Genomic DNA, 56350 nt, shown 5'->3' on the forward strand with positions numbered 1-56350 from the left:
GCGGGGGTACGCTGCGCGGACACGGCGGTGCGCGTGGCGCGCGTCGCCCGCAACGCGCTGCCGACCGGATCGCGCCCCTGGCGCTCCGGCAGCCGCGCGCACATCGCGCTGAAGGTCGCCGAGACGGACCGCGTACGACGCGGGGGCGGGCTGCGGCGGGCGGCCGGTCGGGTCGCCGCCGAGCTGGCTCGCCATCCCGAGGTGGCCGTCGCCTACTGGGACGGCGGCCTCGGCCGGCTGGTGGTGACCGCCGTCGACAGCGAGGTCGTCGACCGGGTCCTGGACCGGGTGGCCGAGTCGGCCGCCCGCCACGGCCTCGCGCCCACGGACGAGGGCGCGGCGGAGATCCCGCACCCGGCCAACCCGGCCGGCGTGCGCGCGGCGGCAGCGGCACTCGCGGCCGACGGTCTGGGGGTCGCGGCGGGACTCACCGCGTCCGCCCTGCGGCTGCCGCCCTCGCCGCGCGCCGTGACGGCGCTGGTGACGCTGGTGCGGGAGAACCCGCGCGTGCGGGCCTGGCTGCGCTCGCGTCTGGGCCCCGACCGCATGGACGTCGTCCTGGCCGCCACGAACGCCGTCGCGCACGGCGCGGGCCAGACACCCACCGGGCTCGTGCTGGACGGGGTGCTGCGCGCCTGCCAGTTGGCGGACACCATGTTCCGTGCCGCCGCGTTCGACGCCGTCCACGACCGGGTGTGCCTGCCGGAGCGCGTCAGCATCGCCCCGGGCAACTGCCCGCGCCCGCCGCTGCGGTCCTCCCCGGCGCAGGAGTACGCCTCCCACGCCGCCACCGGAAGCCTGGCCGGCGCCCTGGCCACGCTGCTCGTGAAGCACAGCGGCGCGGAGGCAGCCGAGGCGGTGCTCGCGGGCTCGCCCAAGGCCGCGCGCTACGGCCCCGCCGCCTTCCACGCCGTGCTCGGCGCCTCCCTGTCCCGCACGGGCGTGCTCGTGCGGGACGCCGAACGGCTGCGGCAACTGGAGACGGCCGACACGGTCGTCCTGCACCCCAGCGCCTTGCGCACCCCCGGCTCGGGCGCCGACCCGTGGGCCGAGGCCGTGCTGGACGCGGCACGTCAGGCCGGGCTGCGCGTGGTGATGGTCGACGATCCCGCGCTGGCCGACTTCACCGCCCTCGCCGACCACGTCGTCAGCGGCGACCGCCCGCTCCCGGACGTGGTGGCCGGGCTGCGCGGCGACGGCGGCGTCCTCACGGTCGCCCGGCCCGGCTCGGCCGAGGACACCGACGTCCTGACCGGCCTGCTCGCCGGTGACGTGGCCGTCGCGCTCACCGACGGGGACTGCGTGGTGTGGGGCGCGGACATCCTCGCCCTGCACGGCCTGCCCGACGTGTGGCGGCTGCTGAGCGCCGTGCCGGCCGCCCGCGCGATCGGCCGCAGGTCGCAGACGCTGGCCCGGTCCGGCGCCGCCCTGTCCGGGCTGCTCGTCGCCGTCGGCGAGTCCGGCGGGCGCAGGCACAGCCCGCTGCCCGGGCTGCGGCACGCGCCGGTCGACATCAGCGCGGCGGTGGCCCTGCTGAGCGGCGCCCGGGCCGCCCTCGGTGTCGCCGTGGCCAGGCCACCGCACCCCCGGGCCCGGGTGGCCTGGCACGCGCTCGATCCGGATGCCGTACGGGCCCGGCTGGAGCGCGATCACGCGCCGGATCCGACGCCGGTCGAGCAGGCCACGTCCCGCGTCCGTGAGGCCGCCCGCACCGCCGGCCGGCATCCCCTGCTCGCCCCGGCCCGCTGGACGGTGCAACTCGCCCGGGCCGTGCGGGGCGAACTGGACGACCCGCTCACGCCGGTCCTGGCGGTCGGCTCGGCCGCGTCGGCGATTCTCGGGTCCGCCGTGGACGCCCTCCTCGTCGTCGGCGCGCTCGACCTGAACGCGCTGGTCGGCGGCGTGCAGCGGCTGCGCGCCGAGCGGGCCCTGTCCGGGCTGCTGGCCGATCAGAAGCAGAAGGCCCGCGTGGCCGGCGAGGACTCGCGCAAGGAACCCCGGATCGTGGACGCCACGAAGCTCGTGCCGGGCGACGTGATCGAACTGAAGGGTGACGACGTCGTACCCGCCGACGCCCGGCTGCTGTGGGAGGACGGCCTCGAAGTGGACGAGTCCGCGCTGACCGGTGAGTCCCTGCCGGTCGACAAGCGGACCGACCCGACACCGCGCGCCGCCGTTCCGGACCGGCGCTGCATGGTCTTCGAGGGCACGACCGTGGTGGCCGGCCGCGCCCGTGCCGTCGTCGTGGACACCGGCGACGACACCGAGGCCGCGCGCGCCGTCCACCTCGCCGCCCGCACCCCGCCCTCCGCCGGAGTCCAGGCCCGCCTTCAGGAACTCACCCGCAAGGCACTGCCGTTGACGCTGGCCGGCGGCGCTGCGGTGACCGGCCTGTCCCTGATGCGCGGCACGCCGATCCGCGAAGCGGTCAGCGGCGGCGTGGCGGTGGCCGTGGCGGCCGTGCCCGAGGGTCTGCCGCTGGTGGCCACCGTCGCCCAGCTCGCCGCCGCCCGCAGGCTGAGCCGGCGCGGCGTCCTGGTGCGCACCCCGCGCACCCTGGAGGCCCTGGGCCGGATGGACACGATCTGCTTCGACAAGACCGGGACCCTCACCGAGAACCGGCTGCGGCTGGTCCGCGTGACCGGCGCCGACGGCACGGTCCACAAGGTGAAGGACCCGGAGGCCGCCGACACCGTGCGGGCCGCGGCGCGGGCCTGCCCCCGTCTGAACGGCGGTACGGAACGGCCGGTGCACGCGACCGACGAGGCCGTGCTCGACGCGGCCGGGGACGACCCCGGGTGGCGGCAGATCGAGGGACAGCCCTTCGAGGCGGGCCGCGGTTACGCCGCGGCCGTCGGCCGGGACGCGGACGGCGAGCCCGTCCTCGTCGTCAAGGGCGCGCCGGAGACGGTGCTGCCCGCCTGCTCCGACCTCCCGGACGGCGCCTCCGAGGCGGCGCACGACCTCGCCCGGGACGGGCTGCGCGTCCTCGCGGTCGCCCAACGGCCGCTGCGCAGCGGCGAGAACGCCTCCGCGGCCCTGGAACAGTCCCTGGAGAAGCTGGAGTTCACGGGCCTGCTGGCACTGGCCGACGTCTCCCGGGAGACGTCCCCGGCCCTCGTCCGGGGTCTGAGGAACGCGGGCGTACGGCCGGTCATGCTGACCGGCGACCACCCGCAGACCGCCCGGGCCATCGCCTCCGACCTGGGCTGGCCGGACGACACCAGCGTGGTGACCGGCGACGAACTCGCCGCCGCCGACCGGTCCGAACGCGCCCGCATGCTGCGCGACGTCGGCGTGGTGGCGCGGGTCGCGCCCGAGCAGAAGCTCCAGGTCGTCGAGGCCTTGCGGGACGCCGGGCGGGTGGTCGGAATGGTCGGTGACGGCGCCAACGACGCGGCGGCCATCCGCGCCGCCGACATCGGCGTCGGCATCAGCGCGCGCGGCTCGGCCGCCGCCCGCAACGCCGCCGACCTCGTCCTCACCGAGGACGACCTGTCGGTGCTGATCGAGGCGGTCACCGAGGGCCGGGCGCTGTGGCACAGCGTCGCCGACGCCATCGCCATCCTGATCGGCGGCAACGCCGGTGAGGTCGGCTTCGGCATCGTCGGCACGCTGATGGCCGGCCGGGCGCCGCTGTCGACCCGGCAGATGCTGCTGGTCAACCTGTTCACGGACCTGTTCCCGGCGATGGCGGTCGCGGTGACCCCGAAGGAGGACGGCGGGGAGAGTCCGGCGGGCCCCGAGGAGCGCAGCGAACCGCTGGGCACGGAACTGCTGGGCGAGCCCCTCATCCGGCAGATCCGTCACCGTGCGCTGACGACCTGCGCGGGCGCGACGGCGGCCTGGCTGATCGGCCGTTTCACGCCGGGCACGGCACGCCGCTCCACGACGATGGCGCTGTGCGCGGTGGTCGGCACCCAGCTCGCCCAGACCCTCGCCGACCGGCGCGGCAGCCCGCTCGTCCAGGTCACGTCCCTCGGCTCGGCCGCCGCACTCGTCGCCCTGGTCGAGACGCCCGGCGCCAGCCAGATGTTCGGCTGCACGCCGCTGGGTCCGGTCGCCTGGGCCGGTGTCGCCGCGGCGATCGTGCTCGCCCTGGCGGGACAGCGGGTGCTGCCCCGCCTGGAACGAGCGGTCGGTGCACGGCTGCCAGAGGCCGTGTCGTGAACGTGCGCGAGTGCCGCGCGGGGAGGGTCTAGACGACCTCCTCCGGCGACTTCCCGGCTCCCCGCTCGCCTCCGCCGGCGGGCAGGGAGCCGACGTCGGCGACAGCCGGGTCAGCCGAAGTCGCCTTGGCGGGCAGGTGGTTGAACAGCAGGTTCAGCACGATCGCCGTGAGGCAGCCCGCGCTGATGCCGCTGTGCATCACCGTCTGGAACCAGTCCGGGAACTTGTCGTAGATCGTCGGCACGCCGACCGGCAGCACGCCCATCGCGACCGCGACGGCCACCACGGTGAGGTTGTTGTTGCCCTTGAAGTCGACCCGCGCCAGCGTCCGCAGCCCGCTCGCGGCGACCGTCCCGAACATCACCAGGCCGGCACCGCCCAGCACCGGCGCCGGAATCGCCGCGACCACCGCGCCCAGCTTCGGCAGCAGTCCCAGCAGCACGAGGATGCCGCCCGCCGCGGCCACCACCCAGCGGCTGCGCACCCGCGTCATGCCGACCAGGCCGACGTTCTGCGCGTACGCCGTGTACGGGAAGGTGTTGAAGACGCCGCCGAGGACGGTCGACAGGCCGTCCGCGCGCAGCCCGTCCGCCAGGGACCGCGGCTCGACCTTGCGTCCCGTCATCTCGCCGACCGCGATGAAGTCGCCGGTCGTCTCGGTCATGCAGACCAGGGCCACCACGAGCATCGAGACGACGGCCGACGCCTCGAACGTGGGCGCCCCGAAGTGGAACGGCGTGCTGATCCCGAGCCAGTCGGCGTCCGAGACGCCGCCGAAGTCCGTGAACCCGAACGGGACGGCGACCAGCAGCCCGACCGCGATGCCGATGAGCACGGCGACCCGGGACAGGAACGCGGGCGCGAACCGCTGCACGCCCAGCACGACCACCAGCACGAACGCGGCGAGCGCCAGGTTCTTCGGCTCCCCGAAGTCCTCGGCCCCGGCGCCGCCCGCGGCCCAGTTGCCCGCGACCGGCAGCAGCGAGACACCGATGATCAGGATGACCGTGCCGGTGACCAGCGGCGGGAAGAACCGCAGCAGCCTGCCGAACACCGGCGCCAGCAGCATGATCGCGAGACCCGCGACGATCACCGAACCGTAGATCGCGGGCAGTCCGCCGCCCGTCGTGCCGATCAGCACCATGGGGGACACGGCGGCGAAGGTGCAGCCCTGCATGATCGGCAGCCGCACGCCGAACCGCCAGAAGCCGATGCACTGGATGAGCGTCGCCACGCCGCACACCAGCAGGTCGGCGGTGATGAGATACGCCAGGTCCGCCGGCGGCAGCCGCATCGCGCCGCCGACGATCAGCGGCACCGCCACGGCGCCCGCGTACATCGCGAGCACGTGCTGCAGGCCGAAGGCGGCCAACTGCCGTACGGGTGGCACCTCGTCGACGGGATGCACGGGTGAGGTCGTTGCCATGGGCACTCCTGAGCGGCGGTGGGCGGAAACAAGGGGACAGGGGATCAGCGGGGCACAGCGGGGACAGAGAGACCAGGAGACAGGCCGAGTGGGGGACAGGGGAACGGTCCGGCACCGAAAAGTTCCGGACAGCACGAGACCGTAGGCGCCTTGAACAGTTTGTTGATTTCCGCCGTGTTGCCGCCGTGTGACCTGCCCAAGGGCGATATCCGGCTCCGCTACGACCCCGCGGCCCGTGCCGCCGCCAGCAGCGATTCCCAGTCGGGCAGCTTGACCACGCCACGGCCCAGCGACGCCCCGAGCTCGGCCTCGGCCCGCTCGATCGCCCGCCACCCGGCCCACCCGACCGGTTCGGCCCCCGCCGCCCGCAGCGCGCCGACCGGGTCCTCGGGAACGTCCTTGCGTACGAGCACGGCGGCGTCCTCCAGCAGCGACGTCACGGTCTCCTTGGCGCACGGACGGTTGCTGCCGATCACGCCGGTCGGGCCCCGCTTGATCCACCCGGCCACGTACTCGCCCGGCGCGACCACACCCCCGCGCAGGACCCGCCCCGCCAGATGCGGCACCGTGCCGGTCGCCGCGTCGAACGGCAGCCCTTCCAGCGGCACCCCGCGATAGCCCACCGACCGCAGCACGAGCTGCGCCTCGATGTCCTCGTACCGGCCGGTCCCCGTGACGCCGCCGCGCCCGTCCGGCACCGTCCGCTCGAAGCGCACCCCGGCCACCCGCCCGTCAGCCCCGAGCACCTCGACGGGACGCAGGAAGAACCGCAGCCGGATCCGTCGTCCGGCGTCCGTCGGCGGTGCCCCGGCCCAGCCGCGCAGCACCTCGACGTTGCGGCGCTGCGCGGCGGGCAGGGCCAACGGGTCGGCGTACCCCGGGTCCTGTGCCAGCTCCGCCGGGTCCACGACCACCCCGGCCCCCGGCAGGGTGCCCAGCTCGCGCAGTTCCTTGGTGGTGAACCGGGCCTGGGACGGGCCGCGCCGGCCGACCATGTGGATGTCCCGGACCCGGCTCGCGGCGAGCGCGGTCAGCGCGCCGTGCGGCATGTCGGTGGGGGACAGCTCGGCCGCCGACCTGGCCAGGATGCGGGCCACGTCCACGGCGACGTTGCCCACGCCGATCACGACCGCGGACCGCGCGTCGCCCACGAAACCGCCGTCGGCCGGGGAATCGGGATGGGCGCTGTACCAGGACACGAACTCGGTCGCCGACCAGCTGCCCGGCAGTTCCTCGCCCGGAATGCCGAGGTGCCGGTCGGTGGCGGCGCCCACGCAGTACACGACCGCGTGGTACATCTCCCGCAGCCGCGCGGCCGGCACGCCACCGGGCCCGCCGATCCGCACACCGCCGAGGAACCGCACCCGGTCGTGCTCCAGCACCGCCCGCAGAGTGTTCTGCAGCGACTTGATCTTCTCGTGGTCGGGCGCCACGCCGTACCGCACCAGCCCGTACGGGCACGGCAGCCGGTCCAGGACGTCCACGAGCACGTCGGGATCCAGCTGGACGAGGCTCTGAGCGGTGTAGCACCCGCTCGGCCCGGAACCGACGACGGCGACACGCAGCACGGCGGAACTCCTCACCCCGGGGGATCGTCAAGGAGTCGCTGACACGTCCAGCATGGCACCACCGCCGCTCCGCCGGCAGGGTGCAGTGCCCGGCGGCGGCGCGTGTCCGTTCGTATGGAGTGTGATGATGCGGTTACGTTCCGCGTGTGCTAGACGCATCCTTTCTTAATCTGTCCGGTCGCCGCCCGGCGGACGGTGCCGTCTCCGTGCGGCCCGCGTGGGAGGTGCGGGAGGGCGACGGGGCCACGTCGTGGTTCGACGTCCGGCTGGAGTTCGCCGACGGCGCCCGCGTCGACGCGCTGGCCGTACGGTGCGGTCGGGGCGTGTCCCTGGAGGACGTGCGGGCCCGGCCGGCGCTCTCCCTGGACGACCTGGCCGCGCTCGCCGACTGGCTGGAGGGGCCGCTCGCCGAGGCCTGCGGTGTGGCGCGCCGGCCGGAGGGCGCCGGCACCGGGGACGACACGGGACTCGTGGCGCGGGAGTACCGCGCGGCGCAGGAGAAGGGCACCGACCCCGTCCTCGCGGTGATGAAAGCGACCGGCCGTGACCGCCGCGGCGCGCTCCGGCTCATCGGACGGGCGCGCGACGCCGGTCTGCTGACTCCCCGTCACCACCGGCGCTGACCGCGCCCGTTCTTCACATCAGCTCCCGCATGCGTGTGATCTCGCTCGTCTGCTGAGCGATCACGTCGTCGGCCATCTCCTCGATCTGCACGTTGTTGCCCTGTGCCTTCACGTCCGTGGCCATCGTGACCGCGCCCTCGTGATGCGTGATCATCAGGGTCAGGAAGAGCTGGTCGAACGCCTTCCCCTCGGCCGCGCGCAGGTTCTTCAGCTGCGTCGCGCTCGCCATGCCGGGCATCGTGGCGTGGTCGTGTCCGCCGTGGCCCTGCGGCTGTTCCTTCTCGCCGTGGGTCTTCAGCCAGCCTCGCATGGCGTCGATCTCCGGGCCCTGCGCGGCGAAGATCCGCTCGGCGAGCTTCTTCGTCTTCGTCGATTCGGCGCGCTTCGGGACGAGTTCGGTCATTTCCAGCGCCTGCGTGTGGTGCTGGATCATCATGCGCGCGTACTCGACGTCCGCCGAGTTGGGCGAGTCGTCGCCCTTCTGTGCGGCGGCCTCCTCGGGGGACAGCGTCCGGTTGTCCTCGCCGGGCTTGCCTGGGGCGATCACCGAAGGCCCGCTCGCGGAGGCGGCTTTGGTGTCCGGTTCCGGGTCGCAGCCCGCGAGGCCGAGCACGGCAAGGGCGGCCAGCGCGGCCGGGGCGAGGGCCAGGCGGGACTGGCGGCGGAAGAACACATCGACCTCCTGGAGCAAGGCGTGGTGGGAGCACGCACCTTGTGGGTGCGATGAACGTCCTAGCACGCTTCTGGGGGTTACTGATCAAAAAACTTCATTGCGGGTTTGTTTCCCCCTGTTGGTATGCGCATGGCGAGGACGATACTGCGTGGTGCGTGAACCGTTCTTGCATGAACGGCGCTAGGGAGGAAACAGTGATCCTGTTGAACGATCCTCGAACCCGTCGCAGACGGCTGGGAGTTGCCACCGCCGCCGCCGGTCTCCTGGCCTCGCTGCTCGCGGCGGGCCCGGCCTCGGCCATCCCCGATCCCGGGGACGGCCCGACGAAGCAGCAGGGCGTGTCCGAGAGCACCCGGGCGGAAGTGCGGGAAGCCATCGGCGACGGTGAGATACCCGCCCAGGACCAGGTGGTCCACTCCGCCAACATCGAACACCTCGTCAACATCCCCAAGGAAACGCTGCCCGGCACCAACTCGGACCTCGCCTTCCAGGGCAAGTACGCGTTCGCCGGCAACTACGACGGCTTCCGGATCTTCGACATCAGCAACCCGAAGGCCCCCAAGACGGTCGCCCAGGTGCTGTGCCCGGGCTCGCAGAACGACATCTCGGTCTCCGGGAACCTGCTGTTCCTGTCCACCGACTCCTCGCGCAGCGACAACAGTTGCAGCAGCACCACCCAGCCCGCGACGGAGAAGTCCTCCTGGGAGGGCATGAAGGTCTTCGACATCAGCGACAAGTCGAACCCGAAGTACGTGGCCGCCGTCGAGACCGCCTGCGGCTCGCACACCCACACCCTGGTGCCCGAGCGCAGAAACGTTTACGTGTACGTCTCGTCGTACTCGCCCAGCGCGAGCTTCCCGGACTGCCAGCCTCCGCACGACGGCATCTCCGTCATCAAGGTGCCGCGCAACGCCCCCGAGAAGGCGGCGGTCGTCGGCTTCCCCGTGCTGTTCCCGGGTGAGGGCCCGGACGGCGGCGGCAACCCGGGCGCGCCCACCAACCCGGGCGTCTCCAAGACCACCGGCTGCCACGACATCACCGTGCTGCCGTCCGAGGACCTCGCGGCCGGCGCCTGCATGGGCGACGGCATCCTCTTCTCCATCACGGACCCGGAGAACCCGAAGGTCATCGACCGGGTGCAGGACAACGTGAACTTCGCGTTCTGGCACTCGGCGACCTTCAACCAGAAGGTCGACAAGGTCGTGTTCACCGACGAGCTGGGCGGCGGCGGCGCGGCCACCTGCAACGCGGAGATCGGCCCGAACCGCGGCGCCAACGGCATCTACGACATCGTCGGCGAGGGTGACGACCGCAAGCTGGTCTTCCGCAGCTACTTCAAGATCCCCCGCCACCAGGCGGCCACCGAGAACTGCGTCGCCCACAACGGCTCACTGATCCCGGTCAAGGGCAAGGACCTCATGGTCCAGGCCTGGTACCAGGGCGGCGTCTCCGTCTGGGACTTCACCGACTCCACCGCCCCGAAGGAGATCGCCTACTTCGAGCGCGGCCCGCTGACCACCGACCGGATCACCACCGGCGGCTCCTGGTCCGCGTACTACTACAACGGCTACATCTACTCGAACGACATCGCCAAGGGCTTCGACGTGCTGAAGCTCAGCGACCGGCGCACCGACCCGGCCAAGCGGGTCCACCTGCACGAGCTCAACGTGCAGACGCAGCCGGACTACTTCGACTGACCCTCCACGGGGCGCTCGGCCGCCCCGGTCGCGAAGTACCGCGACAGGTCCGTCTCGCACGTACCGCCGGGCGCCTCGGTGTCCGGCGGTACGCCCATCTCCCAGTCGAGCCCGTACCGCGTGAACAACTCGGCGCGCAGCACCGGTACCGGCATCGGAGCGCCCGGCATCAGCGCGGCGTAGACCGCCCCCATCAACTGGGCGCGCAGCAACGGGTAGTCGTGGTCCACGTCCCGCGAGCCGCGCCGGGCGACGGTGTCCCGCAGCAGCTCGGCCAGCCGCCGCTGCTCCGGACACGGCAGGAAGCCCTCGGCCTGCAGCAGTCCGGACATGTGCTGGCGCATCAGCACCGGCCGGTCCCGGGCGAGACCCAGAATCGCGTCGATCGCCCGCGCCAGCCGCTCCCGGCCGTCGTCGGTGCGCGGCTCGCGCTCCAGCGCCTCCTCCAGCGTGCGGTGCATCAGCCGGTGCACGGCGGACTGCACGAGCTGGCGCTTGCCGGGGAAGTAGTACGACACCAGGCCGCGCGCCGAACCGGCCCGGTCGGCGATGTCACCGAGAGTGGTCGCGTCGTAGCCGTGCTCACCGACGAGCTCGACCGCCGCCTGCAGAAGCCGCTCCTTGGAGCGCCGCCGCAATTCTTCAGTGACCGAGGCGCTGCGCGGGGACATGCTGTAACTCCTGCGTTGACTGGCTGCCAGCCAACTATACTCAACGCATCCGGACCGGCCCTTCAACGGGGTCGGGTCGGTGCTGCCGTCCGTCTCGGGCGACGCGGGGGATCGTCCGAGACGGACGCGCACGCATGCCCGCGTGCGCATGTCTGGAACAAGGGCCCAGGTCACCGGCCGGGGGGGCCGGCGGGCGGGAGCCGCGGGCGCGGTCACGCCACGAGGTCCAGCACCGGCCGCAGCGCGCCGGGCCGTTCGGCCGCCGGGAGGTGGTCGACGAAGTGCACCCGGCAGCCGAGGGCCGCCGCGCCGCCGTCCGCCCGCCGGTCGTCGCCGACCATCACCGTCCTGCGCGGATCGGCGCCCAGCGCCTCGCAGGCCACCGAGAACAGCCGCGGATCGGGCTTCTGCACCCCGTGCTCGTACGACAGCACGTACGCGTCGACCCAGCGGTCCAGGCCGTGGGCGCGGAACACCGGCCGCGGGTCCCAGCCGATGTTGCTGACCACGCCGACGGGGACACCCCGCTCCCGCAGCGCCCGGAGCACCTCGGCGGCGTCCGGGTACGGCTGCCAGGCGGCCGGGGCCATGTGGCGGTCGTACAGCACATCGTGCAGCGCGGGGTCGGGCAGCGGCACCCGGCGGGAGAGGCCGGTGTAGGCGGCGCGGTGCAGTGCGGCGCTGCGGTCCCGGATCTGCCAGAGCTCGGCGAGCTCGTCCGGCACGCGCCGGGGCGGGGCACCGCCGGGCAGCGCCCCGGCCTCCTCCAGTGCCCTGGCCGCCGAGACCACCTCGGACTCCGGGAGGCGAAGACCCGCTGCGCCGAGCGCCCCGCGCAGCCAGGACTCGGTGGACTCGACGCGGAAGAGGGTGCCGGAGAAGTCGAACAGCACGGCGGTCATGGGGTGATCCTATGAGGGCGGGGCCCCGGGAGGGGACGGTTTCGGCCGTGGCAGGCCCGCGGAGCCCCGCCGTTGTCAGGCGCGCAGTCGCCGGTGCGCCAGGACCGCCAGCACCACCGTCAGGGCGCCCAGCAGCCAGCCGCCCACCACGTCCGACGGCCAGTGGACGCCGAGCCAGATCCGGGTCAGGCCGACGCCCGCCACGGAGATCACGGCGACCGCGAGCGCCGTACGGTACAGGGCGCGGCCGGCGCCGTAGTGGTGCAGCAGCCACAGCAGTACGCCGCTCACGACCGTAGCGGTCATGGCGTGGCCGGACGGGAAGGCCGCGTAGTGGGCGGAGTCGACCGGGTCGGGCCACACCGGCCGGGGCCGGTCGACGGCGGCCTTGATGCCCTGCTGCAGCAGCGCGCTGAGCGTGCAGACGGCCGCCAGCCACACCGCGGTCCGCAGGGCGGCGTGCCGCACCAGCAGCCACACGGCGACGGCCGCGCAGACGATGCGCATCGTCCACGGGTCCCACACCCAGTCGGTCAGGATGCGGCAGGCCTGCGTCAGCCCGGGTTCGTCGACCGCCCAGCGGTGCGTGGTGCGGGCAACGTCCCCGTCCAGTGCGGTCAGTGGCCGCCACTCGGCGGCGACCAGGGCGATCAGCAGCACGGAGCAGGCGGCCAGTCCACCGGACCATCGGACGGCGCGGCGGTCCTCGGGCGGGCGGGGCGGGGAGTCGACGGTCGGGATACCCATACAGCGATCCTCGCTCAGCGGCGGGGTGCGGGGCCAGTTCCGCCGTCGGACTTCGGCCCGGTGTCGGCCCCGCGGGGCGGGTCTAGCCCAGCGCCCGCAGACCGGGCACGAACGCCACCAGGACCGGGATCACCGGCACGAGCGAGGCCGCCGCCGTCAGTTGCAGGCGACGGGTCGCCGGGAGCCGGTCCGGGGGAGTGAGCAGGCGGGCGACCCGGCGCGGCACATGGGCCTGCGGCGTGGGGCAGGGGCCGAACACGCCGCGGTCCTCGTTGAGTTCCACCAGGGCGAGAGCGGTCGTGAGGCGGCCGAAGCGGCGGGAGGCCATGTCGTCGGCGGCGAGTTCCACCAGCCGGTGCATCTCGTCGCGGAACGCCGCGAACACCCGCACCTGCGGGAAGCCGCCCGCCAGCGCGGCCGAGCAGTGCAGCAGCCAGTGGTGCCGGGCCTGCGCGTGCCCCTGCTCGTGGGCCAGCACCGCGTCCAGCTGCCGTCCCTTCAGCCGGCGCAACGCGGCCGTGGTGACGACCAGTTGGCCCTCGGGGCCGGCCAGCCACCACGCCTCCGGCCGGTCGCCCTCCAGGACGACGAGCCGGCCGCCGCGCTCCTCGCCCGGCAACAGCGGCGCGCGCACCAGGAGTTCGGCGCGGCGCCGGCGACGGCGGGTATGGGCGCGGGCGATCTCGCGGACCAGCATCGCCGCGCTCCACAGCCCGCCGCAGGCGAGGGTCACCGCGGTCGTCGCCGCCCAGGGTCCGGCCGTGCCGAGCGCGTAGGCCTCCACGACCGCGTGGGGCGCCGACGCGAACACGTGCCCGCCCACCGCATGCCACGCCGCCGCCGCGCTCAGCGTCATCGACAGGGCGCAGCACAGCAGGACGGCCGCGATCACGCACTGCCACGTCCACAGCGCGACCACCGGTTCACGGTCCGGCCATTCGGCGCCGGCGAGCAGCCGTGGGGCGACCACTGCGGTCAGGGCGCCGAGCAGCAGCAGGGCCGCGGGGAGGATCATGTGGGCAGCCTATGAGTGCCGCGTCGTCCGTGGTGTGGCATGGGGCGCAAAGTGACGCAGGCAACGGTCGCGTCCGGCGCGGGCTGCCCGTCCGGCGCGTCAGAGCGTGAGCAGCATGGTGAGCGTCGCGATGCCCATCGACAGCCGGCACACCCGCGCCAGCTCCGGACGGTCGCCCCAGCCGGCCCTTCCGGCGACGGCCCTTCCGGCAGTCCCCGTCGCCCCGAGGGCGCCCCCGGCGATCGTCCCCCGGGCGACGGTTCCCCCGGCGACGGCCTCTCCGGGTGCCGCGCGGCCCGTCCCGGTGGTGACCGGCACCAGCCGGAACCCGGACAGCAGCACGTATCCGACGAAGTAGAGCAGCAGCGCCCCGGTCAGCGGTGGGACGCCCGCGCCCGGGTGGGTGTGCGCCCCGCCCGGGGAGCCCGCCATGACGGCGGCCATGTAGACCATGGCCGCGGCGCCCACCAGGTGGTGCAGATGGTGCGGGTCCGTGCGCGCGGCCCACAGGGCGCGCAGTCCGGCCACGCCGAACACCACGGCGTAGCCGGGCCAGGCCCACCACGGCGGGCTGAACACCGCCGCGGGCACGGCCATCACCGCCATGCCGAACCCCATGAGCGCCTCGTCGCCGGCCGCGCGGCGCTGCTCCTCGACGCCGCTGCGCATCCGCAGCAGGCAGTACGCGCCGGTCGCCGCGCACAGCGCGACCAGCAACCAGCCGGACGACGCCGGTCCGTGCACACCGACCTCCCCGTTCGAGCCGCACGGTCGGTCAAGGGCTGCCCGGACCCGGCGGTGCGCAAGCGAGCGCAAGGAAGTGCACGGGGAGCGTTCGAGGGAGCACAGCAAGTGAGCAGCACATCAGGAGCCAATCATTTACAGGTAAAACACCTGCTAAGGTCTGGTCATGAGCAGGACGACCCCCACCCCCCGGACCCCGGCCGTCCGGCGCCTCCCGCTGGCCGGCGCGCTGCGCGTCGGACGGCCCTCGGACATCTGGTTCAAGCCCGCCCTGAGCGTGGTCGCCGCGGTCGCCCCGCCCAACCTGACGCTGCTCGCCCTCGGCCGCCTCGACCTCGCGATGTACACGATGGCCGGCTCCCTGTGCGCCCTCTACGCGCACCACCGCCCGTACGCCGCCCGGGCCCGCGCCCTCGCCTGGGTCGTGCTCGGCATGCTCGCCGGTCTCGCCGTCGCCCTGGTCACGGCCTCGCTCACCACGAACGCCGTGCTGCTCGTCACCGTCGGCGCCCTGCTGGCCGCCGCGCAGAAGGTGCTGTGCGACGCCACCCGGATCGGCCCGCCCGGCAACGTGATCCCCGCCTTCGTCACCTCCGCCGCCCTGTTCGCGCCGCAGACCCTCGGCCAGGTCCCCGGCCACCTCGCGCTCGCCGCCGCGGCCGGGGCCTGGGCCTGGCTCGTCGGCATGGCACCCGGACTCCTCCGGCCGCACGGCCCGGAGCGCCGCGCCACCGCCCACGCCCTGAACGCCGCCGCCGCGTACGCCGAGACCCGCGGCACCGGCGACGGCCACGCGAGGGCCCGGGCCGCCGGGTACGCCGCCGTGCAGGCCGCCCGGCAGTCGCTGATGTCGACGGGCGCCCGCTCCACCACGACCCGGCGTGCCCTGGAACGCCTCGTCGTGCGCGCCGAGGTCGCGCTCGCCGCACCCGTGGACAGCGACCCCGAGCGGCTGCGCGCCTGGGCACGCCAACTGCGCGGCACCCGCCCGGTCCCCGGCCCCGACGACCTGCCGGACGCCACCGGCGAACTGCTCGGGGTGGACGCCGAACGCGGCACCCCGGCCCGGCCGTGGTGGACCCGCCTCGGCCCGCTGACCCCGCTCGCCGTCCGCACCGCACTGGGCTGCGCCCTCGCCGGACACGCCTCCCTGGCCCTCGGCATCGGCCGCCCCTACTGGGCGATCGTCACGGCCGCCTCGCTGTACCAGGCCAACCTCACCCTCACCTGGAGCCGGGGCGTCCAGCGCGTCGTCGGCAACCTCGCCGGCGTCCTGCTGTTCGCGGCGGTGGTGCCGCTGGCGCACGCCCATCACGCGGCCCTCGTGCTGTGCTGCCTCGCCCTCAACTTCGGCGCCGAGGCGCTCATCGGACGCAACTACTGGCTCGGCAGCGTGTGCGTGACCCCGATGGCCCTGCTCATCACCGAGTTCGCCGGATACCAGCAACCGGGCGCGCTGATCGCCGAGCGGATCACGGACACCGTCGTCGGCGCCCTCGTCGGCCTCGTCGCCGCCGTCGTCGTCACCAACCGCAGGGCCGGCGACCGGGTCAAGCAGGCCGTCGTCGCCGTCGACCGGGCCGGGGAACGGGCCGCGCGGCTGCTCGCCGAGCCCGGTCCGGCCCCCGGCGACCTGGAGTCCGCCCGCCGCAGCCTGGCCGCCGCGCTGGTCGAGCTGCGGGCCACCGCCGAGGCGGCGTCCGGCGAATGGTGGCAGCGCGCCCTGCCCCAGGAGAGGGTCGTGCACGCCGAACAGTCCGGACACCGTACGCTCGCCGCGACGGTACGACGCCAGGGACCGCACCCGGACCGGGGGACGCTGGACGGGAGCACCGTGGACCGGGGAAGCGACACGAAACGGGAGGACGCACGGCCATGACGGCAGCGAACGGACGGCCGGCGACCGGGGACGCCACGCGAGCGGAGGAGACGCCCGCAGGGGCGCGGGACGACACGGTCGCCGCGGTCGTCCGGCAGTGGCGGGCCGTCCACCCCGACCTCGACACCGGACCCATGGAGATCATCGGCCGCATCAACCGCTGCGCCGCCCTCCTCCAGCAGGCCGAGGACGCGCCGCTGCGCCGGGCCGGTCTGAGCCGCTCCGAGTTCGACCTGCTCGGGGCGCTGCGCCGCACCGGGCACGAGCTGACGCCGGGCGAGGTGGCCCGCGAGACCTTCGCCTCGGGCGCCGCCGTCACCAAGCGCCTCAAGCACCTGACCGAGCGGGGCCTGGTGGAGCGCCGCGGCGACGACCGCGACCGCCGCGTGGCCCACGTCCGCCTCACCGACGCCGGCCGCGACCTCGTCGACGGCATCCTGCCCGAGCAACTGGCCTACGAGAAGTCCGTACTGTCCGGTCTCGCCCCGGCGGGCCAGGGCGAACTGGCGGCCCTCCTCGGCGAACTGCTCGGCCGCCTGGAGGGCAGGCTGGGAGCGCTGCGGGCCTGACACGGACCGGGACGACAAGGCGACCGGCGCCGTCAGGGCTCGTCGCCCGCCCGGTACACGCCGAACATCGCGCCCTGGGGATCGCGCAGCACCGCGATGCGCGGACCGGCGGGCAGGGAGGTCGGCTCCATCAGGACCGTGCCGCCCGAGTCGGTCGCGGCGGCGGCCGTGTCGTCGGTGTCCGCCGTCGCGAAGTACGGCAGCCAGTGCGCCGGCACCTCGTGCGGGAACTTGTCGTCCATCGTGACCATGCCGCCGAATCGCGCGCCGCCGACCGTCCACCGCGTGTAGCGCCCGGAGGTCCCGGCGCGCCAGCCGAACACCGCCGCGTAGAACGCCTCGGCCCGTTCGGGCGCTCGCGTCAGCAGCTCCACCCAGCCCAGCGTGCCGGGGACGTTGAGCAGCCCCGCGCCCGGGAAGCCGCCCGGCTGCCACAGCTGCAGGACCGCGCCGGCCGGATCGACGGCCACCACCGAGCGGCCGAGGCCCCGGACGTCCGCCGGGCCGGTCAGGACGGTCCCGCCGGCGGCCGTGACCTCCCGCGCCGCGGCGTCCGCGTCGGTCACCGAGAAGGACACGTTCCAGGCGATGGGCTGCCCGTCCTGCTCCAGCGCCGTGATCCCGGCGACCGCCGCGTCGTCGAGGTACGCGACCGCGGGGCCGCCCGCCTCGGTGCCCGGAGGCGACCCGGGCCGCCAGCCGAACAGCGCCGTGTAGAACCGCCGGGCCGCCGCCACGTCGGGCGTGCTCAGCTCCACCCAGCAGGGACCGCCGGTCACCGGCTCGTCGAGCTCCATGGTGTTCCTTCCGAGAGGGACACCCCCTCCAGCACGCTAAGCCGGGTCCCGGCCACGGGCCATCCGGGACCCCGAGCGTGGTGCGCCGGCCTCAGATCCCGGGCCGGTACCGCATCGGATGGTCCGACGGCACCTCCACCAGCACGATCGGGACCCCGTCCGGGTCGGCGACCCACATCTCGATGAGCCCCCACGGCTCCCGCACCGGCGGACGGACGATGTCGACGCCCTTCGCCCGCAGCTCCTCCTGCGCCGCGCCGGCGTCCGGGACCTGGAGCCACAGCCGCACGGACGGCGACGGCGGCACCTCCGCCCGGCCCGACAGCTCCAGGAAGCCGCCGCCGAGGAAGTAGACGGTGCCGCGCTCCGGGCCCGTGCCGAACTCCCGGTAGACGGCGAGACCGAGCCGCTCCCCGTAGAAGTCACGGGATCGCTCGGGGTCGGTGGGACGGATCAGCGTCCGTCCGGCGAGTACGTGCACCATGAAGCGGAGCCTAGGCCGTGTCCGCCAAGCGGCGCCTGCCGCGCGGCTCCCGGCACGCCCTGCGGGCGACGCCGCCACCGTGCGGACGCGGCCGACGGCAGCGCTAGGCTCGACCCCGCCCGTGCCGCGTCCAGAAACGGAGAGGTCCCTCATGGATCCCGTGACCGCCACCACCGCCTCCACCGGACTGACCTTCCGCGACGCCCGGGACGCCGACGTGGCCGACCTGGTGGCGCTGATCGAGTCGGCGTACCGCGGGGACGCCAGCCGGGCCGGGTGGACCACCGAGGCGGACATCCTGGAGGGGCAGCGGACCGACCCGGAGGGCGTGATCGAGGTCATCAAGGGCCCCGACAGCAGGCTGCTGACCGTCGAGCGGGACGGCCGGATCATCGCCTGCTGCCAGCTCGAACACCGCGGTGAGCACGCCTACTTCGGCATGTTCGCGGTCAGCCCCGCGGTCCAGGGCGGCGGCGTCGGCAAGACCGTCCTCGCGCAGGCCGAGCGGCAGGCCCGGGAGACCTGGGGCGTCACGGAGATGCACATGACCGTGATTTCCGTGCGCGAGGACCTCATCGCCTGGTACGAGCGCCGCGGCTACCGCCGTACGGGACGGATGACCCCGTTCCCCTACGGCGACGAGCGCTTCGGCATCCCGCAGCGCGACGACCTGGAGTTCGAGCTGCTGGTCAAGGAGCTTCGCTGAGCGTCAGGCCGTGAAGCGGCCGGTGCGCTTGATCTCCGGGTAGTCGGTGGTCGCGCCGTCCAGCTCCAGGGCGTGCGCGAGCCGCAGATGCTCCTGGGTGTTGACCACCCAGCCGATGATCCGCAGGTCCGCCTTGCGGGCGTGCTCCACGACCTCCAGCGTCAGCCGGCGGATGTTGAGGCAGACGGTCGCCGCGCCCGCCTCGACGGCGCGGTCCACCACGTCGAGGCCGTACCGGCTGGCGATGAGCGCCGTGCGCACACCCGGCACCAGCCGGGCGATCTCGGTGATGGCCTCGTCGTGGAACGAGGACACCTCCACGCGCGGCACCAGGTCCCGCTCCAGCATCACCTCGGCCAGCGCCCGGGCCGCCGCCACGTCCTTGATCTCGGCCTGCAGCGGGGCCCGCACGGCGTCCAGGACCTCCTCGAACACCGGGACCCGTTCTCCCCGGCCCGCGTCCAGGGCGCGCAGCTCGTCGAGGGTCTGCTCGGCGATCGGGCCGCTGCCGTCGGTCGTGCGGTCCACGTCCAGGTCGTGCATGACGACCAGGGCGCCGTCCTTGCTCAGGTGCAGGTCGAGCTCGATGGCGTCCAGACCGGCGCGCTCGGCGGCGACGAACGACCGCAGCGTGTTCTCGGGCTCGACGCCCATGACCCCGCGGTGACCGATGGTGAGGAGGCTCAAGGTTCCACTCGCTTCCGTCGACGGCGGCTCGGCGGACGGAACGGAAGGGAACCGTCCGCACGGCAGGGCCGCAGCCTAACGGCCCGCGTCGAAACGTACCCCCCGGACCCTGGGCCGGCGCGACCCCCGGAGCGTGTCCGGCAGGAAAAAGTGCGGCGAAGGGTGGGGGTGGGCAGGATAATTTCCGGATGATCCTCTTGCTGGGAGAAACCTCGTATGCCTACGGTGTCCTCACACAGCTTCTCCCGTGGAGGATGGGACATGACGGAAATTCTTGTGCAGGTGGGTGCGGAGGAGAAGGTTCCTCCGGCGGCCAGGGTGGTGGAGCACCCGGCGTGGCCCGTGCTCAAGGATGCCGTGGAGCAGATCCGGCCATGGCAGTCCAAGGACGGATCGATCGACTTCGCCGCCGAGAAAGCCCCGGCCCGCGCCGACGCCGAGCGCGCCGTGCAGCGCGTCTGCGACGCCGTGCGCGAGCTGTCCCCGCTGCTGCCGCACGACCGCGCCTACCACGAGGCCCTCGTGCGGGACCTGGGCCGCTGGGCCGAGGGCGGCTTCCAGGTGCCGGACTTCCTGGACTCGCTGCTGGCCTTCCAGCCCGCCGCCAACCGCGTGGACGGCCTCCAGCACCTCGTGGTCTTTCCGATGTACACGCAGAACGGCAACCCCGACCGCAATCTCGAAGCGGTCGTGCTGCGCATGGTCTGGCCCGAGTGGCTGGCCGAGCTGGAGCGCACCCGCTACGACAACCCGCTGTTCTGCGGCATCACCTTCGAGGACTTCACGGCCGGCTACGACACCAACTCGGCCGTCCTCTTCCCCGAGACGATCGCCGTGCGCGAGGCCCCCGAGCGCTTCACCTGGGGCGGCATCTTCTGCGACCGCGAGGCCGCCCGCTTCCGCCGGGTCACCGCCGCCGCCGTGGACATCCTGGGCCTGGAACTGCCCGAGGACGTCGCCGCGATGGTGCACGACCAGAAGCGCTGCGAGGAGGCCTTCGTGCTGTGGGACATGGTCCACGACCGCACCCACAGCCACGGCGACCTGCCCTTCGACCCCTTCATGATCAAGCAGCGCCAGCCGTTCTGGATGTACGGCCTGGAGGAGCTGCGCTGCGACCTCACCGCCTTCAAGGAGGCCGTGCAGCTCGCCGAGGAGGGCGTCCCCCAGGCCCGCGACGTGCAGTACGCGGTCCTCTTCGACCGCATGTTCCGCTTCCCGGTCACCGGCGAGCGCGTCCGCAACTACGACGGCCTCGGCGGCCAGCTCCTCTTCGCCTACCTGCACAAGCACGACGTGGTCCGCTGGACCGACAACAAGCTGTCCATCGACTGGCAGCGCGCCCCGCAGGTCACCAACCAGCTGTGCGCCGAGATCGAGACGCTCTACCGGGACGGCATCGACCGCCCCAAGCTCGTCCACTGGTTCGCCGGCTACGAACTGGTCTCCACCTACCTCGCCCCGCACCCCGGCTCCACGTGGGCCAAGGGCCCCGACGCCCTGGACCTGACCCAGCCGCCGCGCAAGCTCGTCGACGAGGTGCTCGCCGACGAGTTTCCGCTCAGCATGTTCTACGAGGCCCTGTCCAAGAAGCTGAAGAAGGTGATCGCCTCAACCAAGGGGATCACGGCGGACGGCGCCGAGCAGGTCGCCGCGTGAGCGACCGCACCGACGAAGCATCGCTGGAGGCGAGGAACATGGGGAACGGGGCTCTCGACGGCGCGGTCGTCGCGGTGGCCGGAGCGGGCGGACCCGCCGGCCGGGCGGCGCTGCTCAGGCTCGCCGAGGCGGGCGCGACCGTCATCGGTTCGGACAACGACCCGGAGCGGCTCGCCGAGGCCGTGGACGCGGCCCGCTACGCGCACGGCGGCGCCACGGTCACCGGCGAGAAGGTCGACCTGCTCGACCTGGACTCCGCCCGGGACTGGGCCGCCCGCATCGAGAAGGACTTCGGCCGCGTCGACGGCCTGGTCCACCTCGTCGGCGGCTGGCGCGGCAGCCAGACCTTCACCAAGACCGACCTGGACGACTGGGACCTGCTGGAGAAGCTGCTCATCCGCACCGTGCAGCACACCTCCCTCGCCTTCCACGAGGCACTGCAGCGCAGCGACCGCGGCCGCTACGTCCTGATCAGTGCCGCGGGCGCGAGCAGCCCGACCGCCGGCAACGCCGCGTACTCCGCCGCCAAGGCCGCGGCCGAGGCGTGGACGCTGGCCATGGCCGACTACTTCCGCAAGGCGGGGGGCGAGCAGGGTCCGACGTCCGCTGCTGCGATCCTGGTGGTCAAGGCGTTGGTCCACGACGCGATGCGCGCCGAGCGGCCCAACGCGAAGTTCGCGGGCTTCACGGACGTCAAGGACCTGGCCGAGGCCATCGCCGGAGTCTGGGAGAAGCCCGCCGCGGAAGTGAACGGAAACCGTCTGTGGCTGACCGAGAAGCCGTGAACCCCCCGAAGACCGACGCGCGTCGCCATCACGACCCGGAGGTCCGCGGTTTCGCCAGTGACAACTACGCCGGGGCCCACCCGGAGGTGCTCGCCGCCCTGGCCCTCGCCAACGGCGGGCACCAGGTCGCGTACGGCGAGGACGCCTACACCGAGAACCTCCAGCGGATCGTGCGCAGCCACTTCGGCGCGAGCGCCGAGGCCTTCCCGGTGTTCAACGGCACCGGCGCGAACGTCGTCGCGCTCCAGGCGGTCACCGACCGCTGGGGCGCGGTGATCTGCGCCGAGAGCGCGCACATCAACGTCGACGAGGGCGGCGCACCCGAGCGCATGGGCGGCCTCAAGCTGCTCACCGTGCCCACGCCCGACGGCAAGCTCACCCCCGAGCTGATCGACCGGCAGGCGTACGGCTGGGAGGACGAGCACCGCGCGATGCCGCAGGTCGTCTCGATCACCCAGAGCACCGAGCTCGGCACGCTCTACACGCCGGAGGAGATCCGGGCCATCTGCGAGCACGCCCACGCGCACGGCATGAAGGTGCACCTGGACGGCTCCCGGATAGCCAACGCCGCCGCCTCCCTGAACGTCCCCATGCGGACCTTCACCAACGCGGTCGGCGTCGACATCCTGTCCCTGGGCGGTACCAAGAACGGCGCCCTGTTCGGCGAGGCCGTCGTGGTCATCGACCCGGACGCCGTGCGCCGCATGAAGCACCTGCGCAAGATGTCCATGCAGCTCGCCTCCAAGATGCGCTTCGTGTCGGTGCAGCTGGAGGCGCTGCTCGCCAAGGACCTGTGGCTGCGCAACGCCCGGCACTCCAACGAGATGGCCCAGCGCCTCGCCGAGGGCGTGCGCGCCGTGCACGGTGTGGAGATCCTCTACCCGGTGCAGGCCAACGCGGTCTTCGCGCGGCTCCCGCACGACGTGAGCGAGCGGCTGCAGAAGCGGTTCCGGTTCTACTTCTGGGACGAGAGCGCGGGCGACGTCCGCTGGATGTGCGCCTTCGACACGACCGAGGAGGACGTGGACGCGTTCGTGGCCGCCCTCAAGGAGGAGATGGCCCGCTAGCCGTACAAGACCATCGCGTGCATAGGTATGCGGTCGATCGGAAATGCATTGACTCCGGATCGGCCGCATACCTATGCTCTGCGGCCATGCAGCTGATCCAGGAAACACCCGACCTCTCCGCCTACTTGGCCGCCGACGAGGCGATCGACCACGATCACCCGCTCGTCCGGGAGGCCGCCGCGAGGCTCGCTGGTGGAGTGGCGGACTCGTATGAGTATGCGCGCGTAGCGTTCGAGTTCGTGCGCGATGCCATCCCGCACTCCCAGGACTCCGGCGATCTCCGTGTCACCTGGCGCGCCTCCGACGTCCTCGCGCAGGGGACCGGCATCTGTCACGCCAAGGCTCACGCGCTCGCCGCGCTGCTGCGGGCCGAGGACATCCCCACCGCGCTGTGCTACCAGCAGTTCGAGGTCGTCCACGGCCTGGTCGCCGTCCGCTTCAACGGCGCCTGGCACCGCCAGGACCCCCGAGGCAACAAGCCGGGTGTCGACGCCCGGTTCTCCCTCGACGGTGAACGGCTGGCCTTCACCCCCGACTCCGAGTCCAATGAACTGGACTACCCAGTCCTGTATGCTAAACCTCACCCGGTCGTGCTGGACGCCCTCAAAGCCGCCCCCGACCGGCCCACCCTGTGGACGACGCTCCCCACCGCACTCTGAGACAAGGCGGACCATGACGCTCACCCTGACCGTGTCCGACGAGGTGCGCGCCCTCGCGCCCGGCTTCACCCACGTCGCCGTCGAGGCGCACGGTCTGTTCAACGGCCCCAGCACCGACGCCGGTTCCGCCCTCCTCGACGACGCGACCCGCCGGCTCGCCGCCCGCCTCGCCGGGCGCGCCCCGCACGAGGACCCGCACATGGCGGCATGGCGGGAGGCGTACACGTCGTTCGGCGCGAAGCCGTCCCGCACCCGCAACTCCGCGGAGGCGCTGGCCAAGCGGGCCCTGTCGGAGTCGGGGCTGCCCCGGATCAACCTGCTCGTGGACCTCTACAACGCCATCAGCGTCGCCCACCTGATCCCCGTCGGCGGCGAGGACACCGACCGCATCGAGGGCGGCATGCGTCTCGTCCGTGCGACCGGCGAGGAGGACTTCGTGACCGTCGCCGGGGGAGCGGAGACGGTCGAGCACCCCGAGGCGGGCGAGGTGGTGTGGCGCGACGACGCCGGGGTGACCTGCCGCCGCTGGAACTGGCGCCAGGGGCCGCGCACCCGGCTCACCGAGGAGACCACCTCGGGCATCTTCCTGCTGGAGAGCCTCGCACCGATGCCGGTCGCCGACGTCGAGAAGGCCGCCGCCGAACTCGCCGAACTGCTGGAGAAGTTCAGCCCGGGAGCCCGCGTCACCGTCCGCCCCGCCGACCCGGCCCGCACCCCGCCGCGCGACTGACCCGGTCCGGTCGCCGGCCTCCCCGCCGGCATGAGGGGCGGATTCGTCGAGGAGAAGACCGCGGGCGCCGTCACGAACACCGTGATCCGGCGCCGCGTCGTTCGCCCCCGTAGCGCGGCCCTCGTACCGGAGCCGACCGGACAGCGTCCGGCTCCGCCGTCACGGGCCGGGCCTCATGGGCGGCGGCGGGACGGCCGGAGCGCGGCGGTCAGCGTGCCTCCGCCTCGCGGACCTGCTCCGGGGTCGGCGCCGTACCGCCGAGGTGCGCCGGGAGCCACCACGTGTCGTCGGCGTCCTTCGGGCGCACGGGGTAGGCGCGCTGCGCGGCGTCGAGGAGCTCCTGCACCCGCTCGCGCAACTGCCGCGTGATCGCGCCCGCGTACTTGTCGCGGGACGCCTCGATCGCCTCGCCGACACGGATGGTGATCGGCGTGTGGCTGCGCTTGAAGTTGCGCGGGTGGCCCTTGGTCCACAGCCGCTGCGTGCCCCACACGGCCATCGGGACCAGCGGGACGCCCGCCTCCTGGGCCAGGCGCGCGGCACCGGACTTGAAACTCTTGAGCGTGAACGACTGCGAGATGGTCGCCTCGGGGAAGACTCCGACGATCTCACCGGACCGCAGCGAGTCGAGGGCGTGCTCGTACGCCGCCTCGCCCTGCTTGCGGTCCACGGGGATGTGCTTCATGCCGCGCATCAGCGGGCCGGAGATCTTGTGCCGGAACACGGCCTCCTTCGCCATGAACCGGACGAGACGCTTCTGCGGCAGCGCCGCCAGGCCGTTGAAGATGAAGTCCAGGTAGCTGATGTGGTTGCTCACCAGCACGGCGCCGCCCGAGCGCGGGATGTTCTCCGACCCCTGGCAATCGATCTTGAGGTCCCACACCTTGAACATCGTGCGGGCGAGACCGACAACGGGACGGTAAACGAGTTCTGCCATGGGCAGGATGGACCCTTCCTTCTCTGCCTGGGAAGGGGACTCCCGGCGGAAAGTTACGCAGCCGTAGGTTTACGGCTTGTCGAGATGGTGCCCGAAGAACGTCCGGGTAGCCAGTCCTCCCGCCCGCCAACCGCGAGATTCTCGTCACGTTGGCCCACCTGCCCCACCTCGGGCTTTTACGCGCTCATTGCTCGGCCCGAACCGCCACACGCCGTACGAACAGGTACGACTCGCAGCCCAGGCAGTACCCGAAAGCGGCATTGAGGAAGGCCGCCGCGAGCGCCGCGCCCGTCGTGGCCAGTCCCAGCCACTGCGGGCCCAGCGCGAAACCGACCAGGCCGACGCCCGCGAACAGCAGCCCCACCGCCTGCGCGAAGCGCGGGGGTTGCGGCGCCTCGAACTCCGTCGGAGGTCCGAGCCGCGGCCGAATCGCCCTGCGGAACAGCCACCCGTACGGCGAGCGGCCCACGCCGCCCGCGGCGCCCAGCGCGAACGCCAGTGTCTGCCAGGCCAGCAGCCACGGGCTCCCGGTGATCAGCGCGACCGCCAGGACGACGGTCGTCACGGCCGCCCCGAAGCGGGGCCCTCTCGCATCGATGTCCATGCGGACCAAGCATTCCGCACGACGGCCCGCGCCGGGAGCCGGGAATCTTTGCGGTCTCGTGAACGCTTGTGCAGACAATGACCGGACTGGTGGTGTGCCTGGCGGTGCTCGCGGCGGCGAGCGCCTACGGAGTGCTGCGACGGCGGCGGAGCGGGAGGATGCGGGTGCGCGGGCGCGACGACGGCAAACGGCTCGGAGCGGCCGAACTGGGCGCCGAACTCGGCGAACGGGCCACGCTCGTGCAGTTCTCCAGCGCGTTCTGCGCCCCTTGCCGGGCCACCCGACGCGTCCTCGGCGAGGTCGCCGGCCTGGTCCCGGGCGTGACCCACGTCGAGGTCGACGCCGAGGCCCACCTGGACCTCGTACGCGCCCTGGACATCCTCAAGACGCCGACCGTGCTGGTCCTCGACGCCGGCGGTCGGGTGGTGCGCCGCGCCACCGGACAGCCCCGCAAGGCCGACGTGATCGCCGCGCTCGGCGACGCGGTCCGACCCGTGGCCGGACCGTGAGCCGGCTCCCACATCGCGGGACGTACTTGACTGTGCGCACCACGTATCGTCAGCCTGAGGCGCATGCCTTCGGAACTCCTTCTCTTCGGGCGGGTGCACATCGACCTCGCCCGCACCGCGAGCGCGCGCTGTCCGGGCTGCTGAGCAGCCAAGGACCCGCTCGTCACCTCCCCCGAAGGACAACTCCATGACGGCCACGCCCGACCTCGTCACCCACCGGCTCGCCTCGCCCGACCTGCTGCGCTCCCTCTTCCGCCGGCACGCGGCCGGAGTCGCGGTGATCACCGCGCAGTCCGGCACCGGCCCGGTCGGCTTCACCGCCACCTCGCTGACCTCCGTGTCCGCCGAACCCCCGATGATCTCCTTCGGCGTCGGCACCGGCGCCTCCAGCTGGCCCGCCATCGCCACGACCGACCACGTCGGCGTGCACATACTCGGCGAGCACCAGCAGGAACTGGCCGCCACCTTCGCCCGCAGCGGCGCCGACCGGTTCGGCGCGCCCACCGTCTGGCGGGAGGGCCCGGAGGGGGTGCCCGTGCTCGACGGCGTCCTCGCCTGGATGGTCGGCCGCGTCGTGGCGCGGGTGCCCGCGGGCGACCACCGCGTGGTCCTGGCCGAGGTCGTCCTCGGGGATCCCTCGGGCACCGGTCGACCCCTCGTCTACCACCAGGGGCGCTTCAGCGGTCTGCGCGACTGAGGCCCTGCCGGGCGGCTGTCCCGCTGCTGCGTGACGGTCCGGTTCCGGTTACGCTGCGTTGCACAGGTCACAGTTCAAAGCGCTTGCTTAGCGGGCATGAACTGGGTGTACTGACGAGTAATATTTCGTTCGGAGCGCGGGTCGCCCCGACCGGGATCAGCCGCTTGAGGCGCCTATGCTGCCTGCAAGCAGGCAGCCGAGAAATGACGATGCAGTAGGAGAGCCGGCGTGAGCTTGAGGATCGTTGTCACTGTGAAGTACGTGCCCGACGCCACTGGCGACCGGCACTTCGCCGATGACCTGACCGTCGACCGGGACGACGTGGACGGTCTGCTCTCCGAGCTGGACGAGTACGCGGTCGAGCAGGCGCTGCAGATCTCCGAGAACTCCGACGACGACGTCGAGGTCACCGTCCTGACCGTCGGCCCCGAGGACGCCAAGGACGCGCTGCGCAAGGCGCTGTCGATGGGCGCCGACAAAGGCATCCACGTCGAGGACGACGACCTGCACGGCACCGACGCCATCGGCACGTCCCTGGTGCTGGCGAAGGCGATCGAGAAGGCCGGTTTCGACCTGGTCATCTCCGGTATGGCGTCGACCGACGGCACCATGGGCGTCGTCCCGGCCCTGCTCGCGGAGCGCCTGGGCGTCCCGCAGGTCACCCTGCTCTCTGAGGTCTCCGTCGAGGACGGCACCGTCAAGGGCCGCCGGGACGGCGACGCCGCTTCCGAGCAGCTGGAGGCGTCCCTGCCGGCCGTGGTCTCGGTGACCGACCAGTCGGGCGAGGCGCGCTACCCGTCCTTCAAGGGCATCATGGCGGCCAAGAAGAAGCCGGTGGAGTCCTGGGACCTGTCCGACCTGGACCTGGAGGCCGAGGAAGTGGGCCTGGAGGGTGCCTACACGGTGGTCGACTCCGCGGCCGAGCGTCCGGCCCGTACCGCCGGCACGATCGTCAAGGACGAGGGCGAGGGCGGCAAGCAGCTCGCTGAGTTCCTCGCGGGCCAGAAGTTCATCTGAGCCCCGGTTCGCTGACCGCCCCGCTACTTTTCCGAGCAGGAGAGCAATCCCATGGCTGAAGTTCTCGTCTACGTCGATCACGTGGACGGTGCCGTCCGCAAGCCCACCCTGGAGCTGCTGACCCTGGCCCGCCGCATCGGTGAGCCGGTCGCCGTCGCGCTGGGCAACGGCGCCGCCGACACCGCCGCCGCGCTGGCCGAGCACGGTGCGGTGAAGGTCCTCACGCACGAGGCGTCCGAGTACGCCGAGTACCTGGTCGTGCCGAAGGTGGACGCCCTGCAGGCCGCCTACGAGGCCGTGTCCCCGGCCGCCGTGCTGGTGCCGTCCTCCGCCGAGGGCAAGGAGATCGCCGCGCGTCTGGCACTGCGCATCGGCTCCGGCATCATCACCGACGCCGTCGACCTGGAGGCCGGCGACGAGGGTCCGGTGGCCACCCAGTCGGTGTTCGCCGCCGCGTTCACCACCAAGTCCCGTGTCTCCAAGGGCACTCCGGTCATCACGGTCAAGCCCAACAGCGCGGCCGTCGAGGCCGCTCCGGCCGCCGGCGCGGTCGAGGCGCTGTCGGTGACCTTCTCCGAGAAGGCGACCGGTACGAAGGTCACCGGCCGCACGCCGCGTGAGTCGACGGGCCGCCCGGAGCTGACCGAGGCCGCGATCGTGGTCTCCGGTGGCCGCGGTGTGAACGGCGCGGAGAACTTCGCGATCATCGAGGCGCTCGCCGACTCCCTCGGCGCGGCCGTCGGTGCCTCGCGTGCCGCCGTCGACGCCGGCTGGTACCCGCACACCAACCAGGTCGGCCAGACCGGCAAGTCCGTATCGCCGCAGTTGTACATCGCCTCCGGCATCTCGGGTGCGATCCAGCACCGCGCGGGCATGCAGACCTCGAAGACGATCGTGGCGATCAACAAGGACGCCGAGGCCCCGATCTTCGACCTGGTCGACTACGGCGTCGTCGGCGACCTGTTCGACGTCGTCCCGCAGCTCACCGAGGAGATCAAGACCCGCAAGGGCTGATCCATCCCTGCCAGGGCGTCGAAGGCCCCCGTGACCGCGCGGCCCGCGCGGTCACGGGGGCCTCTCGCTCTCCCCGGCCGCGCCGCGCCGCCCCGCCGTCCACGGGCCGAAGGTGCGAAGCCGACCGGGACGTAAGACGGTGTTGACCAGGCGGAAGCTCGCCCGATAACTTCGCTCTACGGATTGTTGATTCCGTACAGCGGAAAACAGGAGGGTGTGGGAATGGGTCAGGGCCAGCAGGAGACCGTGGCGACGAGCCTCGCGGGCGCCGTGCGCGAGGAGATCAGCGCCTCCCTCGCGCCGGTCGACGCCGAGCTGGAGCGCCGCTACCCGGGAGACCCCGGCACCCGCCAGCCCGTCCACACGGTGTACGTCCCCGGCGACGTCTTCACCGCCGAAACGATCCGCTCCTGGGGCGACCAGGCCCTCGGCCTCCTCGACGAACACGCCCCGGACGCCGCCTCGTTCGCCGCCGTCCTCGGCCTGTCCGACGAACTCGCCGAGCCGGTGTACGCGCGCGTGCGCGCCAAGCTGGAACGCGAGCCCGTCGAGGACCTGCGCGTCGACTTCGAGGACGGCTACGGCAACCGCCCGGACGCCGAGGAGGACGAGGCCGCCGCCCGTGCCGCCCGGCTGATCGCCGAGGCCTGCGCGACCGGCACGGCGGCCCCGTACATGGGCATCCGCATGAAGTGCATGGAGGCCCCGGTGCGCGACCGTGGCATCCGCACCCTCGACATCTTCCTCACCGGCCTGACGGAGGCCGGCGGCCTGCCCGACGGGCTGGTCCTGACCCTGCCGAAGGTGACCTACCCCGAGCAGGTCACGGCGATGGTGCGGCTGCTGGAGGCCTTCGAGAAGGCGCGCGGTCTGGCGCCCGGCCGGCTCGGCTTCGAGATCCAGATCGAGACCAGCCAGTCCATCCTCGCCGCCGACGGCACCGCCGCCGTCGCCCGCATGATCCGGGCCGCCGAGGGCCGCGCCACCGGACTGCACTACGGCACCTTCGACTACAGCGCCTGCCTCGGCGTCTCCGCCGCCCACCAGGCCAGCGACCACCCGGCCGCCGACCACGCCAAGGCCGTCATGCAGGTCGCCGCCGCCGGCACCGGCGTACGCGTCTCGGACGGCTCCACCAACGTCCTGCCCGTCGGCCCCACTTCGAAGGTCCACGACGCCTGGCGGCTGCACTACGGCCTCACCCGCCGCGCCCTGGCCCGCGCCTACTACCAGGGCTGGGACATGCACCCCGGCCACATCCCCACCCGGTACGCCGCCGTCTACGCCTTCTACCGCGAGGGCTTCGAGCAGGCCGCCGCCCGCCTCGCCCGCTACGCCGGCCGCACCTCCGGCGACGTCATGGACGAGCCCGCCACCGCCAAGGCCCTCAGCGGCTACCTGCTGCGCGGCCTGGACTGCGGCGCCCTCGACGTCGCCGAGGTCGCCCGGCTGACCGGCCTGACCCGCGCCGACCTGGAGGGCTTCGCCTCGCCCCGGCGCGGTGACCTGACGGCCTCCGCCACATAGCGGACTGTCACGGCCCGCGGCACCGAACGGTCACGTCACCGCCGCCCCCCGGGCCGGGTCCGCGAAGTGGCGCCTGCCGGGCGTCGCGCGGCCGTCCTGCGGGCGACGACGCCACTTCGCGGCCTAGGCTGTACCCCGCGCGCAGTGCGTCGCGTATGTCACAGGTGTCACAGGAACGGGGCTGCGGTGTCTTCGGGGGAGTACGGACAGGCGGACGGACCCGGCCGGCTGCTGGCCGGGCGCTATCGCGTCACGGCGCAGCTCGGCCGCGGGGGCATGGGAGTGGTCTGGCGGGCCGAGGACGAGGTGCTCGGCCGCGAGGTCGCGGTCAAGGAACTGCGCACCTACACCGACGCCGACGCGCCCGAACTGGCCGACCTGCGGCTGCGGATGCAGCGCGAGGCGCGCGCCGCGGCCCGGGTGCGCCACCCCGGTGTCGTCGCCGTCCACGACGTGACCGAGGTCGACGGCCGCCCGCTCATCGTCATGGAGCTGGTCGACGGGCCGTCCCTCGACGACGTGCTGCGCGACCGCGGCACCCTCGACCCGCGCGAGGCCGCCGGCATCGGCGCCAAGGTCATGGACGCGCTGGCCGCCGCGCACCGGGCCGGCGTGCTGCACCGCGACGTCAAGCCCGGCAACATCCTGCTGGACCGCTCCGGCCGCGTCGTCCTCACGGACTTCGGCATCGCGACGATGGAGGACCCCGGCGACGGCGCCGCCACCCACCTCACCCGCAGCGGCGAACTCGTCGGCTCCCTCGACTACCTGGCACCCGAGCGCGCCCAGGGCGCCCAGCCGGGCGCCGCCTCCGACGTGTGGGCGCTCGGCGCCACGCTGTACGCGGCCGTCGAGGGCGCCTCGCCGTTCCGCCGTACGTCGACCTTCTCCACGCTCACCGCGATCGTCACCGACCCGCTGCCGGAGCCCCGGCGCGCCGGTCCGCTCGGCCCCGTCCTGCGGCAGCTGATGGACAAGCGCCCCGAGTCGCGTCCGGACGCCGACCGGGCCCGCGCCCTGCTCCAGGCCGTCGCGGACGGCGGCCCCGCGGACGTGCCGACCTCCCCGCTGCGCGGACCGGCGCCGACCCCCTTCCGGACGGAGACCGAACTCGGCGTCCCGTCGGTCCCCCCGGGATTCGGGCCGCCGCAGGGCACGCCCCCCGGGGCGGGACAGGGCTACGGAGCGGCGGCCCTTCCGGGCGGACAGGCATGGGGACAGGGCCAGGCCGGCGAAGGACAGCAGGCGCCCGGAGCGTACGGGCCGGGGCACGCCGCCCCGTACGGGCCGCAGGACGCGGGCTCCGCCGGGCACTGGGCCGGCGGCCACGCCGGGCAGGGGCCGCAAGGCCATGCCGGGGCGATGGGGCATCCCGGGCAGGGAGCGCCGGGTCACGCCGGACATGCGGCGCCGGGCCGTCCCGGGCACGAGGCGCCGGGTCACGCCGGGCCCGCGACGTCCGGCCCTCCCGGGTACGCGGCGCCGGGCCACGCCGCGCAGGGACACGGTCCGGCCGGGCCCGGTGCCGGCTCCGGGGCCGGTGCCGTGCCGTCCGGCGGGACCTCCGCGCCCACCGGCCCCGTGTCCCGCTCCGCCCCGCGTCGCCGCAAGGGCCCGGCGCTGCTCGCCGCCGCCGCCGTCACCGTCGTCCTCGTCGCCACCGGTGTCGCGGTCACCGTCCTGAACGACCCCGGCGACGCCGAAGCGGGCGCGCGGACGGGCGGGCCCGGCAGCTCGGCCACGGCCACCCCCGACCCGGACCGCACCCGCGGCGAACTCTCCGAGGACCCCGAGCCGAGCGGCCGGGGCGAGCAGGAGAAGACCCGGGAACCGTCCCGGACACCGGACGGCATGGGCGCGAGCAGCCCCGAGGACAAGCCCGCCGCCAAGAGACCCGACAACTCCTCGGCGGGCGGCGCCACGGGCGGCGGCGCGGGGAGCGACGGCGGGACAACGGGCGGCGGCGGTACGACCACGGCCCCGCCGGCCTGCACCCCGATCGGCGGCGGCAAGTACAACTGCCAGGTCTGGCGCACCGCCAAGTCCTACACCGCGGCCGGCGCCGAGGCCGGTGTCCTCAACGCGGGCACCAACTACTTCTACTGCCAGCAGAACCTGGGCCGCCGCGAGACGTACGGCGAGTGGACCAACGTGTGGTGGGCGAAGACGGACGACGACAGCGGCAACGCGGGCGTCTTCGTCAGCGACGTCTACATCCAGGGCGGCGACAACGACGCGCCGCTGCCGGGACTGCCCGTCTGCTGAGCCCTCACGTACCGCTCCAGACCCGACCCGGTCACCAGCCGCTCCTCGGCGAACACCCGCGTGCCCCGCTCGCACCGCCACCGGTCGGCGCGGGCCCGCGCGCAGAACTCCTCCGGCGTCGAGCCGAACAGCTCGCGCAACGGCGGCCGGGTGGCCAGCAGTTCGGCGAGCAGCGGGCGCTGGCCGGGGTGGGTGCGCGGGGTCCGGGCGCCGTTGTGCAGGACACCGTGCCGGTTCACGTACACGTACGCGCCGGGCAGCAGTGTGCCGTCGGCGAGTTCGATCCGTACGTCGGGAGCGGGCAGCCAGGCGCGGTCGTAGTTGCCGCCCGGCAGCGGTACGCCCTCGCTCGCGTCGATCACCTCCAGCTGGCGGGTGTCGAGCCAGATCAGGAACAACTCCCGTACGGCGGTGGGCGCGGTGAACGGGGAGGCCGACACGTAGCCCATGCGGCTCACGTGTGCCGAGACGCCCACGTCGAGGCCGGTGACCCGGGCCCGGACCATCGGAATCGGCGAGTCGATGCCGAACTCGGTGGTCTTGTGCCGCAGTTGGGCCGGGCAGGCGTTGGAGCCGACGGCGAGGATGGGGACCCGGTCCTCGTGCACCAGACGGTCCAGCGGCAGCAGCCGGTCGCCGTCCAGCAGACCGGAGTCCGCCGGCCACGCCCCGGGATAGAGCAGCGGATGGTCGCGCGGCGCCTCGGCCAGACCGAGGGCCTCCAGGGTGCGGTCGTCCATGCGCCGCTCAGTCCGCCGGGGGCAGCTCACCCGAGCCGCGAGTGATGAGCCGGGTCGGCAGTTCGATGCGGTCGGGCGCGACCAGGGTGCCGTCCAGCTGCTGGAAGAGGCGCTCGGCGGCGGTGCGGCCGAGGGTCGCCGAGTCCTGCGCGACGACCGTCACGCCCGGTTGGAGCAGGTCGGCGAGCTCGATGTCGTCGAAACCGACGAGGGCGACCGGGCGGGACTGCTCGGCGAGGACCCGGATCACGGTGACCGTCACCCGGTTGTTGCCCGTGAAGACCGCGGTCACCGGGTTCGGGTCGGACAGCATCTCCTCGGCCGCCCGCCGCACCCGCACGGGGTCGGTGACGCCGAGGGACATCCAGGAGTCCTTGACCGGTATCCCGGCGTTCTCCATGGCCGCCCGGTAGCCGCGCAGCCGCTCCGCGGCGGTGTGGATGCGCGGCATGTCGCCGATGAAGCCGATGCGGCGGTGCCCGTGCGCGATGAGGTGGGCGACGCCGTCCCGGGCGCCGCCGAAGTTGTCCGACAGGACGACGTCCGCGTCGATCTGCCCGGCCGGGCGGTCCACGAACACCGTCGCGACACCGGCCTTCAGCTCCGGCTCCAGATACCGGTGGTCGTCGCCGGCCGGGATCACCACCAGGCCGTCCACCCGCCGTGCGCACAGCGCCAGCACGAGCTCCTGCTCCCGGTCCGGGTCCTCCGCGCTGGAGCCGTTGATGAGCAGCGCGCCGTGGGCCCGCGCCACCTCCTCGACCGCTCGGCTGAGCGGACCGTAGAAGGGGTCCGCGAGGTCCTCCAGCACCAGGCCGATGCTCGCCGTGCGGCCCTTGCGCAGCACGCGCGCGCTGTCGTTGCGGCGGAAGCCGAGCGCGTCGATGGCCTCCTGGACGCGGCGCTCCGTCTCCGGCGTGACGCCCGGTTCGCCGTTGACCACGCGGGAGACCGTCTTCAGTCCCACGCCGGCCCGGGCGGCCACGTCCTTCATGGTCGGACGATTGCCGTAGCGGCTTCCGGGGAGGCGGTCTGCTCGGCGGGGCGTCTCGGGCACGATGCGGTGTCCTGTCCTGTCGTACGACGGGGTGCGGCGGTCCATGGTTTGTATGAGGATGTGGCGTCGAGCATAGAGCCTGGACAACGTTGTCAGATGCGGGAGACACTGTCCACCGCACTCTTGGGCCCGCGCCTCGGCGCGCGACCGGCCTGCTGCTTTCTCAATTTTCGCGACGCTTTCGCTTGGTGGACGGGGAGATCCGACTCTGATGCACACGAATCTCGTGGCCGCGCTCGACATCGGCGGCACCAAGATCGCCGGGGCGCTGGTGGACGGCCACGGCGAGATCCTGGTGCGGGCCCAGCGCGCCACGCCCGCACGGGAGGACGGCGACACCGTGATGCGGGCCGTGCAGGACGTGCTCGGCGAACTGGCCGCGTCGCCCCTGTGGACGCGGGTCTCGGCCGTCGGCATCGGCAGCGCGGGCCCGGTCGACGCCTCCGCGGGCACCGTCAGCCCGGTCAACGTGCCCGGCTGGCGCGACTACCCGCTGGTCCGGCGCGTGCGCGACGCCGCCGGTGACCTGCCCGTCGAGCTGATCGGCGACGGCGTCGCGATCACGGCGGCCGAGCACTGGCAGGGCGCCGCCCGCGGCCACGACAACGCGCTGTGCATGGTGGTGTCGACGGGAGTCGGCGGCGGCCTCGTCCTGAACGGGCGGCTGCATCCGGGACCCACGGGCAACGCCGGCCACATCGGCCACATCAGCGTCGACCTGGACGGTGATCTCTGCCCCTGCGGTTCGCGCGGCTGCGTGGAGCGTCTCGCGAGCGGCCCGAACATCGCCCGCCGCGCCCTGGAGGGCGGCTGGCGTCCCGGTCCCGACGGCGACACCTCCGCCGCGGCGGTGGCCGCCGCCGCGCGGGGCGGCGACCCGGTCGCGGTGGCCTCCTTCGAGCGGGCGGCGCAGGCGCTGGCCGCCGGTATCGCGGCCACCGCGACCCTGGTCGAGATCGACATCGTGGTGATCGGCGGGGGAGTGGGCAAGGCGGGCGACATCCTGTTCACCCCGCTCCGCAAGGCCCTGAGCACCTACGCGACGCTGTCGTTCGTCCAGCGCCTCACGGTGGCCCCGGCCCGGATGGGCACGGACGCCGGTCTGGTGGGGGCGGCGGCAGCGGCGCTTTCGGGGCGGGCCGTGGCGGGGGTGTAGCCGCCCGGCCCGGGAGCGGGCGCCGGCGCGCGTGTGCGGTCCGCGCGGTCGTCCCGGCGCCGCCCCGGGGTGTCTCCGGCTCAGCAGGTCAGGCGGGCGTCGGCCCAGTCCGCGTGGTCGGAGTCGATGCCGTCGCCGGCGTCCGTGACGACGAGCCTGACCAGTTCGGCGCCGGTCACGTCGGCCGTGAGCGGCCTGGGCGGCATCGCGTTGGTGAGGGTGCCGGTCGAGGCGACCAGGGTGTCGTCGGCCCAGATCTCGAAGGCGACGGTGCCCGCGGTGCCCTTCTCGTCGTCCACGCCGACGTCCGCGGTGACGGTCTCGCAGGCGGCCCCGGCGTAGTACTCGACGGCGCTCTCCGCGTGGACGCCGAGTCCCTTGTCGTAGCGGACCCCGCCGATGGTGATCGGGTTGCCGTCGCCCGCGGCGCTCTCCCCGTTGCTGGTGTCGCGCTCGGCGGGGCCCCAGCCGTTGGCGGCCGACAGCCACGGCAGGTCGCCGAGCCAGGACGTGCCGGAGGGCGGCGCCGTCACCACGGTCGCGGTCAGCGGCAGCGTCCGGTCGACCCGGGCGCCGTTCGGGGCGCGGCAACTCGCCCTCAGGGTCAGGTCGTGGGCGCCCGTGGGTGTGCCGACGGGGGCCGTCACCGTCCACGTGGTGCGCAGGGAGCCGCCCGGCGGGAGCACGGCGGCGCCGGTCGGGGACTGGGCGTGGACCGTCCAGCCCGCGGGTCCGCCGAGCGCCACGGAGACGTTCCTCGCCGGTGTTCGGCCGAGGTCGGTGACCGACGTGGTGACCGTGGCGGGCTCGCCGGCCTCCATGAAGGAGCCGCCGGTCACGCCGAGTTCGACGGCGGGCGGGTGCTCGGCCCAGCGCGTGTCGGCGGCCACGCGGACGAGGACCGTGCCGTGGGCCGGTACGGTCGCCGAGATCGTTCCGGCGGTGTGATCCGTGCGGTGTTCCCACAGGTCGCGCAGTGTGTAGGCGTCCGCGTCGGGCAGGCCGACGGCCTCGGCGGTCGTGGTGATGCGCTGCGGGCCGCCGGACTCGTTGAACAGCGCCACGGCGCGGCTGCCGTCCTTCATCTCCTTGGCGACGACCCAGCGTCCGCCCTCGGAGGACACGACGGTGCCCTGCTTGCCCAGCGGGTCCTGGTCGACCGCGACGACCTCGCGATTGCCGAGGATGTCGAAGGTCTCGTCGGAGGCCTTGCGCAGGTCGGTGCCGATGAGCAGCGGCGCGGCCATGACCGCCCACATCGAGAAGTGCGAGCGGTACTCGGTGTCCGTCATGCCTCCGTTGCCGACCTCCAGCATGTCCGGGTCGTTCCAGTGGCCCGGTCCCGCGTACTCGGCGAGCGGCAGGTTCTTCTTCAGGATCGACAGCATCGACCCCCAGTTATCGCTGATGTCGCCGGTGGTGCGCCACAGGTGCCCGACGTCGGCGGCCCATTCCCAGGGCTCGTTCTGGCCCCATTCGCAGATGCTGTACACGATGGGCCGTCCGGTCGCCGCGAGCGCGTCGCGCATGGTCGTGTAGCGCAGCTTCGCGTCCACGCCCTGGTTGTGGCAGTTGTCGTACTTGAGGTAGTCGACGCCCCACTGCGCGAACTGCCGCGCGTCGCTGTACTCGTGGCCCAGCGCGCCGGGGAAGCCGATGTCGCTGCACGTCTTGGTGCCGGCGCTGGTGTAGATGCCGAACTTCAGCCCTTTGGAGTGGACGTGGTCGGCGACGGCCTTGATCCCGTTCGGGAAGCGGACCGGGCCCGGCACGAGCCTGCCGTTCTCGTCCCGCTCCGGCAGCGCCCAGCAGTCGTCGAGGTTGACGTACTCGTACCCGGCGTCCTTGAGGCCCCGCTCGACGAAGAGGTCCGCGATGGCCTTGACCATGGTCTCGTCGAAGTCGGCGCGGCAGTGCGTGGAGTTCCAGTTGTTGAAGCCCATGGGCGGCGTGCGCGCCGGCTCCGCGTGCGGCGGCGCCGGGCAACGACGGCCCCGGGGCCGGATCGGCGCCGGTCGGGTGAGCGCCTGCGTGACCCCTGCGGCGCCCGCGCAGTTGAACACGGCATGAAGAAGCGCAGCATGCTCGCCATCGCCTCCCTCGCCGCCGGTTTCGTCGTCGCGGCCGTCACCCCGTCCCACGCGAAGGCCCACTCCGCGCTCGGCGACCTCGACGTGGACCGCACCCTCGGCACCGCCCAGGACCTCGTCGCCAGTGACAGCCTGGACGGCGTCGAGGACACCCTCGGCGGCAACGGCTGACGGGCCCTCTCCCGGCCGGGCGGCGCCGGTGCCCAGTGACCACGGGCACCGGCGCCGTCGGCATGTGCGCCCTCAACTGGGGCTGGTTTCCGTGGCAGGGTGGAGCGGGCAAGCCTCAGGGGGCCAACTCAAGAGGGGGAAACGTGATCGTTTGGATCAACGGGACGTTCGGTGCGGGAAAGACCACCACCGCACGGGAACTGATCGAACTGATCCCGAACAGCACGCTCTTCGACCCCGAGGTCGTCGGCGGAGCACTCACGCACCTGCTGCCGCCCAAGCGCCTCGCCGAGGTCGGCGACTTCCAGGACCTCCCGATCTGGCGGCGTCTGGTGATCGACACGGCGGCCGCGATGCTCGCCGAACTCGGCGGCACCCTCGTGGTGCCCATGACCCTGCTGCGCCAGGAGTACCGCGACGAGATCTTCGGCGGCCTCGCCGCCCGCCGCATTCCCGTCCGGCATGTGCTCCTGGCCCCGGCCGAAACGATCCTGCGCCAACGAATAGCGGGCCGCGAGGTCCCTCCTGACCGCCCCGACGGCGAGCTGCGCGTCCGGCAGTGGTCCTACGACCACATCGAGCCGTACAAGGCCGCGCTCGCCTCCTGGCTCACCGCCGACGCCCACCCCATCGACACCAGCGCCCTCACCCCGTACGAGACGGCCGCGCGCATCGCCGAGGCCGTCGCCGGCGGTGCCGTGCCCGCCTGCGACATCGTGCAGACACCGGAGCCGACCGCGGAGACGCTGGCCGCGGGCGTACTCCTCTTTGACGAGCGGGACCGGGTGCTGCTCGTCGACCCCACCTACAAGGCCGGCTGGGAGTTCCCCGGCGGCGTCGTCGAACCCGGCGAGGCACCCGCCCGCGCCGGCATGCGCGAGGTCACCGAGGAGACCGGCATCCGCCTCGACGAGGTGCCCACCCTCCTCGTCGTCGACTGGGAGCCGCCCGCGCCGCCCGGTTACGGCGGGCTGCGCCTGCTCTTCGACGGCGGCCGGCTCGCCTCCACGGACGCCGAACGCCTCCTGCTGCCCGGACCCGAACTCCGCGGCTGGCGCTTCGTCACCGAACAGGAGGCCGCCCGACTGCTCCCGCCCGTCCGCTACGAACGGCTGCGCTGGGCCCTGCGCGCCCGGGAACGCGGGGCCGCGCTCTATCTGGAGGCGGGCGTCCCCACCCCGTACGCCGACGGCGCCGGTGTGCCGAAGCGGGCGTGACCGTCAGCCCGACGCCTCCGCCGCCCCGGCCGCCCGCCCGATCGCCGAGGCCGCCCCGCCGACCACCGGGTCCCCGTGGCCGAAGCACGCCACATCGGCGTCCAGCGCCGCCAGCCGGCGGCACGCCGCGAGGACCCGGCCCCGGTCCAGGTTGAACACGCCCGGCATGACCGTGCCGTCCACCGGGGACGCGGCCACCGTGTCGCCCGTGAACAGCACGCCGTGGCGCGGCAGATGGAGCGCGATGCTGCCGTCGGTGTGCCCGGGGACGTGTACGACGCGCGCCCCGCCGCCGGTGTCGAGAACGTCGCCGTCGACCAGTTCGGTGACCCGCGACGGACGGGCGAAGCCGCCCTGCGGCAGATGCTTGAGGGCCTCCGCGTGGATCGGCAGCTCCCAGTCCTCGAACACCGGCGGCGGGCCCGGCAGTTCACCCCGCACGAACGGCGCGTCCAGACCGTGCGCCAGCACCTCGGCGCCGGTCAGCGCCGCGAACTCGGCGGCCCCGCCCACGTGGTCCTCGTGGAAGTGCGTCAGCACGACTCGGCGCACCGAGCGCGGGTCCCGGCCCAGCCCTCCGACCGCCTCGGCGATGGGCCCGCCCGCTCCGGGGGGACCCGCGTCGATCAGCGTCGACTCGTCGCCGTCCCGCCACAGATACGCCTGGCCGACCGGGAAACGCAGCAGATGGAGTTCGGGAAGGAGCTCGATGACGTCCATGGGACGAACGTAGCCGGGCCCCCGCCCGCGGACAGGGGCCCTCTGCCGTGGGCAGAGCGCGGCGCGGTCAGCCCGCCGCGTAGTTCCGCAGGAACAGCGCCTCGGTCACCGACAGACGCTCCAGTTCCTCGGGCGACACGCTCTCGTTCACCGCGTGGATCTGCGCCTCCGGCTCGCTCAGGCCGATGAGCAGGATCTCCGCGTCCGGGTAGAGCGAGGCGAGCGTGTTGCACAGCGGGATCGAACCGCCCTGACCCGCGTACTGCATCTCCTCACCCGGGTACGCCACCGCCATCGCGTCCGCCATCGCCTGGTACGCCGGGCTGGTCGTGTCCGCGCGGAACGCCTGGCCCTGGCCGACCTGCTCCACCCGCACCCGCGCCCCCCACGGCGTGTGCGACTCGACGTGTGCCTGAAGCAGCTTCGTCGCCTCCGCCGCGTCCACGCCCGGCGGCACCCGCAGGCTGATCAGCGCGCGGGCACTCGCCTGCACCGACGGCGTGGCGCCCAGCACCGGCGGACAGTCGATGCCGATGACCGTGACCGCCGGGCGCGCCCAGATGCGGTCGGCGACCGTGCCGGAACCGATCAGCCCGACGCCGTCCAGCACCTTGGCGTCCTTGCGGAACTGCGCCTCCTCGTACTGCAGCCCCTCCCACGCGGACTCCCCGGACAGCCCGTCGACAGTCGTCGAACCGTCCTCGCCGCGCAGCGAGTCCAGGACGCGGATCAGCGCCGCCAGCGCGTCGGGCGCCGCGCCGCCGAACTGCCCCGAGTGCAGATTGCCTTCGAGGGTGTCGACCTGGACGCGGACCATCGTCATGCCGCGCAGGGCCGTGGTGACCGTCGGCAGACCGACGCGGAAGTTCCCGGAGTCGCCGATGACGATCGCGTCGGCCCGCAGCAGCTCGGGGTGCTGCTCCGCGTAGCGCTCCAGACCGCCCGTGCCCTGCTCCTCGGAGCCCTCGGCTATCACCTTGACGTGCACCGGCACACCGCCGGCCGCCTTCAGCGCGCGCAGCGCCAGCAGGTGCATGATGACACCGCCCTTGCAGTCGGCCGCCCCCCGCCCGTACCAGCGGCCGTCGCGCTCGGTCAGCTCGAACGGCGGCGTCGCCCAGGCCGCCTCGTCCAGCGGCGGCTGCACGTCGTAGTGGGCGTACAGCAGCACCGTGCGGGCGCCCTCCGGGCCGGGCAGGTGGCCGTACACCGACTGCGTCCCGTCCGGGGTGTCCAGCAGCGCCACGTCCTCGAAGCCCTCCGCGCGCAGCGCGTCGGCCACCCACCGTGCGGCGCCCTCGCTCTCGCTGCGGGGGAACTGCTCGAAGTCCGCCACCGACTTGAAGGCCACCAGCTCGGCGAGCTCCGCCTTCGCCCTCGGCATCAGGGAGGCGACGGTCTCGGCGACCGGATTCGACGACATGGGCACGCTCCTCGTAGGTGCGACGTTGTACTGGTGCGGACGTGTGCGCGCGTGATCGCGCGGGCGCACGCGCTCCCGTGGTACGGGGCGCGCACGCTGTCGATCCTCCCACAGCGACCTGCGGCGACGACCGCCGTAGGATGCGGGAGACATGGGGTTCCCCCGGCCCGGGCGACGCCGGGCCCGGGGGAGCGGCAGGCGGCTGATCGGGAGCAGTAGACCATCGTGAGCAGCGAGCACTCTTCGGCGGACGACGAGCAGCGGGTGTGGGACGTCGTCGTGGTGGGCGCGGGACCCGCCGGGGCATCGGCCGCCTACGCGGCGGCGGTGGCGGGGCGGCGTGTGCTGTTGCTGGAGAAAGCCGAGCTGCCCCGTTACAAGACGTGCGGCGGCGGCATCATCGGTCCCTCGCGCGACGCGCTGCCGCCCGGTTTCGAGCTGCCCTTCCGGGACCGGGTGCACGCGGTGACGTTCTCCCACAACGGCCGCTTCACCCGCACCCGCCGCTCCCGGCAGATGCTGTTCGGGCTCATCAACCGGCCCGAGTTCGACCAGCAGCTCGTCGAGCACGCGCAGAAGGCGGGCGCCGAACTGCGTACCGGCGTCACCGTCCAGCGTGTCGAGCAGCACGGCTCGGCGGTCCCGGACCGGCGCACGGTCGCCGTCGTCCTGCAGGGCGGCGAGACGGTGCTGGCGCGGGCGGTCGTCGGCGCGGACGGCAGCGCCAGTCGCATAGGGGCGCACGTCGGCGTGAAGCTCGACCAGGTCGACCTCGGTCTGGAGGCCGAGATCCCGGTCCCCGACACCGTCGCCGAGGACTGGAAGGGACGCGTCCTCATCGACTGGGGCCCCATGCCCGGCAGTTACGGCTGGGTCTTCCCCAAGGGCGACACCCTGACGGTCGGCGTGATCTCGGCGCGCGGCGAGGGCGCCGCGACCAAGCGCTACCTGGAGGACTTCATCGGCCGGCTCGGCCTGGCCGGCTTCGAGCCGAGCATCTCCTCCGGGCACCTGACCCGCTGCCGTGCCGACGACTCCCCGCTGTCGCGCGGCCGGGTCCTGGTGTGCGGGGACGCGGCGGGGCTGCTGGAGCCGTGGACCCGCGAGGGCATCTCCTTCGCGCTGCGCTCGGGACGCCTGGCCGGCGAGTGGGCGGTGCGGATCGCCGAGGCGCACGACGCCGTGGACGCCCGCCGCCAGGCCCTGAACTACGCGTTCGCCGTCAAGGCCGGCCTGGGCGTGGAGATGAGCGTCGGCAAGCGGATGCTGGCGGTGTTCGCGCGGCGTCCCGGGATACTCCACGCGGTGCTGACCGGGTTCCGGCCCGCCTGGCGGGCGTTCAAGGACATCACCCAGGGGTCGACGTCGCTGGGCGAGCTGGTCCGCAGCCATCCGCTGGCCCAGCGCGCCCTGACCGCGGTGGACCGGCGGCCGGTGAGCGGCGAGACGGGCGCCGGGGCGGGCGCGGAATCCTGACGGTTCCGGCGGCCGTCGCCCGGTACCACGGCCGCCCGCGGCGGGGGCCGCGCAGTACGACGACCGCTCGGTGGAGCCGCTCGGTGCGGGAGCCGGTCGGCGTGCCGCGCGTCGGCCCGTGGCCGTCGTGCGACGACGTGGCTCGCGGGGTCCGGGAACCGGTGCGCACGGGCCGGACGTACTTCCCGGGGAGTACGCGTGATCACCACGCGCGGGTGACGCCGTGCGGCGCCGGCGGCGTCTAGCGTGGCCGGCATGGACGAACAGCGCGCAGGCGGGGGAGGAGCGCCGCGGTGGTGGCGGCAGGGGCCTCCGTGGTGGAACCGCTGGGACGACGCGGAGCACGGCCCGCGGTGGCCGTGGCGGACCACCGCGCTGATCACGGTGTTCGTGCTGGTCGGCTCGAACTTCGCCGCCGAGTCCCAGGCGGGCGAGCGGGCGGCGCTCGATCCCTTCGCGCGCGTACTGCTGCTCGTCGCGGGCCTCTCGCTGCTGTGGCGCAAGCGGTACCCGGTGGCCGTGGCGTTCGGTACGGCGGGCGCCGCGACGGTCTACCTGGGGGCCGGATATCCGTACGGGCCCGTCTTCCTGGCCGTCGCGGTGAGCTGCTTCGGCGCCGTGGTCGCCGGGCACCGGGCGGCCGCCTGGTCGGCGATCGGGATGCTGTGGGCGGGACACCTGCTGGTGGCGCACTGGCTCTACCGCTGGCTCCCGCCGTCCGGGGACGGGGCGGCCTCCTGGGGCTCGGAGATCGTCGTGGCCACCTGGATGGTCGCGATCGCCGCCCTCTCGGAACTGGCCCGTACACGGCGGGAGCAGTGGGCGCGGGAGCGGGCCGAGCGGGCCCAGGCGGCGCGGCGGCGGGCCGACGAGGAACGGCTGCGGATCGCCCGTGAACTGCACGACGTCCTCGCGCACAGCATCTCCGTGATCAACGTGCAGGCGGGCGTCGGCCTGGCGCTGCTCGACTCCGACCCCGAGCAGGCGCGCTCCGCGCTCACCACCATCAAGGCCGCCAGCAAGGAGGCGCTGGGGGAGGTGCGGCAGGTGCTCGACACACTGCGCACGCCCGGTGACGCGCCGCGCGCGCCCGCCCCCGGGCTCGGCCGGATGCCCGAGCTGGTGGCGCAGGCGGCGGGCGCGGGTCTGACCGTCGACGTCACGGGCGAACCGCCCGACCTGCCGCCGGGCGCCGACCTCGCCGCCTTCCGCATCGTCCAGGAGGCGCTCACCAACGTCGTACGGCACTCGGGGTCGCGGCACGCGCGTGTGCGGCTCGGCCACGACGCGGACGCGCTGCGGCTGTGCGTCGACGACGACGGGCCCGCGACCGGCGCCGAGGCCGGGGGCAGCGGCAACGGGCTGGCCGGAATGCGGGAGCGGGCCGCCGCGCTCGGTGGCACGATCGAGGCGGGCCCGCGCGCCGACGGAGGTTTCCGGGTGCTCGCCGTACTGCCCCTGAAGGTCAAGGAGGACCGGTGATCCGAGTACTGCTCGCCGACGACCAGTCCCTGGTGCGGGCCGGTTTCCGGGCGCTGCTGGACGCCCAGCCGGACATCGAGGTGGCCGGGGAGGCGGCCGACGGCGAGGAGGCGCTGCGCACGGCGCGCGAACTGCGGCCCGACGTCGTGCTGATGGACATCCGGATGCCGGTGCTGGACGGTCTGGCGGCCACGCGCGCCATCACCGGCGACGACGCGCTCGGCGACGTCAAGGTGGTGATGCTGACCACCTTCGAGCTGGACGAGTACGTCTTCGAGGCGATCCGCTGCGGTGCCTCCGGCTTCCTCGTGAAGGACACCGAACCCGACGAACTCCTGCGCGCGGTACGGGCCGTGGTGCACGGCGACGCGCTGCTCTCGCCCGGGGTGACCCGCCGGCTGATCGCCGAGTTCGCGGCCCGCTCCAAGGAACCCGCCGCCGCCGACGCGCTCGCCGGACTCACCGAGCGGGAACGGGAGGTGATGGCCCTGGTCGGCATCGGCCTGTCCAACGAGGAGATCGCCCGCCGCCTGGTCGTCAGCCCTCTCACCGCCAAGACCCACGTCAGCCGCACGATGGTGAAACTCGGCGCCCGCGACCGCGCCCAACTGGTCGTGCTGGCCTACGAGTCGGGGCTGGTGCGGCCGGGCTGGCTGGGCTGACCTGCGGCGTCGCAGCGCCGGAAGCGGACGAGGACCGCGACGACCCGGGTGACGAAGACGCCTCCGGCGAGGACGACGCCCGCGCCCCGCAGCACGCTCTCCGCGCCGCCGGGCAGCGCGAACAGCAGCGCCGGCCCGGCGACGGCACCGAACACCACCGCCGACGCGAACGCCGCACTGAACAGCGCGTACCCGATCTCGACGGTCACCGCGTCCCGCGCGGCCTGCGTGCGCCGTCCCCCGTGGCGTGCCATGGGCGGAAGTTACACAACCGTGCGCCCGGCGGGCAACAGGGCCCGCCGGGCGCGGAGGGGAGGCGCCCCCCTAGTCGCGGGCCGGGACCGGCTCCGCCTGCGCCTCCGGGAGGGTGGACCTGGCGACCGTGACGGACCGGCTCGGGCGGCGGGTGCGCAGGCCGGTCAGGGTGATGAGCAGGCCGGCGACGGCGACGAGGGTCACCACCACCAGACCGGGACGGTAGCTGTCGAGGACACCCTGGGGCGTGGGGTTCTCCGGGGTGTTCGCCGTGACCACTGCCGTCACGACGGCGAGGAAGATCGCGCCGCCCACCTGGACCGACGTGTTGAGCAGACCGGAGACCATGCCCTGCTCCTGCTCGTCGACGCCGTTGGTCGCCTGGACGTTGAGCGACGGGAAGGTCAGCGCGAAGCCCGCACCGACCAGCAGCATCGTCGGCAGGATCACCGCCGCGTAGACCGGGTCGAGATCGACACGCAGGAACAGGACGTAGCCGGTCACCATGAAGACGAAGCCCAGCACGATCAGGCGGGCCGTGCCGAACCGGTCGATGACGCTGCCCACCTTGGTCGCCGACAGCGCCACCAGCGCGCCCGCCGGCAGGAACGCCAGCGCCGTGTGCAGCGCCGACCAGCCGAGCAGCGACTGCATGTACAGCGTGACCAGGAACTGGAACCCGATGTAACTGCCCACGAACGTCAACGCCCCGAGCTGGGCACGCACTTGCGGACCGGACCGCAGCACGCCGAGCCTGATCAGCGGGCTCGGACTGCGCCGTTCGACGGCGACGAACGCCACCAGCAGCGTGGCGACGGCCCCGAAGGACAGGACCGTACGCGCCGACGCCCAGCCGGCCTCGGGTGCCTGGACCACGGTGAACACCAGCAGCAGCATCGACGTGGTGCCGAGCACGGCGCCCGGGACGTCGTAGCCGCCGGTGCTCTTCTCGCGCCGGGTGCGCGGCAGCAGCTTGATGCCCGCGAACAGCGCGATCAGGGCGATGGGAGCCGGCAGCAGCATCGTGAGCCGCCAACTGGCCTCGGTCAGCAGGCCGGAGAACACGAGCCCCATCGAGTAGCCCGTGGCGCCGCAGGTGGTGTAGATGGACAGGGCCCGGTTGCGCAGCGGGCCCTCGGGGAACGTCGTGGTGATGATCGACAGGCCGGCGGGCGCCGTGAAGGCGGCGCTCAGGCCCTTGACGAAGCGGCTGGCGATCAGCAGCGGGCCGGAGTCCACGAGCCCGCCCAGCAGCGAGGCCAGCGCGAACACCGCGAGCGCCACGAGGAAGACCTGGCGCCTTCCCAACAGGTCGGCGGTGCGTCCGCCGAGCAGCAGCAGGCCGCCGTAGCCCAGGATGTAGCCGCTGACGATCCATTGCAGCGACGAGGTGGACAGGCCGAGGTCGGCGCCGATCGACGGCAGCGCGACGCCGACCATGGAGACGTCCAGGGCGTCCAGGAACATCGCGGCGCAGAGCACGAGCAGGCTGCCCCACAGCCGGGGCGTCCAACGGCCCTCGGCCGTGGGATGGGTGAGCGGAGAGGTCATGCCCGAGAGGCTACATGCGCGTGCATTGAATGCAAGCGCATTTAATTCAGATGCAACAAAACAAGCGCTCTGCTACGGTGCGCCCATGGCGGCGAAGAAGGCCGAGCAGGCCCTCGTGGCACAGTGGCGGGACATCCTGGCGCTGCACGCGCGCACTCAGTGCGAGCTCGACCGTGCCCTGCACGAACACGGCTTGTGCGCAAGCGACTTCGAGGTGCTCGACGTGCTGGCGGAGGGCCGCTCCTCGGACTGCGCCAACTCCTACCGCGTCCAGGAGATCTCCGAACGCGTCCACCTCAGCCAGAGCGCGCTGTCCCGGCTGGTCGCCCGGCTGGAGAGGGACGGCCTCGTGGAGCGCGGCGCCTGCCCCGAGGACCGCAGGGGCGTACGCGTGGCGCTCACCCCGCGGGGACGCGCCCTGCACGACAGGGTGCTGCCCCTCCAGCGCGCGGTACTGACCCGCATGCTGGCCGACGACCGGTCGGGCTGACCGGCCCGCTCAGACGATCGCCGACCTCTCCTGCCAGAGCGCGGCGAGAGAACGGTCGCCGGAAACGTTCGGCACCGGTCGGCGGTTCCACAGAGCCAGGTACAACTGGTCGGCGGGACCGGCCAGTTCGCAGTCCGCGTCGGCGGAGTCGTCCGGGGTGGCCACAGGCGGTTGCGGCGACAGCCGCACCGTCCACACCGCGTCGGTGTCCGTGGCGCGCACCCGCAGGACGCGGGGCTCGTCGGTACGGACCCGGCTCCTGGGACGGGCGTGGAAGCCGCGCAGCAACTCGTCGATGCCGTCCACCGCGAACTCCGTGCCGATCGGGGCGGTGTCGATCCGGGCGGTGCCGACCGGGGCGGCGTTTGTGGCGGCCGCGCCTTCCGCGCGGGCCGCGCTCTCCGCCGTGCCTTCCGGGTCGGCCGTGTCCTCCGTGCCTTCCGCGCCGGCCGCGCCTTCCGCGTCGAAGCGGTGCACGGTCGTCTCGTGGGCCTGCCGCCGGGTCCAGAAGGCGAGCGGACCGGGCGACGGCGCGGGATGGAAGGTCCACGCCCGCACGTCGGGCGGCGCGGCGGCCAGCGTCTCGACCAGGCCGCGGTGGCTGTCCCGGTACCAGGCGATCAGCTCGGCGCCGTCCAGCTCCGGGCCGTCCCCGATCGGACGGGGCGACATGTGTTCCTCGGCGACGAAGGCCGCCGCCCAGCGGTGCACCGCGCCGGTGTGCCGCAGCAGGTCACGCATCCGCCAGCCGGGGCAGGCCGGGACCCCGGCGTCGGTTCCGGCACGCTCGGCGGCCGCGGCCAGCAAGATGCCTTCCGCGTCGAGGACTTCGAGAAACCGGGCAGTCTCCATGGCGCCGAGTCTGCCCCATGGAGTGCGCTCCGGGGGAGGGGCGTCCCAGCGGGTGGGCGGCACGACGGCGGGGTCCGTGCCGCCGTGTCCGGCACGACGACGGGAGGCGTGGCCCGCGGTGCCCGGCGCGACGACGGGTGCGCGGGTCGCGGTGTCCGGGGCCGGGGGCCGGGTTCGGACATGCCGATGGCCGGCGCCTTGCGGCGCCGGCCATCGGGTGCGTCATGAGGTGTGGCGGGCGGGCGCCCGGCCGTCTCAGAGGGCGCGGACGCGCGAGGCCTGCGGGCCCTTCGGGCCCTGGACGACCTCGAACTCCACGGCCTGGTTCTCCTCGAGGCTACGGAAGCCGTTGCCGTCGATCTCGGAGTAGTGGACGAAGACGTCCGGTCCGTCGGCGCGGGCGATGAAGCCGAAGCCCTTCTCCGCGTTGAACCACTTGACGGTGCCCTGAGTCATATCTTGCTCCTTCAAAGGGGGCTGGATACGGGTCCGCACTGTGCGGTACCCCGGGTCGGCCTGGACGCGACTTCTCCAGTTCCCTGAAGCAAGGCGGCGCCCGCGACGGCGATCTTCGCGAGCGTGCGGTGAAACACAGACACAAAAACTTCGACCGCTCAGTAGAACCAGGCCCCGGACGGATTCATTCCCGGGCTGCCGACGCATTTCCTCAGGGCGCTCCGCCCGGCTCCCACCAGGCCTTCAGGCAGTGGCGTGCAGGGCGTGCAGCGTCCGGACGAGCGCCTCGTCGGTCACGGGGGCGAGGTCCTCGTACCAGTCGGCGACCGCATGCAGGGCCGGCGGCTGGGCGAGGCAGACGACGTCGTCGGCCTCCCGCCGTACGGCCGCCACGGCACGCGGATCGCCGACGGGGACGGCCGCCACCAGGCGGGCCGGCTCCTGGCGGCGCAGGTGACGCAGGGCCGCGGTGGCGGTGAGGCCGGTGGTCAGGCCGTCGTCGACCAGGACGACGGTACGGCCCCGCACGGGCGGCGCGGAGCGCGTGCCGCGGCACAGGTGTTCCAGGCGGTGCAGCTCGTTGCGCTCCCGGGCGACGTCCGCGCCGAGCCGGTCCTCGGACAGGTTCAGCAGCTCAAGGCCCCGGCGGTCGAAGAGCGGCGGTTCCTCCGCGACGATCGCGCCGATCACCACGCCCGGCCGGGCCGGCGTACCGACCGGGCGCGCGACCAGCACGTCCAGCGGCACCTTCAGCGCCCGGGCGACCTCCGCCGCGACGGGCACACCGCCGCGCGGCAGGGCGAGCAGCGTCAGATCGGCGAGGTCGCCGGAACCGGCCCACTCGACCAGCCGCAGGGCGAGTTCCTGTCCGGCGTGCGTGCGGTCGCGGAATGGCACGGTTCCTCCCTTGCCCGCCGTTCTCCGGCCCGCCGCGGACGCGTCCACGGCCCGTCCGGCGCCGGGTTCCCGCCGGGATGCACGGCGAAACGGTGGCGGGGGCCGGGTGGGTGGGCCGCGTTCCTGTCCGCGCAGAACATCAGCGACATCACCGGTGCCTGCCCCAGCCACCGGGTGGCGCGTGGGACTCGGGCGGTGGTGGGCGGGTCTGCGCGGTGGTGGTGCGGCGCCGGGGGCGATCGGCACGGCGGGCCGGAGCGGGGTGGGCGTCCGGCCGCCGGGGTGGGTGGCCCGGACCTGGGGCGCTGGTGGCCGACGGGGTGGGTGGGCCTCTGGGGCCGTTGGCCGACGCGGTCGGTGGACCTCGCGCGCCGTCGGCCGACGCGGTGGGCCGACGGCATCCGGACGGCGCCGGTGGGCGGCAGACGGGCGGCGTCGGCTCACGCGGCCGGTGACATCCGGACGGCGGCGACCAGCAACGCGCGCACCTCGTCGACGACGGCCGTGTGCACCGGCAGCATCAGATGGCCGACGCCGTGCACGAGGACGTTGCGGACCAGCAGGTCGGGATGGTCCAGGCGGCCCCGGCTCGCCGGGAGGACCGCCTCGTCGAGGTCGCTGTAGAAGGCGACGAACCGGCTGCGGCACCCGGGGCACGGCTCCGCCAGTTCGGCCAGCAGGTCGCTGCCGGGACGCAGCTGGCGCAGTACCGGGTGCGGCGGGGCCAGCAGCGCCAGCGCCGTGCCGCTGTGCGGCGTCGCCAGCGTGATCACCAGGGACACGTGCGCGTCGCCCCCGAGCCGCTGCACGTAGTACCGCGCGATCAGTCCGCCCAGGCTGTGTCCGACGAGGCACACGGGGCGCCCGCCGGCCTGCTCCCGGGCGCGTTCGACCTGCTCGGCGAGTGCGCGGGCGGCGGTGCGGATGTCCGGGTTGAACGGGCTGTACGTCGCGGTGAGGAAGGGACCCGCGCCGCAGCCGCGCAGCCGGTTCTGCAGCCGGGTGAAGATCGACGCCCGGTCCGACAGGCCGTGCACGAAGATCACGGGCAGTTCCGGGACGTCCGGCCCGCACGGGTCGCCGTCCGGCTCCTGCGCGCGCACGGCCGCACCGAGCAGCCCGGCGCACTGCCGCACCCCCCACAGGGCGAGGTCCAGTGGCAGTCCGGCCAGCCGCATCCCCACCCATCCGGTCTCCAGGGCCGCCCCCAGCAGGGTGGCGATCCCCGGAACGGGAAGGTGCGGTCCCCTCAACGGCTGCTCCCGGCGCTTCTCGGGCGGACGACCCCGCCGGCGGGCCGGCACGGTCGTTTCCAGGGGACCCGGGTACCCCGCCTGATCATCCCGAACCGGACGGAACCGGACACGCCGCGCGACGCCGCGACCGCGGACCGCTCAACTCGGGGGACTGGGACGGCGGACGCCGGGAACCCGCCAGCCACCACACAGTCCAAGTGAGGGGCCATGGAGATCTCAGGGATCATCAGCGCGATTGTTATCGGCATTGTCATAGGCCTGCTCGGCAGGCTCGTCGTCCCGGGGCGTCAGCGCATCGGGATTCTGGCCACGATCCTGGTCGGCATCGTGGCGGCGTTCGTGGGCTCCGCCATCGCGGCGGCCTTCGGTGTGGCAGACACCGACGGCGTCGACTGGGTCGAGTGGATCTTCCAGATCGCCCTGGCCGCGCTCGGTGTGGCCGCTCGACCGGGTGAAGGTCCGCCGCTGACGCCCACGCGGGCGTCCGCGGTCGGCGTCCCCGGCCGTCAATGACAGGAATGCACGAGGTGGGACCGAGGTTCCCGGCTCGCGGCGAGTGGTATGCCGCGAGCCGGGAACCCGGCGTTCCGACCCCGTTCGACCCGTGGTGAGGAGACCGACGTGACCGAGTCGCAGCACAACCAGCAGAACCCGGTGACGCAGCATCCGCAGCCCGACTTCCCCGCGCAGGACCAGCCTCATCCGGGCTGGACGGGCCCGATGGACCCGCCGCCGGACCACGGTGAGGAGTCCTACCGCGGCTCCGGCCGGCTGGAGGGCCGCAAAACCGTCATCACGGGCGGCGACTCCGGCATCGGCCGGGCGGTCGCCCTGGCCTTCGCCCGTGAGGGCGCCGACGTGCTGTTCACCCACCTCGACGAGGAGGCCGACGAGGCGCGCGAGACGTCCCGGCTGGTCGAGGACGCGGGGCGCAAGGCCGTCGCGGTCTCCTGCGACATCCGCGAGGAGGCCAACTGCCGCGCGCTGATCGAACGGGCGGTCGCGGAGTTCGGCCGCGTCGACGTCCTGGTGAACAACGCGGCGTACCAGATGTCGCAGCCGGACGGCATCGAGGCGATCACGACCGAGCAGTTCGACCGGGTCATGCGCACCAACCTGTACGGGATGTTCTGGCTGACGAAGTTCGCGCTGCCGCACATGCCCGAGGGCGGCAGCATCATCAACTCCACGTCGGTGCAGGCGTACAAGCCCAGTCCGCACCTGCTGGACTACGCGACGACGAAGGGCGCGATCGTCACGTTCACGCAGGGGCTCGCCCAGATGCTCGTGGACCGCGGCATCCGCGTGAACGCGGTCGCGCCCGGACCGGTGTGGACCCCGCTGATTCCCGCGACGCTCCCGGACACGGCGGAGTTCGGCAAGCAGGCACCGCTGGGCCGCCCGGCGCAGCCAGCGGAACTCGCCCCGGCGTACGTCTACCTCGCCTCCCAGGAGGCGAGCTTCATCACGGCGGAGATCCTCAACGCCACCGGCGGCACACCGCTGCCGTAGGCCGTGCCGGCGAAGCGGCCGGCCTCCGGGCGACGCGCCACTTCGCGGCGGACGCGGCCCAGCGCACCAAGGAGAGACCGATGACCGAGCACACACCGTCCCAGGCCGAAGGCGAACGGGACGACGGTCCCGGAACCGAGAGCTCCTACGACCCGCCCTGGACGACACCCTCACAGGCGGAGGGCGAGCGCGAGGAGGAAACGACCGCCCCGGAGGAACGCCCGCTGCCGGGCCCGTCGGACCGGTGATCCAGTAACCCGGACTCCGCCTTTCGGCCCGGTCCGGCGCTGACGCGGCGTGCCGGGCCGGAGTCCCGCTGCGCGGGCGCCCGTCGCGCAGGTGTCGGTGGCGCCCGCCGTTGGGACCGTCAGGCCCGCCGCGTCATCACCCCGATGGCCGCTGCCAGCGCCGCCAGTGCGGCGACGCTGGTCAGGGCGGCCGACAGGGAGAACCAGTCGGCCATGAAGCCGATCGTCGGCGGGCCCAGCAGCATGCCGCCGTAGCCGAGGGTGGACGCCGTCGCCACACCGCTGGGGCCGGCCAGGGCGCCGGCGCGTTCGACGGCCACCGGGAAGATGTTGGCGAGGCCGAGCCCGGTGACGGCGTATCCCAGCAGCGCGGCCCAGAGGGAGGGCGCGAGCGAGCCGAGCAGCATGCCGGCCGCCGCGAGCGCGCCGCCGGCGACGACGGTGCGGGTCCGTCCGAGGCGCTCCAGCAGGACCGTGCCGCTGAGGCGGCCGAGGGTCATGGTGAGCGCGAAGCAGGAGTAGCCGGCCGCCGCGAGGCCGGGGTGGGCGCCCAGGTCCTGTTCCAGGTGCAGGGCGCCCCAGTCGGCCATCGCACCCTCGCCGTAGGCCGTGCACAGGGCGATCAGGCCGAAGACGGTGACGAGGCCGCGGGTGCGGGCGTCCATGCGGCGCGGTGCCCGTTCCTCGGCCCGGGGCCGGTCGGCCGGCACCGGCGGTCGGAGCCGCAGCAGGGCACGCCCCGCGACGGCGGTGACGAGCAGGCCGACCACGGTGAGGCCGAGCAGATGACGGGTGGGGGAGAGGGAGGCCGCGACCAGACCGCCGAGGCCCGCTCCGACCATGCCGCCCAGGCTGAACGCGGCGTGGAAACTCGGCATGATCGGTCGCCGCAGTGCGGCCACGAGGTCGACGGCGGCGCTGTTGAAGGCGACGTTGATGCCGCCGTACGCGGCCCCGAACAGCAGCAGCACCGCGCCGAGGGCGAGCGCGGAGTGGGTGAGCGGGGGCAGGGCCACGCTCAGGGAGAGCAGGACCGCGCAGACCACGGTGACCGGATGGCTGCCGTGGCGGCGGCACAGCCGTCCCGTGAGGATCATGGTGACGACCGCCCCGGCGGAGACGCCGAGCAGTGCGAGGCCCAGTTCGGTGGCGGAGGCCTGCGTCTGCTGCTTGATGGCCGGGATGCGGACGACCCACCCGGCGAAGATGAAGCCGTCGAGGGCGAAGAAGGTGGTCAGGACGGCGCGGAGGCGGGTCAGGTCGTCGGTGGTGCCCGGCACGACGTTGTGCGAGCGGGCTTTGTTTATTTGCGGCACAAAGTCAGGCTAGGTCGCCGCCTGGGGCGGTGCAAGGGTGTCGGGAGGGGGAATGGGGGCCTGCCTGCGGTGCCCGCCGGACAGCGGCGGTCGTGCCTGACGCCCCCGGCCGCCCGCGCCAGGCCACGGAGTCGGAAGCCCACCCCGCCCGGCCTGCCGACGGCCACGCCGGGCGGGAGCGGGACGCCGCAGGGCCGGCCCGGCGCGTGGTCGGGCCGGCCCTCCGTGCGGCGGCAGTCCGGTCAGACCGCCGGAGCCGGGAAGGTCGGGTACTCGACCCCGGAGACGTACTGGACGACCCGGACGACCTGGCAGGAGTAGCCGAACTCGTTGTCGTACCAGAGGTAGAGGATCGCGTTGTCGCCCTCCACCTTGGTGGCGCCGGCGTCGACGATCGACGCGTTGCGCGAGCCGATGAAGTCGCTCGACACGGCGTCGGGCGCGCTGATGAAGTCGATCTGGCGCTTGAGCGGCGAGGTCAGCGACACCTCGCGCAGGTAGTCGAGGACCTCCTCGCGGGTGGTCTCGCGCGCGAGCTGGAGGTTGAGGATCGCGATCGAGACGTCCGGCACGGGGACGCGGATCGAGCTGCCGGTGATCTTCGCCTTCAGGCCGGGCAGCGCCTTGGCGACGGCGGAGGCGGCGCCGGTCTCGGTGATGACCATGTTGAGCGGCGCGGAACGGCCCCGGCGGTCGGACTTGTGGTAATTGTCCAGCAGGTTCTGGTCGTTGGTGAACGAGTGGACGGTCTCCACGTGGCCGCGCAGCACGCCGTACTCGTCGGCCATCGCCTTCAGCGGCGGGACGATCGCGTTGGTGGTGCAGGACGCGCAGGACAGGACCGTCTCGTCCGGCTTCAGCGTCTCGTGGTTGACGCCGTGGACGATGTTCGGGACGTCGCCCTTGCCCGGCGCGGTCAGCACCACCTTGGCGACGCCGGGACGCAGGTGCTTCGAAAGCCCTTCCCGGTCGCGCCACTTGCCGGTGTTGTCGATGAGGATGGCGTTCTTGATGCCGTACGCCGTGTAGTCGACCTGGGACGGGTCGTCGGCGTGGATCACGCGGATCTCGTTGCCGTTGGCCACGATCGTGCTGTTGGCCTCGTCCACGGTGATCGTGCCCTGGAACTGGCCGTGCACCGAGTCGCGGCGCAGCAGCGAGGCGCGCTTGACGAGGTCGTCGGCCGGCCGGCCGCCGTTGCCGCGCACGACGATGGCGCGCAGCCGCAGGCCGTTGCCGGAGCCGGCCTTCTCGATGAGGAGCCGGGCGAGCAGGCGGCCGATGCGGCCGAAGCCGTAGAGGACGACGTCGCGCGGCTCACGGCGCTCGATCTTGTTGGCGCCGGTGGCTCCCGCGACGGCGTCGGCGGTGAACTCCTCGACCGTCAGGCCCCGGTCGTCGGTCCGGTACGTCGCGGCGAGCATGCCGATGTCGATCTGGGAAGGCCCCAGGTCGAGCCTGGTGAGGGCTTCGAGGAACGGCAGGGTCTCGGTGACCGAGAGCTCCGCGCCGGCGATCTGCCGGGCGAACCGGTGGGTCTTGAGGATGCTGACCACCGACTTGTTCACCAGGGAGCGGCTGTGGAGGAGAACGGTGACGTCCCGCTCCCGGTGCAGCTTCCCGATGAGCGGGATCATCGACTCCGCGATCTCCTCGCGGTTCTTCCAGTTGGTGAACGAGTCCACGGTCGCAGTCACAGGTTCATCTTTCGAGCTAGGCGGTGCTCATATGTTAATCACCCGCCATTCTGATCGATCAAGTGGGCCTCCCTTTGCTCAGGTGTGGTGATCGGGTCCGCTTTGTTACGCGCGGGACATGTGTCTCTCCTTGGGTGAAGGCGGGTTGAGAGGTGCGGGCTCGTGGAGCGCGGGAGTCCGGTGCGGGGCGAGGGCGTGCGGGGGGTTGTCCCTGCTGGGCGGGCGACCTAGGCTCACTCCTCGGTGAAAGCGCTTTCTGTCTCGTTGTCCCTCCGTGCTTTCGCCCCGTCCGCGCCTTCCGCCCTCGCTGTCCGGTCCCCGGAGGAACCCGTATGTCACCGCTTCCAGCCCGCCGACGTGCCGCCGTGATCGGCACCGGTGCCATCGTCGTGGGCGCCCACCTGCCCGCCCTGCGGGCCCACTCCGACCGGGTGGAACTGGTCGCCGCCGTCGACGTCGACCCGGCGCGGCTCGAAGCCTTCCGCTCGCAGGCGGGCGACAACCGGGTCGCCGGATACACCTCGACGGAGGCGATGCTGGACGCCGAACGCCCCGACCTCGTCCTCATCGGCACCCCGCCGGCCCTGCACCGGGAGCAGACCGTCGCCGCGCTCAAGGCCGGCGCCTGGGTGATGTGCGAGAAGCCGCTGTGCCTCTCCCTCGCCGAGTACGACGACATCGCCGCCGCCGAGGAGGCCTCCGGGGCGTACGCGTCGGTGATCTTGCAGCACCGGTACGGCTCCGGCGCCGCGCACGCCCGTGAGCTGATCACGAGCGGCGAGCTCGGCGCCCCGCTGG

Annotated in this window: 54 protein-coding genes (1 of these 54 cut by a window edge); 28 read left to right on the top strand and 26 right to left on the bottom strand. The window is 73.4% G+C overall.

Going from position 1 to position 56350, the window contains the following annotated elements; genetic code table 11:
• A partial coding sequence (locus QC282_RS17105; RefSeq protein ID WP_279550295.1) for a cation-translocating P-type ATPase occupies nt 1-4170 on the top strand: 4170 nt, incomplete at its 5' end.
• A gap of 28 nt (nt 4171-4198) precedes the next feature.
• On the opposite strand, the gene QC282_RS17110 is transcribed toward QC282_RS17105, so the two are convergent.
• Together QC282_RS17110 and QC282_RS17115 are read right to left on the bottom strand one after the other, a co-directional pair.
• On the bottom strand, nt 4199-5596 hold the full coding sequence (locus QC282_RS17110) for a nucleobase:cation symporter-2 family protein (RefSeq protein ID WP_279550296.1): 1398 nt from the start codon (nt 5594-5596) through the stop codon (nt 4199-4201).
• 218 nt (nt 5597-5814) lie between these two features.
• On the bottom strand, nt 5815-7164 hold the full coding sequence (locus tag QC282_RS17115; RefSeq protein ID WP_279550297.1) for an FAD-dependent oxidoreductase: 1350 nt from the start codon (nt 7162-7164) through the stop codon (nt 5815-5817).
• 206 nt (nt 7165-7370) lie between these two features.
• Here QC282_RS17115 and QC282_RS17120 point away from each other — a divergent pair, with 206 nt between their 5' ends.
• Nucleotides 7371-7787, top strand: coding sequence for a DUF6214 family protein (locus QC282_RS17120; RefSeq protein ID WP_279550298.1), 417 nt, complete (start codon nt 7371-7373; stop codon nt 7785-7787).
• Nucleotides 7788-7800: 13 nt separating this feature from the next.
• On the opposite strand, the gene QC282_RS17125 is transcribed toward QC282_RS17120, so the two are convergent.
• Nucleotides 7801-8460: a DUF305 domain-containing protein gene (locus tag QC282_RS17125; RefSeq protein WP_279550299.1), complete on the bottom strand. Its 660-nt coding sequence runs from the start codon at nt 8458-8460 to the stop codon at nt 7801-7803.
• Nucleotides 8461-8654: 194 nt separating this feature from the next.
• On the opposite strand from QC282_RS17125, the gene QC282_RS17130 reads away from it, so the two are divergent.
• On the top strand, nt 8655-10157 hold the full coding sequence (locus tag QC282_RS17130) for a hypothetical protein (RefSeq protein WP_279550300.1): 1503 nt from the start codon (nt 8655-8657) through the stop codon (nt 10155-10157).
• Here the strand turns inward: QC282_RS17130 and QC282_RS17135 are convergent.
• The 5 genes from QC282_RS17135 to QC282_RS17155 all read right to left on the bottom strand — a co-directional run bounded on the left by QC282_RS17135 (nt 10145) and on the right by QC282_RS17155 (nt 14236).
• Entirely contained in the window at nt 10145-10828 is a 684-nt protein-coding gene (locus QC282_RS17135) for a helix-turn-helix domain containing protein (RefSeq protein WP_279550301.1), read from the bottom strand. The genes QC282_RS17130 and QC282_RS17135 overlap by 13 nt on opposite strands.
• A 212-nt stretch (nt 10829-11040) precedes the next feature.
• Nucleotides 11041-11730: an HAD-IA family hydrolase gene (locus QC282_RS17140; RefSeq protein ID WP_279550302.1), complete on the bottom strand. Its 690-nt coding sequence runs from the start codon at nt 11728-11730 to the stop codon at nt 11041-11043.
• Nucleotides 11731-11805: 75 nt separating this feature from the next.
• A complete protein-coding gene (locus QC282_RS17145) occupies nt 11806-12477 on the bottom strand; it encodes a phosphatase PAP2 family protein (protein ID WP_279550303.1) in 672 nt (223 codons plus the stop codon).
• An 82-nt stretch (nt 12478-12559) separates the two neighbouring features.
• The gene (locus QC282_RS17150; RefSeq protein WP_279550304.1) at nt 12560-13492 is read right to left on the bottom strand and encodes a M56 family metallopeptidase; all 933 of its coding nucleotides are present in this window, start codon (nt 13490-13492) and stop codon (nt 12560-12562) included.
• Between the two features lie 99 nt (nt 13493-13591).
• Nucleotides 13592-14236, bottom strand: a complete 645-nt coding sequence (locus QC282_RS17155) for a DUF5134 domain-containing protein (protein WP_279550306.1) — start codon at nt 14234-14236, stop codon at nt 13592-13594.
• Between the two features lie 166 nt (nt 14237-14402).
• On the opposite strand from QC282_RS17155, the gene QC282_RS17160 reads away from it, so the two are divergent.
• On the top strand, nt 14403-16115 hold the full coding sequence (locus QC282_RS17160) for an FUSC family protein (protein WP_279550308.1): 1713 nt from the start codon (nt 14403-14405) through the stop codon (nt 16113-16115).
• Nucleotides 16112-16684 (top strand): MarR family winged helix-turn-helix transcriptional regulator, encoded by a 573-nt coding sequence (locus QC282_RS17165; protein WP_279550310.1) that lies wholly within the window; start codon nt 16112-16114, stop codon nt 16682-16684. The genes QC282_RS17160 and QC282_RS17165 overlap by 4 nt, the downstream gene beginning before the upstream one ends.
• A gap of 32 nt (nt 16685-16716) precedes the next feature.
• Here QC282_RS17165 and QC282_RS17170 read toward each other — a convergent pair whose 3' ends face one another.
• On the bottom strand, nt 16717-17481 hold the full coding sequence (locus QC282_RS17170) for a VOC family protein (RefSeq protein WP_279550311.1): 765 nt from the start codon (nt 17479-17481) through the stop codon (nt 16717-16719).
• 91 nt (nt 17482-17572) lie between these two features.
• Entirely contained in the window at nt 17573-17965 is a 393-nt protein-coding gene (locus QC282_RS17175; protein ID WP_279550313.1) for a VOC family protein, read from the bottom strand.
• Between the two features lie 151 nt (nt 17966-18116).
• Between QC282_RS17175 and QC282_RS17180 the strand changes: the two genes are divergently transcribed.
• On the top strand, nt 18117-18671 hold the full coding sequence (locus QC282_RS17180) for a GNAT family N-acetyltransferase (protein ID WP_279550314.1): 555 nt from the start codon (nt 18117-18119) through the stop codon (nt 18669-18671).
• Between the two features lie 3 nt (nt 18672-18674).
• On the opposite strand, the gene QC282_RS17185 is transcribed toward QC282_RS17180, so the two are convergent.
• The gene (locus QC282_RS17185; RefSeq protein ID WP_279550315.1) at nt 18675-19358 is read right to left on the bottom strand and encodes a glycerophosphodiester phosphodiesterase family protein; all 684 of its coding nucleotides are present in this window, start codon (nt 19356-19358) and stop codon (nt 18675-18677) included.
• A 261-nt stretch (nt 19359-19619) separates the two neighbouring features.
• Here QC282_RS17185 and QC282_RS17190 point away from each other — a divergent pair, with 261 nt between their 5' ends.
• The 5 genes from QC282_RS17190 to QC282_RS17210 all read left to right on the top strand — a co-directional run bounded on the left by QC282_RS17190 (nt 19620) and on the right by QC282_RS17210 (nt 24258).
• Nucleotides 19620-21017, top strand: a complete 1398-nt coding sequence (locus QC282_RS17190) for a DUF6421 family protein (RefSeq protein ID WP_279550316.1) — start codon at nt 19620-19622, stop codon at nt 21015-21017.
• A 38-nt stretch (nt 21018-21055) separates the two neighbouring features.
• Nucleotides 21056-21802, top strand: a complete 747-nt coding sequence (locus QC282_RS17195; protein ID WP_279550417.1) for an SDR family NAD(P)-dependent oxidoreductase — start codon at nt 21056-21058, stop codon at nt 21800-21802.
• Nucleotides 21799-22869: a low specificity L-threonine aldolase gene (locus QC282_RS17200; protein WP_279550317.1), complete on the top strand. Its 1071-nt coding sequence runs from the start codon at nt 21799-21801 to the stop codon at nt 22867-22869. The genes QC282_RS17195 and QC282_RS17200 overlap by 4 nt, the downstream gene beginning before the upstream one ends.
• 86 nt (nt 22870-22955) lie before the next feature.
• Nucleotides 22956-23528 (top strand): transglutaminase domain-containing protein, encoded by a 573-nt coding sequence (locus tag QC282_RS17205; protein ID WP_279550318.1) that lies wholly within the window; start codon nt 22956-22958, stop codon nt 23526-23528.
• 13 nt (nt 23529-23541) lie between these two features.
• Nucleotides 23542-24258, top strand: a complete 717-nt coding sequence (locus QC282_RS17210; protein ID WP_279550319.1) for a B3/4 domain-containing protein — start codon at nt 23542-23544, stop codon at nt 24256-24258.
• Nucleotides 24259-24466: 208 nt separating this feature from the next.
• Here the strand turns inward: QC282_RS17210 and QC282_RS17215 are convergent, their stop codons facing one another.
• Together QC282_RS17215 and QC282_RS17220 are read right to left on the bottom strand one after the other, a co-directional pair.
• Entirely contained in the window at nt 24467-25195 is a 729-nt protein-coding gene (locus tag QC282_RS17215; protein ID WP_279550320.1) for a lysophospholipid acyltransferase family protein, read from the bottom strand.
• A 184-nt stretch (nt 25196-25379) separates the two neighbouring features.
• The gene (locus tag QC282_RS17220; protein ID WP_279550321.1) at nt 25380-25799 is read right to left on the bottom strand and encodes a DUF4395 domain-containing protein; all 420 of its coding nucleotides are present in this window, start codon (nt 25797-25799) and stop codon (nt 25380-25382) included.
• Between the two features lie 77 nt (nt 25800-25876).
• Here QC282_RS17220 and QC282_RS17225 point away from each other — a divergent pair, with 77 nt between their 5' ends.
• From QC282_RS17225 to QC282_RS17250, 6 genes are all read left to right on the top strand, one after another.
• A complete protein-coding gene (locus QC282_RS17225; RefSeq protein ID WP_279550322.1) occupies nt 25877-26308 on the top strand; it encodes a thioredoxin family protein in 432 nt (143 codons plus the stop codon).
• A gap of 187 nt (nt 26309-26495) precedes the next feature.
• Nucleotides 26496-27005 carry a flavin reductase family protein gene (locus QC282_RS17230; protein WP_279550323.1) on the top strand — a complete coding sequence of 170 codons (510 nt, stop codon included), beginning with the start codon at nt 26496-26498 and terminating at the stop codon, nt 27003-27005.
• Nucleotides 27006-27233: 228 nt separating this feature from the next.
• On the top strand, nt 27234-28022 hold the full coding sequence (locus QC282_RS17235) for an electron transfer flavoprotein subunit beta/FixA family protein (protein WP_279550324.1): 789 nt from the start codon (nt 27234-27236) through the stop codon (nt 28020-28022).
• Nucleotides 28023-28073: 51 nt separating this feature from the next.
• A complete protein-coding gene (locus tag QC282_RS17240; protein ID WP_279550325.1) occupies nt 28074-29036 on the top strand; it encodes an electron transfer flavoprotein subunit alpha/FixB family protein in 963 nt (320 codons plus the stop codon).
• Between the two features lie 222 nt (nt 29037-29258).
• The gene (locus tag QC282_RS17245) at nt 29259-30563 is read left to right on the top strand and encodes an aldolase/citrate lyase family protein (protein WP_279550326.1); all 1305 of its coding nucleotides are present in this window, start codon (nt 29259-29261) and stop codon (nt 30561-30563) included.
• A gap of 186 nt (nt 30564-30749) precedes the next feature.
• The gene (locus QC282_RS17250) at nt 30750-32828 is read left to right on the top strand and encodes a serine/threonine-protein kinase (RefSeq protein WP_279550327.1); all 2079 of its coding nucleotides are present in this window, start codon (nt 30750-30752) and stop codon (nt 32826-32828) included.
• Here QC282_RS17250 and QC282_RS17255 read toward each other — a convergent pair.
• Nucleotides 32774-33568, bottom strand: a complete 795-nt coding sequence (locus tag QC282_RS17255; protein ID WP_279550328.1) for a hypothetical protein — start codon at nt 33566-33568, stop codon at nt 32774-32776. The genes QC282_RS17250 and QC282_RS17255 overlap by 55 nt on opposite strands.
• A 7-nt stretch (nt 33569-33575) precedes the next feature.
• A complete protein-coding gene (locus tag QC282_RS17260; protein ID WP_279550329.1) occupies nt 33576-34670 on the bottom strand; it encodes a LacI family DNA-binding transcriptional regulator in 1095 nt (364 codons plus the stop codon).
• A gap of 166 nt (nt 34671-34836) precedes the next feature.
• Between QC282_RS17260 and QC282_RS17265 the strand changes: the two genes are divergently transcribed.
• A complete protein-coding gene (locus QC282_RS17265; RefSeq protein ID WP_279550330.1) occupies nt 34837-35781 on the top strand; it encodes an ROK family protein in 945 nt (314 codons plus the stop codon).
• Between the two features lie 80 nt (nt 35782-35861).
• On the opposite strand, the gene QC282_RS17270 is transcribed toward QC282_RS17265, so the two are convergent.
• On the bottom strand, nt 35862-37724 hold the full coding sequence (locus QC282_RS17270) for an NPCBM/NEW2 domain-containing protein (RefSeq protein ID WP_279550331.1): 1863 nt from the start codon (nt 37722-37724) through the stop codon (nt 35862-35864).
• Nucleotides 37725-37847: 123 nt separating this feature from the next.
• Between QC282_RS17270 and QC282_RS17275 the strand changes: the two genes are divergently transcribed.
• A complete protein-coding gene (locus QC282_RS17275) occupies nt 37848-38042 on the top strand; it encodes a hypothetical protein (RefSeq protein WP_279550332.1) in 195 nt (64 codons plus the stop codon).
• Nucleotides 38043-38185: 143 nt separating this feature from the next.
• Nucleotides 38186-39259, top strand: coding sequence for an NUDIX hydrolase (locus QC282_RS17280; RefSeq protein ID WP_279550333.1), 1074 nt, complete (start codon nt 38186-38188; stop codon nt 39257-39259).
• Between the two features lie 3 nt (nt 39260-39262).
• Here the strand turns inward: QC282_RS17280 and QC282_RS17285 are convergent, their stop codons facing one another.
• Together QC282_RS17285 and QC282_RS17290 are read right to left on the bottom strand one after the other, a co-directional pair.
• Complete coding sequence (locus QC282_RS17285; protein ID WP_279550334.1) at nt 39263-39979, bottom strand: MBL fold metallo-hydrolase; 717 nt, start codon at nt 39977-39979, stop codon at nt 39263-39265.
• A gap of 67 nt (nt 39980-40046) precedes the next feature.
• Nucleotides 40047-41402, bottom strand: a complete 1356-nt coding sequence (locus QC282_RS17290) for a dipeptidase (protein ID WP_279550335.1) — start codon at nt 41400-41402, stop codon at nt 40047-40049.
• A 225-nt stretch (nt 41403-41627) separates the two neighbouring features.
• Between QC282_RS17290 and QC282_RS17295 the strand changes: the two genes are divergently transcribed.
• The 3 genes from QC282_RS17295 (at nt 41628) to QC282_RS17305 (ending at nt 45022) form a co-directional block, all read left to right on the top strand.
• Entirely contained in the window at nt 41628-42878 is a 1251-nt protein-coding gene (locus QC282_RS17295) for a geranylgeranyl reductase family protein (RefSeq protein WP_279550336.1), read from the top strand.
• A gap of 255 nt (nt 42879-43133) precedes the next feature.
• Nucleotides 43134-44360 (top strand): sensor histidine kinase, encoded by a 1227-nt coding sequence (locus QC282_RS17300; protein ID WP_279550337.1) that lies wholly within the window; start codon nt 43134-43136, stop codon nt 44358-44360.
• The gene (locus QC282_RS17305; RefSeq protein WP_279550338.1) at nt 44357-45022 is read left to right on the top strand and encodes a response regulator transcription factor; all 666 of its coding nucleotides are present in this window, start codon (nt 44357-44359) and stop codon (nt 45020-45022) included. The genes QC282_RS17300 and QC282_RS17305 overlap by 4 nt, the downstream gene beginning before the upstream one ends.
• On the opposite strand, the gene QC282_RS17310 is transcribed toward QC282_RS17305, so the two are convergent.
• Together QC282_RS17310 and QC282_RS17315 are read right to left on the bottom strand one after the other, a co-directional pair.
• Nucleotides 44983-45276, bottom strand: coding sequence for a DUF6332 family protein (locus QC282_RS17310; protein ID WP_279550339.1), 294 nt, complete (start codon nt 45274-45276; stop codon nt 44983-44985). The genes QC282_RS17305 and QC282_RS17310 overlap by 40 nt on opposite strands.
• Nucleotides 45277-45346: 70 nt before the next feature.
• Nucleotides 45347-46828 (bottom strand): MFS transporter, encoded by a 1482-nt coding sequence (locus QC282_RS17315; RefSeq protein ID WP_279550340.1) that lies wholly within the window; start codon nt 46826-46828, stop codon nt 45347-45349.
• A gap of 85 nt (nt 46829-46913) precedes the next feature.
• On the opposite strand from QC282_RS17315, the gene QC282_RS17320 reads away from it, so the two are divergent.
• Nucleotides 46914-47318 carry a MarR family transcriptional regulator gene (locus QC282_RS17320; RefSeq protein WP_279550341.1) on the top strand — a complete coding sequence of 135 codons (405 nt, stop codon included), beginning with the start codon at nt 46914-46916 and terminating at the stop codon, nt 47316-47318.
• A 9-nt stretch (nt 47319-47327) separates the two neighbouring features.
• Here QC282_RS17320 and QC282_RS17325 read toward each other — a convergent pair whose 3' ends face one another.
• The 4 genes from QC282_RS17325 to QC282_RS17340 all read right to left on the bottom strand — a co-directional run bounded on the left by QC282_RS17325 (nt 47328) and on the right by QC282_RS17340 (nt 50776).
• Nucleotides 47328-48170: a maleylpyruvate isomerase N-terminal domain-containing protein gene (locus QC282_RS17325; protein WP_279550342.1), complete on the bottom strand. Its 843-nt coding sequence runs from the start codon at nt 48168-48170 to the stop codon at nt 47328-47330.
• Between the two features lie 255 nt (nt 48171-48425).
• Nucleotides 48426-48626, bottom strand: coding sequence for a cold-shock protein (locus tag QC282_RS17330; protein ID WP_279550343.1), 201 nt, complete (start codon nt 48624-48626; stop codon nt 48426-48428).
• Between the two features lie 243 nt (nt 48627-48869).
• Nucleotides 48870-49523, bottom strand: a complete 654-nt coding sequence (locus QC282_RS17335; protein ID WP_279550344.1) for a phosphoribosyltransferase — start codon at nt 49521-49523, stop codon at nt 48870-48872.
• 440 nt (nt 49524-49963) lie between these two features.
• Nucleotides 49964-50776 carry an alpha/beta fold hydrolase gene (locus QC282_RS17340; protein WP_279550345.1) on the bottom strand — a complete coding sequence of 271 codons (813 nt, stop codon included), beginning with the start codon at nt 50774-50776 and terminating at the stop codon, nt 49964-49966.
• Between the two features lie 210 nt (nt 50777-50986).
• Between QC282_RS17340 and QC282_RS17345 the strand changes: the two genes are divergently transcribed.
• The 3 genes from QC282_RS17345 (at nt 50987) to QC282_RS17355 (ending at nt 52539) form a co-directional block, all read left to right on the top strand.
• The gene (locus QC282_RS17345; RefSeq protein WP_279550346.1) at nt 50987-51292 is read left to right on the top strand and encodes a GlsB/YeaQ/YmgE family stress response membrane protein; all 306 of its coding nucleotides are present in this window, start codon (nt 50987-50989) and stop codon (nt 51290-51292) included.
• Nucleotides 51293-51400: 108 nt separating this feature from the next.
• Nucleotides 51401-52291: an SDR family oxidoreductase gene (locus QC282_RS17350; RefSeq protein WP_279550347.1), complete on the top strand. Its 891-nt coding sequence runs from the start codon at nt 51401-51403 to the stop codon at nt 52289-52291.
• An 80-nt stretch (nt 52292-52371) separates the two neighbouring features.
• Nucleotides 52372-52539, top strand: coding sequence for a hypothetical protein (locus QC282_RS17355; protein ID WP_279550348.1), 168 nt, complete (start codon nt 52372-52374; stop codon nt 52537-52539).
• Nucleotides 52540-52658: 119 nt separating this feature from the next.
• On the opposite strand, the gene QC282_RS17360 is transcribed toward QC282_RS17355, so the two are convergent.
• Together QC282_RS17360 and QC282_RS17365 are read right to left on the bottom strand one after the other, a co-directional pair.
• On the bottom strand, nt 52659-53819 hold the full coding sequence (locus QC282_RS17360) for an MFS transporter (protein WP_279550419.1): 1161 nt from the start codon (nt 53817-53819) through the stop codon (nt 52659-52661).
• A gap of 278 nt (nt 53820-54097) precedes the next feature.
• Entirely contained in the window at nt 54098-55552 is a 1455-nt protein-coding gene (locus QC282_RS17365) for a glyceraldehyde-3-phosphate dehydrogenase (RefSeq protein ID WP_279550349.1), read from the bottom strand.
• Nucleotides 55553-55884: 332 nt separating this feature from the next.
• On the opposite strand from QC282_RS17365, the gene QC282_RS17370 reads away from it, so the two are divergent.
• Nucleotides 55885-56350: the beginning of a Gfo/Idh/MocA family oxidoreductase gene (locus QC282_RS17370; RefSeq protein ID WP_279550350.1), read on the top strand. Its footprint extends 656 nt past the window's final position; only the first 466 of its 1122 coding nucleotides appear in the window; it begins with the start codon at nt 55885-55887; its stop codon lies beyond the right edge, outside the window.

Source organism: Streptomyces sp. DH24, assembly GCF_029813775.1.
GTDB lineage: Bacteria > Actinomycetota > Actinomycetes > Streptomycetales > Streptomycetaceae > Streptomyces.

What these genes read in the sequence shown, in the direction of transcription:
- QC282_RS17265 (WP_279550330.1), top strand. Translation starts at nt 34,837, where the DNA reads ATGCACACGAATCTCGTGGCCGCGCTCGACATCGGCGGCACCAAGATC.
- QC282_RS17210 (WP_279550319.1), top strand. Translation starts at nt 23,542, where the DNA reads ATGACGCTCACCCTGACCGTGTCCGACGAGGTGCGCGCCCTCGCGCCC.
- QC282_RS17135 (WP_279550301.1), bottom strand. Translation starts at nt 10,828, where the DNA reads ATGTCCCCGCGCAGCGCCTCGGTCACTGAAGAATTGCGGCGGCGCTCC.
- QC282_RS17145 (WP_279550303.1), bottom strand. Translation starts at nt 12,477, where the DNA reads ATGGGTATCCCGACCGTCGACTCCCCGCCCCGCCCGCCCGAGGACCGC.
- QC282_RS17245 (WP_279550326.1), top strand. Translation starts at nt 29,259, where the DNA reads ATGGGTCAGGGCCAGCAGGAGACCGTGGCGACGAGCCTCGCGGGCGCC.
- QC282_RS17330 (WP_279550343.1), bottom strand. Translation starts at nt 48,626, where the DNA reads ATGACTCAGGGCACCGTCAAGTGGTTCAACGCGGAGAAGGGCTTCGGC.
- QC282_RS17160 (WP_279550308.1), top strand. Translation starts at nt 14,403, where the DNA reads ATGAGCAGGACGACCCCCACCCCCCGGACCCCGGCCGTCCGGCGCCTC.
- QC282_RS17345 (WP_279550346.1), top strand. Translation starts at nt 50,987, where the DNA reads ATGGAGATCTCAGGGATCATCAGCGCGATTGTTATCGGCATTGTCATA.
- QC282_RS17205 (WP_279550318.1), top strand. Translation starts at nt 22,956, where the DNA reads ATGCAGCTGATCCAGGAAACACCCGACCTCTCCGCCTACTTGGCCGCC.
- QC282_RS17320 (WP_279550341.1), top strand. Translation starts at nt 46,914, where the DNA reads ATGGCGGCGAAGAAGGCCGAGCAGGCCCTCGTGGCACAGTGGCGGGAC.
- QC282_RS17180 (WP_279550314.1), top strand. Translation starts at nt 18,117, where the DNA reads ATGGATCCCGTGACCGCCACCACCGCCTCCACCGGACTGACCTTCCGC.
- QC282_RS17175 (WP_279550313.1), bottom strand. Translation starts at nt 17,965, where the DNA reads ATGGTGCACGTACTCGCCGGACGGACGCTGATCCGTCCCACCGACCCC.
- QC282_RS17285 (WP_279550334.1), bottom strand. Translation starts at nt 39,979, where the DNA reads ATGGACGTCATCGAGCTCCTTCCCGAACTCCATCTGCTGCGTTTCCCG.
- QC282_RS17150 (WP_279550304.1), bottom strand. Translation starts at nt 13,492, where the DNA reads ATGATCCTCCCCGCGGCCCTGCTGCTGCTCGGCGCCCTGACCGCAGTG.
- QC282_RS17355 (WP_279550348.1), top strand. Translation starts at nt 52,372, where the DNA reads ATGACCGAGCACACACCGTCCCAGGCCGAAGGCGAACGGGACGACGGT.
- QC282_RS17230 (WP_279550323.1), top strand. Translation starts at nt 26,496, where the DNA reads ATGACGGCCACGCCCGACCTCGTCACCCACCGGCTCGCCTCGCCCGAC.
- QC282_RS17275 (WP_279550332.1), top strand. Translation starts at nt 37,848, where the DNA reads ATGAAGAAGCGCAGCATGCTCGCCATCGCCTCCCTCGCCGCCGGTTTC.
- QC282_RS17325 (WP_279550342.1), bottom strand. Translation starts at nt 48,170, where the DNA reads ATGGAGACTGCCCGGTTTCTCGAAGTCCTCGACGCGGAAGGCATCTTG.
- QC282_RS17170 (WP_279550311.1), bottom strand. Translation starts at nt 17,481, where the DNA reads ATGGAGCTCGACGAGCCGGTGACCGGCGGTCCCTGCTGGGTGGAGCTG.
- QC282_RS17190 (WP_279550316.1), top strand. Translation starts at nt 19,620, where the DNA reads ATGACGGAAATTCTTGTGCAGGTGGGTGCGGAGGAGAAGGTTCCTCCG.
- QC282_RS17195 (WP_279550417.1), top strand. Translation starts at nt 21,056, where the DNA reads ATGGGGAACGGGGCTCTCGACGGCGCGGTCGTCGCGGTGGCCGGAGCG.
- QC282_RS17225 (WP_279550322.1), top strand. Translation starts at nt 25,877, where the DNA reads ATGACCGGACTGGTGGTGTGCCTGGCGGTGCTCGCGGCGGCGAGCGCC.
- QC282_RS17315 (WP_279550340.1), bottom strand. Translation starts at nt 46,828, where the DNA reads ATGACCTCTCCGCTCACCCATCCCACGGCCGAGGGCCGTTGGACGCCC.
- QC282_RS17220 (WP_279550321.1), bottom strand. Translation starts at nt 25,799, where the DNA reads ATGGACATCGATGCGAGAGGGCCCCGCTTCGGGGCGGCCGTGACGACC.
- QC282_RS17110 (WP_279550296.1), bottom strand. Translation starts at nt 5,596, where the DNA reads ATGGCAACGACCTCACCCGTGCATCCCGTCGACGAGGTGCCACCCGTA.
- QC282_RS17310 (WP_279550339.1), bottom strand. Translation starts at nt 45,276, where the DNA reads ATGGCACGCCACGGGGGACGGCGCACGCAGGCCGCGCGGGACGCGGTG.
- QC282_RS17240 (WP_279550325.1), top strand. Translation starts at nt 28,074, where the DNA reads ATGGCTGAAGTTCTCGTCTACGTCGATCACGTGGACGGTGCCGTCCGC.
- QC282_RS17255 (WP_279550328.1), bottom strand. Translation starts at nt 33,568, where the DNA reads ATGGACGACCGCACCCTGGAGGCCCTCGGTCTGGCCGAGGCGCCGCGC.
- QC282_RS17300 (WP_279550337.1), top strand. Translation starts at nt 43,134, where the DNA reads ATGGACGAACAGCGCGCAGGCGGGGGAGGAGCGCCGCGGTGGTGGCGG.
- QC282_RS17270 (WP_279550331.1), bottom strand. Translation starts at nt 37,724, where the DNA reads ATGGGCTTCAACAACTGGAACTCCACGCACTGCCGCGCCGACTTCGAC.
- QC282_RS17140 (WP_279550302.1), bottom strand. Translation starts at nt 11,730, where the DNA reads ATGACCGCCGTGCTGTTCGACTTCTCCGGCACCCTCTTCCGCGTCGAG.
- QC282_RS17260 (WP_279550329.1), bottom strand. Translation starts at nt 34,670, where the DNA reads ATGGACCGCCGCACCCCGTCGTACGACAGGACAGGACACCGCATCGTG.
- QC282_RS17165 (WP_279550310.1), top strand. Translation starts at nt 16,112, where the DNA reads ATGACGGCAGCGAACGGACGGCCGGCGACCGGGGACGCCACGCGAGCG.
- QC282_RS17290 (WP_279550335.1), bottom strand. Translation starts at nt 41,402, where the DNA reads ATGTCGTCGAATCCGGTCGCCGAGACCGTCGCCTCCCTGATGCCGAGG.
- QC282_RS17215 (WP_279550320.1), bottom strand. Translation starts at nt 25,195, where the DNA reads ATGGCAGAACTCGTTTACCGTCCCGTTGTCGGTCTCGCCCGCACGATG.